The sequence below is a fragment of the Spiroplasma endosymbiont of Tiphia femorata genome, assembly GCF_964020225.1.
Classification (GTDB): domain Bacteria; phylum Bacillota_I; class Bacilli_A; order Mycoplasmatales; family VBWQ01; genus Spiroplasma_E.
Map to the genome: position 1 here is coordinate 115,343 of NZ_OZ026544.1, position 57,671 is coordinate 173,013.

Annotated in this window: 61 protein-coding genes (2 of these 61 running past the window's edge); 25 read left to right on the forward strand and 36 right to left on the reverse strand. The window is 23.9% G+C overall.

Annotated elements, in window-relative coordinates:
• The 3 genes in view from AACK83_RS00725 to AACK83_RS00735 are tightly spaced (at most 24 nt apart) and all read left to right on the forward strand, a layout consistent with a single transcriptional unit that may run on beyond the window.
• A protein-coding gene (locus AACK83_RS00725; RefSeq protein ID WP_338958687.1) for an aldo/keto reductase crosses the window boundary here: on the forward strand, window positions 1–578 show its 3' portion. It extends 298 nt beyond the left edge of the window; 578 of the gene's 876 nt are visible here — the last part of the coding sequence; the start codon falls outside the window, past its left edge; its stop codon occupies window positions 576–578.
• A gap of 24 nt (window positions 579–602) precedes the next feature.
• Window positions 603–3,266 carry a cation-translocating P-type ATPase gene (locus AACK83_RS00730; RefSeq protein WP_338958689.1) on the forward strand — a complete coding sequence of 888 codons (2,664 nt, stop codon included), beginning with the start codon at window positions 603–605 and terminating at the stop codon, window positions 3,264–3,266.
• A gap of 20 nt (window positions 3,267–3,286) precedes the next feature.
• A complete protein-coding gene (locus tag AACK83_RS00735; protein ID WP_338958691.1) occupies window positions 3,287–3,808 on the forward strand; it encodes a hypothetical protein in 522 nt (173 codons plus the stop codon).
• 662 nt (window positions 3,809–4,470) lie between these two features.
• Here AACK83_RS00735 and AACK83_RS00740 read toward each other — a convergent pair.
• On the reverse strand, window positions 4,471–5,238 hold the full coding sequence (locus AACK83_RS00740) for a hypothetical protein (RefSeq protein ID WP_338958694.1): 768 nt from the start codon (window positions 5,236–5,238) through the stop codon (window positions 4,471–4,473).
• A 213-nt stretch (window positions 5,239–5,451) separates the two neighbouring features.
• Between AACK83_RS00740 and AACK83_RS00745 the strand changes: the two genes are divergently transcribed.
• On the forward strand, window positions 5,452–5,586 hold the full coding sequence (locus tag AACK83_RS00745) for a hypothetical protein (RefSeq protein ID WP_338958697.1): 135 nt from the start codon (window positions 5,452–5,454) through the stop codon (window positions 5,584–5,586).
• 232 nt (window positions 5,587–5,818) lie between these two features.
• Here AACK83_RS00745 and AACK83_RS00750 read toward each other — a convergent pair whose 3' ends face one another.
• From AACK83_RS00750 to AACK83_RS00770, 5 genes are all read right to left on the reverse strand, one after another.
• Window positions 5,819–7,039: a cation:dicarboxylate symporter family transporter gene (locus AACK83_RS00750; RefSeq protein WP_338958699.1), complete on the reverse strand. Its 1,221-nt coding sequence runs from the start codon at window positions 7,037–7,039 to the stop codon at window positions 5,819–5,821.
• A 41-nt stretch (window positions 7,040–7,080) separates the two neighbouring features.
• Window positions 7,081–7,338 (reverse strand): hypothetical protein, encoded by a 258-nt coding sequence (locus AACK83_RS00755; protein WP_338958702.1) that lies wholly within the window; start codon window positions 7,336–7,338, stop codon window positions 7,081–7,083.
• A gap of 197 nt (window positions 7,339–7,535) precedes the next feature.
• Window positions 7,536–8,984, reverse strand: coding sequence for an FAD-dependent oxidoreductase (locus tag AACK83_RS00760; RefSeq protein ID WP_338958705.1), 1,449 nt, complete (start codon window positions 8,982–8,984; stop codon window positions 7,536–7,538).
• Window positions 8,985–9,054: 70 nt separating this feature from the next.
• Complete coding sequence (locus AACK83_RS00765) at window positions 9,055–10,068, reverse strand: alpha/beta hydrolase (protein ID WP_338958708.1); 1,014 nt, start codon at window positions 10,066–10,068, stop codon at window positions 9,055–9,057.
• A gap of 30 nt (window positions 10,069–10,098) precedes the next feature.
• Window positions 10,099–10,410, reverse strand: a complete 312-nt coding sequence (locus tag AACK83_RS00770) for an HU family DNA-binding protein (RefSeq protein WP_174480240.1) — start codon at window positions 10,408–10,410, stop codon at window positions 10,099–10,101.
• Between the two features lie 313 nt (window positions 10,411–10,723).
• On the opposite strand from AACK83_RS00770, the gene AACK83_RS00775 reads away from it, so the two are divergent.
• The 8 genes from AACK83_RS00775 (at window position 10,724) to AACK83_RS00810 (ending at window position 17,776) form a co-directional block, all read left to right on the forward strand.
• The gene (locus tag AACK83_RS00775; protein ID WP_338958711.1) at window positions 10,724–11,506 is read left to right on the forward strand and encodes a hypothetical protein; all 783 of its coding nucleotides are present in this window, start codon (window positions 10,724–10,726) and stop codon (window positions 11,504–11,506) included.
• Between the two features lie 38 nt (window positions 11,507–11,544).
• On the forward strand, window positions 11,545–11,898 hold the full coding sequence (locus AACK83_RS00780; protein WP_338958713.1) for a hypothetical protein: 354 nt from the start codon (window positions 11,545–11,547) through the stop codon (window positions 11,896–11,898).
• 20 nt (window positions 11,899–11,918) lie between these two features.
• The gene (locus tag AACK83_RS00785) at window positions 11,919–14,408 is read left to right on the forward strand and encodes a hypothetical protein (protein ID WP_338958715.1); all 2,490 of its coding nucleotides are present in this window, start codon (window positions 11,919–11,921) and stop codon (window positions 14,406–14,408) included.
• Window positions 14,409–14,412: 4 nt separating this feature from the next.
• A complete protein-coding gene (locus tag AACK83_RS00790) occupies window positions 14,413–14,535 on the forward strand; it encodes a hypothetical protein (protein WP_255495924.1) in 123 nt (40 codons plus the stop codon).
• Between the two features lie 17 nt (window positions 14,536–14,552).
• Entirely contained in the window at window positions 14,553–15,794 is a 1,242-nt protein-coding gene (locus AACK83_RS00795; RefSeq protein ID WP_338957608.1) for a hypothetical protein, read from the forward strand.
• Window positions 15,745–16,782: a hypothetical protein gene (locus AACK83_RS00800; RefSeq protein ID WP_338958716.1), complete on the forward strand. Its 1,038-nt coding sequence runs from the start codon at window positions 15,745–15,747 to the stop codon at window positions 16,780–16,782. The genes AACK83_RS00795 and AACK83_RS00800 overlap by 50 nt, the downstream gene beginning before the upstream one ends.
• On the forward strand, window positions 16,763–17,419 hold the full coding sequence (locus AACK83_RS00805; protein WP_338958718.1) for a hypothetical protein: 657 nt from the start codon (window positions 16,763–16,765) through the stop codon (window positions 17,417–17,419). The genes AACK83_RS00800 and AACK83_RS00805 overlap by 20 nt, the downstream gene beginning before the upstream one ends.
• 90 nt (window positions 17,420–17,509) lie before the next feature.
• A complete protein-coding gene (locus AACK83_RS00810) occupies window positions 17,510–17,776 on the forward strand; it encodes a hypothetical protein (RefSeq protein ID WP_338958721.1) in 267 nt (88 codons plus the stop codon).
• 95 nt (window positions 17,777–17,871) lie between these two features.
• On the opposite strand, the gene AACK83_RS00815 is transcribed toward AACK83_RS00810, so the two are convergent.
• Both AACK83_RS00815 and AACK83_RS00820 read right to left on the reverse strand, forming a co-directional pair.
• Window positions 17,872–18,057, reverse strand: coding sequence for a hypothetical protein (locus AACK83_RS00815; RefSeq protein ID WP_338958723.1), 186 nt, complete (start codon window positions 18,055–18,057; stop codon window positions 17,872–17,874).
• Window positions 18,058–18,082: 25 nt separating this feature from the next.
• Window positions 18,083–18,283, reverse strand: coding sequence for a hypothetical protein (locus AACK83_RS00820; RefSeq protein WP_338958725.1), 201 nt, complete (start codon window positions 18,281–18,283; stop codon window positions 18,083–18,085).
• Window positions 18,284–18,584: 301 nt separating this feature from the next.
• Between AACK83_RS00820 and AACK83_RS00825 the strand changes: the two genes are divergently transcribed.
• From AACK83_RS00825 to AACK83_RS00835, 3 genes are all read left to right on the forward strand, one after another.
• Window positions 18,585–18,818 (forward strand): hypothetical protein, encoded by a 234-nt coding sequence (locus tag AACK83_RS00825; protein WP_338958727.1) that lies wholly within the window; start codon window positions 18,585–18,587, stop codon window positions 18,816–18,818.
• 122 nt (window positions 18,819–18,940) lie between these two features.
• Window positions 18,941–19,405 (forward strand): UPF0236 family transposase-like protein, encoded by a 465-nt coding sequence (locus tag AACK83_RS00830; protein WP_338958729.1) that lies wholly within the window; start codon window positions 18,941–18,943, stop codon window positions 19,403–19,405.
• A gap of 76 nt (window positions 19,406–19,481) precedes the next feature.
• Window positions 19,482–19,703: a hypothetical protein gene (locus AACK83_RS00835; protein WP_281748782.1), complete on the forward strand. Its 222-nt coding sequence runs from the start codon at window positions 19,482–19,484 to the stop codon at window positions 19,701–19,703.
• Window positions 19,704–19,978: 275 nt separating this feature from the next.
• Here the strand turns inward: AACK83_RS00835 and AACK83_RS00840 are convergent, their stop codons facing one another.
• From AACK83_RS00840 to AACK83_RS00865, 6 genes are all read right to left on the reverse strand, one after another.
• Window positions 19,979–20,503: a hypothetical protein gene (locus AACK83_RS00840; protein WP_338958732.1), complete on the reverse strand. Its 525-nt coding sequence runs from the start codon at window positions 20,501–20,503 to the stop codon at window positions 19,979–19,981.
• A 95-nt stretch (window positions 20,504–20,598) separates the two neighbouring features.
• On the reverse strand, window positions 20,599–21,264 hold the full coding sequence (locus AACK83_RS00845) for a hypothetical protein (protein WP_338958734.1): 666 nt from the start codon (window positions 21,262–21,264) through the stop codon (window positions 20,599–20,601).
• 36 nt (window positions 21,265–21,300) lie between these two features.
• Window positions 21,301–21,462, reverse strand: coding sequence for a hypothetical protein (locus tag AACK83_RS00850; RefSeq protein WP_338958736.1), 162 nt, complete (start codon window positions 21,460–21,462; stop codon window positions 21,301–21,303).
• 55 nt (window positions 21,463–21,517) lie between these two features.
• Complete coding sequence (uvrA, locus tag AACK83_RS00855) at window positions 21,518–24,388, reverse strand: excinuclease ABC subunit UvrA (protein ID WP_338958738.1); 2,871 nt, start codon at window positions 24,386–24,388, stop codon at window positions 21,518–21,520.
• Between the two features lie 396 nt (window positions 24,389–24,784).
• Entirely contained in the window at window positions 24,785–25,423 is a 639-nt protein-coding gene (locus AACK83_RS00860; RefSeq protein ID WP_338958741.1) for a hypothetical protein, read from the reverse strand.
• The gene (locus AACK83_RS00865) at window positions 25,387–25,980 is read right to left on the reverse strand and encodes a hypothetical protein (RefSeq protein WP_338958743.1); all 594 of its coding nucleotides are present in this window, start codon (window positions 25,978–25,980) and stop codon (window positions 25,387–25,389) included. Before AACK83_RS00865 ends, AACK83_RS00860 begins: the two co-directional genes overlap by 37 nt.
• A gap of 371 nt (window positions 25,981–26,351) precedes the next feature.
• Between AACK83_RS00865 and AACK83_RS00870 the strand changes: the two genes are divergently transcribed.
• Genes AACK83_RS00870 through AACK83_RS00880 form a run of 3 tightly spaced genes read left to right on the forward strand, consistent with a single transcriptional unit; the run spans window position 26,352 to window position 28,877 of the window.
• Window positions 26,352–26,888 (forward strand): hypothetical protein, encoded by a 537-nt coding sequence (locus tag AACK83_RS00870; RefSeq protein ID WP_338958745.1) that lies wholly within the window; start codon window positions 26,352–26,354, stop codon window positions 26,886–26,888.
• Between the two features lie 56 nt (window positions 26,889–26,944).
• A complete protein-coding gene (locus tag AACK83_RS00875; RefSeq protein ID WP_338958748.1) occupies window positions 26,945–27,529 on the forward strand; it encodes an alpha/beta hydrolase in 585 nt (194 codons plus the stop codon).
• Window positions 27,414–28,877 (forward strand): APC family permease, encoded by a 1,464-nt coding sequence (locus AACK83_RS00880; RefSeq protein ID WP_338958750.1) that lies wholly within the window; start codon window positions 27,414–27,416, stop codon window positions 28,875–28,877. Before AACK83_RS00875 ends, AACK83_RS00880 begins: the two co-directional genes overlap by 116 nt.
• On the opposite strand, the gene AACK83_RS00885 is transcribed toward AACK83_RS00880, so the two are convergent.
• The 3 genes from AACK83_RS00885 to uvrB are packed head-to-tail and all read right to left on the reverse strand — an operon-like array spanning window position 28,843 to window position 32,020.
• The gene (locus tag AACK83_RS00885; RefSeq protein ID WP_338958753.1) at window positions 28,843–29,298 is read right to left on the reverse strand and encodes a methylated-DNA--[protein]-cysteine S-methyltransferase; all 456 of its coding nucleotides are present in this window, start codon (window positions 29,296–29,298) and stop codon (window positions 28,843–28,845) included. The two genes, AACK83_RS00880 and AACK83_RS00885, sit on opposite strands and share 35 nt — an antisense overlap.
• A gap of 8 nt (window positions 29,299–29,306) precedes the next feature.
• Window positions 29,307–30,017 carry a CatB-related O-acetyltransferase gene (locus AACK83_RS00890; protein ID WP_422397098.1) on the reverse strand — a complete coding sequence of 237 codons (711 nt, stop codon included), beginning with the start codon at window positions 30,015–30,017 and terminating at the stop codon, window positions 29,307–29,309.
• A gap of 17 nt (window positions 30,018–30,034) precedes the next feature.
• Window positions 30,035–32,020: an excinuclease ABC subunit UvrB gene (uvrB, locus tag AACK83_RS00895; protein WP_338958759.1), complete on the reverse strand. Its 1,986-nt coding sequence runs from the start codon at window positions 32,018–32,020 to the stop codon at window positions 30,035–30,037.
• A 312-nt stretch (window positions 32,021–32,332) separates the two neighbouring features.
• Between uvrB and AACK83_RS00900 the strand changes: the two genes are divergently transcribed.
• Entirely contained in the window at window positions 32,333–33,106 is a 774-nt protein-coding gene (locus AACK83_RS00900; RefSeq protein WP_338958762.1) for a hypothetical protein, read from the forward strand.
• 46 nt (window positions 33,107–33,152) lie between these two features.
• The gene (locus AACK83_RS00905; protein WP_252320481.1) at window positions 33,153–33,290 is read left to right on the forward strand and encodes a hypothetical protein; all 138 of its coding nucleotides are present in this window, start codon (window positions 33,153–33,155) and stop codon (window positions 33,288–33,290) included.
• A 37-nt stretch (window positions 33,291–33,327) separates the two neighbouring features.
• Here the strand turns inward: AACK83_RS00905 and AACK83_RS00910 are convergent, their stop codons facing one another.
• Window positions 33,328–33,675, reverse strand: coding sequence for a PTS lactose/cellobiose transporter subunit IIA (locus tag AACK83_RS00910; protein ID WP_338958764.1), 348 nt, complete (start codon window positions 33,673–33,675; stop codon window positions 33,328–33,330).
• Window positions 33,676–33,679: 4 nt separating this feature from the next.
• Complete coding sequence (locus AACK83_RS00915) at window positions 33,680–33,997, reverse strand: PTS sugar transporter subunit IIB (RefSeq protein ID WP_338958767.1); 318 nt, start codon at window positions 33,995–33,997, stop codon at window positions 33,680–33,682.
• 201 nt (window positions 33,998–34,198) lie between these two features.
• Here AACK83_RS00915 and AACK83_RS00920 point away from each other — a divergent pair, with 201 nt between their 5' ends.
• Window positions 34,199–35,773 (forward strand): sodium-dependent transporter, encoded by a 1,575-nt coding sequence (locus tag AACK83_RS00920; protein WP_338958770.1) that lies wholly within the window; start codon window positions 34,199–34,201, stop codon window positions 35,771–35,773.
• A gap of 162 nt (window positions 35,774–35,935) precedes the next feature.
• On the opposite strand, the gene AACK83_RS00925 is transcribed toward AACK83_RS00920, so the two are convergent.
• Window positions 35,936–36,379 carry a hypothetical protein gene (locus tag AACK83_RS00925; protein ID WP_338958772.1) on the reverse strand — a complete coding sequence of 148 codons (444 nt, stop codon included), beginning with the start codon at window positions 36,377–36,379 and terminating at the stop codon, window positions 35,936–35,938.
• 312 nt (window positions 36,380–36,691) lie between these two features.
• Between AACK83_RS00925 and AACK83_RS00930 the strand changes: the two genes are divergently transcribed.
• Window positions 36,692–38,977: a DNA translocase FtsK gene (locus AACK83_RS00930; RefSeq protein ID WP_338958775.1), complete on the forward strand. Its 2,286-nt coding sequence runs from the start codon at window positions 36,692–36,694 to the stop codon at window positions 38,975–38,977.
• A gap of 65 nt (window positions 38,978–39,042) precedes the next feature.
• On the opposite strand, the gene glyA is transcribed toward AACK83_RS00930, so the two are convergent.
• Together glyA and rpiB are read right to left on the reverse strand one after the other, a co-directional pair.
• Window positions 39,043–40,344: a serine hydroxymethyltransferase gene (gene glyA / locus AACK83_RS00935; protein WP_338958778.1), complete on the reverse strand. Its 1,302-nt coding sequence runs from the start codon at window positions 40,342–40,344 to the stop codon at window positions 39,043–39,045.
• A gap of 37 nt (window positions 40,345–40,381) precedes the next feature.
• Window positions 40,382–40,810 (reverse strand): ribose 5-phosphate isomerase B, encoded by a 429-nt coding sequence (gene rpiB / locus AACK83_RS00940; protein ID WP_174480264.1) that lies wholly within the window; start codon window positions 40,808–40,810, stop codon window positions 40,382–40,384.
• 204 nt (window positions 40,811–41,014) lie between these two features.
• Here rpiB and AACK83_RS00945 point away from each other — a divergent pair, with 204 nt between their 5' ends.
• A complete protein-coding gene (locus tag AACK83_RS00945; RefSeq protein ID WP_338958781.1) occupies window positions 41,015–41,254 on the forward strand; it encodes a PCC domain-containing protein in 240 nt (79 codons plus the stop codon).
• Window position 41,255: 1 nt separating this feature from the next.
• Here AACK83_RS00945 and fba read toward each other — a convergent pair whose 3' ends face one another.
• The 14 genes from fba to AACK83_RS01015 form a co-directional block, all read right to left on the reverse strand.
• Window positions 41,256–42,125, reverse strand: a complete 870-nt coding sequence (gene fba / locus AACK83_RS00950; RefSeq protein WP_338958782.1) for a class II fructose-1,6-bisphosphate aldolase — start codon at window positions 42,123–42,125, stop codon at window positions 41,256–41,258.
• A gap of 137 nt (window positions 42,126–42,262) precedes the next feature.
• Window positions 42,263–43,867 carry a CTP synthase gene (locus tag AACK83_RS00955; RefSeq protein WP_338958785.1) on the reverse strand — a complete coding sequence of 535 codons (1,605 nt, stop codon included), beginning with the start codon at window positions 43,865–43,867 and terminating at the stop codon, window positions 42,263–42,265.
• 36 nt (window positions 43,868–43,903) lie between these two features.
• Window positions 43,904–44,311: a DNA-directed RNA polymerase subunit delta gene (gene rpoE, locus AACK83_RS00960; RefSeq protein ID WP_338958788.1), complete on the reverse strand. Its 408-nt coding sequence runs from the start codon at window positions 44,309–44,311 to the stop codon at window positions 43,904–43,906.
• A gap of 51 nt (window positions 44,312–44,362) precedes the next feature.
• Window positions 44,363–46,003, reverse strand: a complete 1,641-nt coding sequence (gene argS, locus AACK83_RS00965; protein WP_338958791.1) for an arginine--tRNA ligase — start codon at window positions 46,001–46,003, stop codon at window positions 44,363–44,365.
• An 83-nt stretch (window positions 46,004–46,086) separates the two neighbouring features.
• Window positions 46,087–47,178 (reverse strand): hypothetical protein, encoded by a 1,092-nt coding sequence (locus tag AACK83_RS00970; RefSeq protein WP_338958794.1) that lies wholly within the window; start codon window positions 47,176–47,178, stop codon window positions 46,087–46,089.
• Between the two features lie 31 nt (window positions 47,179–47,209).
• Complete coding sequence (locus AACK83_RS00975) at window positions 47,210–48,403, reverse strand: HD domain-containing protein (protein WP_338958797.1); 1,194 nt, start codon at window positions 48,401–48,403, stop codon at window positions 47,210–47,212.
• A 190-nt stretch (window positions 48,404–48,593) separates the two neighbouring features.
• The gene (gene gltX / locus AACK83_RS00980; protein ID WP_338958800.1) at window positions 48,594–50,039 is read right to left on the reverse strand and encodes a glutamate--tRNA ligase; all 1,446 of its coding nucleotides are present in this window, start codon (window positions 50,037–50,039) and stop codon (window positions 48,594–48,596) included.
• Window positions 50,040–50,092: 53 nt separating this feature from the next.
• Entirely contained in the window at window positions 50,093–50,863 is a 771-nt protein-coding gene (locus AACK83_RS00985; protein ID WP_338958803.1) for a hypothetical protein, read from the reverse strand.
• Window positions 50,864–50,877: 14 nt separating this feature from the next.
• Window positions 50,878–51,537, reverse strand: coding sequence for a hypothetical protein (locus AACK83_RS00990; RefSeq protein WP_338958804.1), 660 nt, complete (start codon window positions 51,535–51,537; stop codon window positions 50,878–50,880).
• A 14-nt stretch (window positions 51,538–51,551) separates the two neighbouring features.
• Window positions 51,552–52,055 carry a hypothetical protein gene (locus AACK83_RS00995; protein WP_252319777.1) on the reverse strand — a complete coding sequence of 168 codons (504 nt, stop codon included), beginning with the start codon at window positions 52,053–52,055 and terminating at the stop codon, window positions 51,552–51,554.
• Between the two features lie 85 nt (window positions 52,056–52,140).
• The gene (ychF, locus tag AACK83_RS01000; protein ID WP_338958806.1) at window positions 52,141–53,238 is read right to left on the reverse strand and encodes a redox-regulated ATPase YchF; all 1,098 of its coding nucleotides are present in this window, start codon (window positions 53,236–53,238) and stop codon (window positions 52,141–52,143) included.
• A gap of 82 nt (window positions 53,239–53,320) precedes the next feature.
• Window positions 53,321–53,716, reverse strand: a complete 396-nt coding sequence (locus AACK83_RS01005; RefSeq protein WP_338958809.1) for a hypothetical protein — start codon at window positions 53,714–53,716, stop codon at window positions 53,321–53,323.
• Complete coding sequence (locus tag AACK83_RS01010) at window positions 53,659–54,804, reverse strand: hypothetical protein (RefSeq protein ID WP_338958811.1); 1,146 nt, start codon at window positions 54,802–54,804, stop codon at window positions 53,659–53,661. The genes AACK83_RS01005 and AACK83_RS01010 overlap by 58 nt, the downstream gene beginning before the upstream one ends.
• 251 nt (window positions 54,805–55,055) lie before the next feature.
• Window positions 55,056–56,057, reverse strand: a complete 1,002-nt coding sequence (locus AACK83_RS01015) for a hypothetical protein (protein ID WP_338958813.1) — start codon at window positions 56,055–56,057, stop codon at window positions 55,056–55,058.
• An 832-nt stretch (window positions 56,058–56,889) separates the two neighbouring features.
• Between AACK83_RS01015 and AACK83_RS01020 the strand changes: the two genes are divergently transcribed.
• Both AACK83_RS01020 and AACK83_RS01025 read left to right on the forward strand, forming a co-directional pair.
• A complete protein-coding gene (locus tag AACK83_RS01020) occupies window positions 56,890–57,408 on the forward strand; it encodes a hypothetical protein (RefSeq protein ID WP_338958814.1) in 519 nt (172 codons plus the stop codon).
• 134 nt (window positions 57,409–57,542) lie between these two features.
• On the forward strand, window positions 57,543–57,671 hold the 5' portion of the coding sequence (locus tag AACK83_RS01025) for a hypothetical protein (protein ID WP_338957566.1). It continues 36 nt past the right edge of the window; only the first 129 of its 165 coding nucleotides appear in the window; the start codon lies at window positions 57,543–57,545; its stop codon lies beyond the right edge, outside the window.

Genomic DNA, 57,671 nt, shown 5'->3' on the forward strand with positions numbered 1-57,671 from the left:
CTAAAGATGCTTTGCGTGGTATCCTGACTCGTTTAAAACTAGATTATTTAGATTTATGTTTAATTCATTGACCAACTAAACAAAGTTTTGAATGTTGAAGAGCCTTAGAAGAATTTTATGAATATGGTAAAGTTAGGGCAATTGGTGTTTCAAATTTTAATAGTTCACAATTAAAAGATTTTTTAAAAAAAATAAAAATAAAACCAGCAATTAATCAAATTGAAACACATCCTGGTTTTAATCAAAAAAACACAATAGATTTTTGTTACGAGAATAATATTGCTGTTACTTCATGAAGAACAATGCTAGGTGGTAGAGCAGATGAAATACCATTATTACAAGAATTAGCAAATAAATACAAGGTTACTACTAGTCACATTGCTTTAAGATGAGCTTGACAATTGGGTCAAGTAGTTATTCCTAAATCAACTAATCCAGAGCGAATTATTAGTAATCCCGATATTGGGGGTTTTGAACTAACAGAAGAAGAAATGTTAAAAATTCAAAAATTACCACAAACTGCTTTAGGCCCACAATCTAATGATAAAAAATTTTGAAAAGGAATTATGATGGATTAAATTTAAAAAGGGGGTTAAATAATTGTGATTTGAAATGATACAACTAAGGAATTAGCAAAAAAACTAAATACTAATTTTGTTACAGGTTTAACTGAAGAAGCCGCAGCTCAATTGTTAATAGAAACAGGACCTAATCAATTACCAGTTACGAAAAAAAAGCCAATTTGAAAAATAGTTTTAGCACATTTTATTGAACCATTTGTTTTAGTATTAATTGCATTAGCAATTATTGCTACTGTTATTGGTCAATGACAAGAAGCATTAGTTGTTTTTTTAATTGTAATTGTTGATGCTACTTTGGCTACTTATCAAGAAGTAAAAGCTGCAGCTTCTTTGGACTCTTTAAAGAAATTAGTTTCTTCACAAGCAGTAGTAATTCGTAATGGTAATAAATACGATATTGATGCTAAAGATTTAGTGGTAGGTGATTTGGTTTATTTAGATGCGGGAGTGTTTGTACCTGCTGATCTGCGTATTATTCAGTCTTATAATTTACGTACTAATGAATCACTTTTAACTGGTGAATCAACCTTAATTAGTAAAACTACTGAAGCATTAACTGAAGAAAAATTATCAATTGGTGAAAGAACTAATCTTGCTTTTATGTCTACTTCTATTGCGACAGGTAGTGGTCTTGGTTTAGTTTATGCAACAGCAAAAACTTCTGAAATTGGAAAAATAACTAAGTTATTACAAGAAGAAAAAGAACCTAAATCACCATTAACGCGACAAATGTCTTTTTTAATTAGAATAATTTCAGTTTTTGCTTTATTATTAGGTTTAGCTATGTTTTTACTACAATTTTTCTTAATTAAAATACCTGCTATTAATGCTTTAATTTTTGGAATTGCTTTAACAATAGCAGTAATACCTGAAGGTTTGCAAGTTATTGTCACCGTTTCATTATCACTGGGAAGTTCAAGAATGGCAAAAAAACATGCTATTGTTAAACATTTACCTGCTGTTGAAACATTAGGTCAAGTTGATATTATTTGTTCTGATAAAACCGGAACTTTAACACAAAATAAAATGACTGTTAAAAAATATTATTTAACAAAATCAGTTAATGATAGTAATGACTTTAAAAAGAAAACTAAACAAGAACAATTATTTTTAGATTGTTTAGTATTATGTAATAATAGTGAAGTTAGTAAAAATAAAACTATTGGTGATCCAACAGAAGCAGCACTTATTAATTGATCAGAAACATTAAAGTTTCCAACAAAGGCACTTAGTGATAAACATACTCGAGTTCATGAAATACCTTTTGATTCCAATCGTAAATTAATGTCAACAATTAATGAATATGATAAAGAAACTTATGTTTTTGTTAAAGGCGCGGTTGATAATATGATTAATATTTGTACTCATACGCTTATTAATAACGAAAGAGTAGTATTAACTGCACAAATTAAAAAAGAAATAATTGCAAGTATGGAAGAAATGTCAAATTCAGCATTACGTGTTTTAGGAGCAAGTTATAAAACTGTTAATAATACGAAAGATTATAGTAATATTAATGAAATTGAAAGTAATTTAACTTTTTTAGGATTAGTTGGAATGATTGATCCGCCAAGAAACGAAGTTAAAGATTCTTTAGTTAAAACTAAAAAAGCAGGTATTGATACAATTATGATTACTGGTGATCATTTAAATACTGCTGTTGCTATTGGTCAAGAATTAGGTTTGATTGAAAATAAAACACAAGCACTTAGTGGTAATACAATTGATGATATTCCAGAAGAATCATTTAATGCTAATATTAATCAATATCGAGTTTTTGCTCGTGTTTCTCCTGAACATAAAGTTAAGATTGTTAAAGCATTACAGAGTCATAATAAGGTTGTTTCGATGACTGGTGATGGTGTTAATGATGCTCCTAGTTTAAAAGCAGCAGATATTGGAGTAGCGATGGGTATTACGGGAACCGATGTTGCTAAAGAATCTTCACAAATAGTATTAACTGATGATAATTTTGCTACTATTGTTGATGCTATTGAAGAAGGGCGTAATATTTACAGTAAAATTAAAAGAATTGTTATTTTTATTTTAATTACTAATATGGCCCAAGTATTTTCAATTGTTATTGGTGCTATTTTTGGATGAAATGAATTATTGCAACCAATTCAAATTTTATGAATTAATTTAATTGTTGAATCTGTTATTGCAATTCCAATGTCAATGGGACCTAATAACCCTGATTTAATGCTTAGAAAACCAACAAAACGGAATGATAGAATTCTTACTGGTAGTTGAGGATTTATTGGTATTGTTAGTATAATATTAAGTACCTTGTTACTATTAGCTTTTCATTTTTTACCTCAAATTTTACATGAAAATAATAGCGAAGGTTTTGTTTTTGTTTTTGTTATAATGACTAATGCTCCTTTTTTTTATGCATTTTCTTTTGTTTCAGGTGCTAATACAAGTATTTTTAATAAGATTACTTGAAAAAATAAATATATTTGAGTTGCGGCGATTAGTGCTTTTGCTATTAATACTTTTATTATTTTTACACCTGTTGTTAGCAATGCTTTTGGTATTGGTGCTGGTTTTCGTGCAGTTGATTGATTACTTTGTATTGCTTTATCAACAATACCAATGTGATTATTAGAAGTGTATAAAGGAATTAGACTTTTAGTTAATAAATTAATTAAAAAAGAACAAAATAAAGTAAAAGTTAAATAATATAGAATGGAAAATTAATAATGAGAATTATTCCGTATGAATTATTTAGTTATACACCAGATATGAGTTTAACTGCATTGCGTAAGGAATTACTAATGTATGATCATTGTTTAAATAAAAAAATTACAAATATGGCAATGCAACCATTTTTAGATTTGGAACGCAACTACTTTAATTTACTTTTATGTAAATGAGAATTAGAAATGCAAAAACGAAATCATTATGTTAATTCATTATTTAAATGTTATACTAAATACAATGATTTTGAATTTGTTGCAACTCCTGATTTTTTAATTATTGAATGTTGCATACAATGAGATTTAAAAGGTTTTCAGCCATATAAATGTAATTTAAATTGATATGAAATTATGATGATGACAATTAAAAACAAAGATAAAATAAATAAATATTTTTATGAACAACTTTCTTTGTGATATAAAGAAATGTTTATGAAAATTAATAACAATGGTTCTTTTAAACCTAAGAAATTAAATATGAATGTTGTTTTTGAAAAAATAAATAATTTTTTACTAACAGCATAATAGTTTTTGAAAAAAATTTTGATTTTATTTTATAATTTAATTATAAATTACTTTAATAGAATGGAGATTTTATTTTTGAAAAAATAAAATTAAAGATAAAGTATATAAATATGTTGAAAAATTTCTCTTTGAAAATAGAGAAATATGAAATAGATTTGATTTTATTAGTAAAAATTGAATTAATAAAAAAATTTCTTTTTCTTTGCCTTTGGTTTTCTAAAATTTTAAATTTACTAACAACTTTTTCATTATTTTCATCTTTATTTTTTTATATTTCTCATTTAAAATAATTAAGTCTTTAATCTTCTCCTGATTTTTGCTTAATATTGCTTCTTAATTTACTGATTTCTTCTTGGTTACTTTAAGTTTTTTTGTTTTCTTTTTTTCATTTAAAATCTCATTATTTCAAAAATATTACTTATTAAATTAGTTGTTTTATCATTTGATTTTTTATTTTTTCTTTTTATTGCATTTCTTATTTTTGAAATTAAACTAAATATGTTGTTCAATTACTTCTATTTTAATTACCCTTTTTAAACAATTAACCCACTTACTTTAGCATAAAAGTAGTGGGTTAAAATTATATATTGGATAGCAACTATATGTTATCAAATTTTGTTTATTTTCAATAGACTTCTTTCATATTTGATTTAAAATTTACATTAGTTAATAATTTTAATAGCTTTTGGCAAAGTGACAGATATTAAATTAGTCGTTCCAACAAAATCAATTGAATTTCATTGAGCAGTAATTTTAACTTTGACTATTTTACTAGTAGTTGATAAATCAATAGTAGTAATTCTATTAATGCAATCTTCATCTATTATATCATATACATAATCAAGTTCTTTGATGACAATATCGTCATAACATATTTTTTGTACAGAATTATTGATGATTGAATCTAATGCATTTTCTAATTCTTCTTTTGTAACAGCATTCGGGTCAATGGCCTCAATTTGACTTGGACTATCAATATTAGTAATTTGGTTTAAATCAGTTCATGATTGTAATAAGCAGTAACTAATTGTAATATTATTTTTTTCTCCTTTAAATTTGGTTCCATTTTTAGCAACAATTTTAATATTTAAATTTAAAGTTAAAAAATCATTTTGTTTGAAAATATCAATAAAGTATAAATCTTTAAAGTAAAAATATTTTTCAAAAATTTTTATATAAACATCATAGTCATTACTTGTAATAGTTTTTAAACCTAACATTGTTATTAATTTTTCTTGTAATTTATTTAAAAATTCAGATTTTATATTTTTTTTAAATTTTAATATCCCTAAATCTATATTATTAGGAATTTTTGTTGAAATATCAATTTTTGTATCTTTTTTTGAGTCTGGTGTATCACAAGCAACTACAGTTAATGGTATTGGTGTTGATATTGCTAAAATTGATAATAATTTTAATAAATTTTTCATTTTATTTTTCTCCTTTAAATTCATTTACTTTCATATAAATTATATAAAATAGAACTTAAATACCATTATATAATATTATTCACGGCAATAAATAAGAATGACAAAAAATTTCTAAAATAAAATGTAAAAATAATTAGTAGTTTTAATGATAAAAGTTATCAAGGTTCAATAATTATTGATATAACTAAACAAACAAATATTTCAGATATTTATATGCAAAATTATTTTGCAGAGAAAACTAAACCAGTAACATCAAATAAACAGCAGGCAATTGCAAATGTTACAGATAGTTTAAAGAAAATTCAAAAAAATGAATATCTTACTAAGTCAATTAGAAGATATGTATAAAGAAAAAAATGATTTTAATCAAAGGATAATGATTATACATTAGGATTTGATAAAAGTCCTTTAATAAAAGGTATTATTGAAGGTAGAAATATATTAGCACATCAATTAATCTTTATTAGTCCATCTCAAAAAATTAGTTATTTTCCTCATTTAATTTCTATTATATATTTAGTTTTGTGATATCTTTATGAAATAGATTACTAAAAATATTTAATGTAATAATAGTTGGAAATTATACATCTTTGCCATTCTTAATTGCTTTAATATCTTTTTTTAACTGCTCTTTTAAAAATTTAATATCATTCTCACTATTTTTTACTTTTTTTAATGCTTCAATTTTAACTTTAGTATCTTTTTTTAATGCTTGAATCTTATCATTTTTTTCAGATCTAATTAACAATTTGGCTCCAACTTTCTTTGTTAAAATGTGTAAACCCTTAAAAGGGTATTTTTTTAATAAAAGTTTTTCATCTTCAATTAATTCTTGATTGCGAGAAGCAATAACAGTAGCTTGTAAACCACCAGAAATATTAACTGCAGTTCTGCCCATATCAAATAAACCATCTAAGGCACCAATAATACCATAAACAGCAGCATAATAGCTACCAAAACCAAGACCACCTAAAACACCAGCCGTTACAACAGCAGCAGTTCCTGGCACTCCCGCAATTCCTAATGAAGCAACTAGTGTTACAATTAAACCATTAATAAATAAAATAGCGATTGTTCAGTTGGGAAAATTACCAGGAAGGATAACACTAAATCATAAGAAAGATAAAATAATTCCAGCTTGTACTCCAGCACAGCCACTTAAACCTATTGTTGTTGAAAGTGGCATTACTGTATCACTACCCTCTTCTTTCACTTTTAAATCTTCTTTTAAGGTATTCATAGCAATTGGTAAAGCGGCATTAGAAGACTGAGTTGTAAAACCAGCAATAATTGGTTTCTGTGCTTTTACTAATCAACGATAAGGATTAATACCAAATAAATATAATGATAATAAATGTCATAAGAAAGTAATAAGTAGTGCTAAATAAGCAACCCCAATAATAATGCCAATATTAGCAAGTGCACCAATTGGTTGATTAATAATTGCTGTTGCTAGCATACTCATAACAGCAAATGGCATAATTTTAATAAACATCATTAATATTGAAATAATAATTTTTCACATTGTTTCTAAAGTGTTTCTTGCTTTGTCCATTCGTTCTTCATTATGCTTAGTTAGTTTTTTAATTGCAAATCCAATTAAAGCACCAAGTACAATAATTGGAATAATTAATGTTTGAGTAAAAACACCAATTAAGCTGCTAGGAACGTAACTAATGATAATTTCGGGAATTGTTTTGGCAGTAGTTTTATCGTAATTACCACCATCAGTTAAATTAAAACCTTGCCCAATTTTGAAAGCAATTCCTAGTCCAAAGGCAATAGTAAAAGCAATAGCCACATTTATTAATAAAATAGTAATACCAACTCCTGAAACTTTAGTTATTGTTTTTGAGTTACTATTTTTTTACTAGTAATTCTAGCGATAGCTAAAAATACTAATGGAATAGTTAACATAGTAATACCAATAATAAAAATAGTTTTTAATAATTCAATTCAGTGTACAATTTCTGCAACTCAGGGTATATAGTCAGGATTAGGTTTTATTGGTGTTCCAGGTAAGTTAGGATAAGTAATGTTATGACTATTAAAACCAGTAATAGCTTGGATAGTAATACCAAAAATTAGTCCTAATCCCATTCCAGTAAAAATACGAATTGGAAATTTAGGTTTAGTTTTTTAATAAAAATAGAAAGTGCTAGGATAATACTAAAAAAGACAATTATCCCGATTAGACTTTGTCAGTGTGAAATACCAACAAAGTCTCTTAATAAGTTAATATTGTCATTACTAAGAGTTGTCATAGTTGCTACCTCATTCTTTTTATTTTTTATAGGTTATGACGATGTTACTTTTCTGCTTGCTATATGAATAATATCACTAGTACGAGCAAAAGGAGGTGAATAAACTAAATCTAAATTTTGTAAATCACGGATGTCCATTTTATTTCAAATGGCAGTAGCAAGAGCATTAATTCTTAATGTGGAATGATTATAACCTGCCATTTGTGCTGCCAGTAATTGGAAATTTGTTTTATCATAAAATAGTTTTAAGTATAAAGGACGAGATTGTTTTAAGTATCTTGGTAGATCATAATCTTTAATATAAACACTACCAATTTTATTTTTATCAATCGTATCAAAACTACCAGTTTTTGTTATTTCTAAATTACCAACACGTAAAATACTTGACGCTAAAGTTCCTGGATATTTATGTTCTGGGTTTTTAATATTATCAGCAATAATACGTGCCATTTTATTAGCATTAGTTGCCAAGGGAACATATATTGATGATTTATCAAATTGACTATATATTTGTGCACAATCACCACCACTATACATATTTGAAAACTTTTTTGTAAGATTTTCTTTAGAAGGAATTTGACAGAATTCGTTAATAATAATTGCTTTATTTTTGTTTAATTCAATATTGCTATTTTGTAAAAAATTCGTATTTGGTTCAAAACCAACTGCTAGTATTACTAAATCACAAGGTATTGTTTTTCCGTTTTTTTTATCATTTACACTTCTTAAACGCAAATCATTAACATTATTATGAGTCATCATTAGTTCTTCAACTTGATAGTTTAGTAAAATAGTGGCATTGTTTTTTGATTTAGTTTTATGATTAATATTTTTTTTGGTTAGTTCATCATAAATTAATTGACTAAATTCTTTATCAACAACGTCTGCCATTAATCGATCTTTCATTTCAACGATTGTGACATCTTTTTTTTGTTTTAAGCACGCTTCTGCCATTTCCATGCCAATAAATCCACCACCAATAATAACTATTTTTTTAGCATTTTTCATTGCTTTTTTTAGATTTATGGCATCTTCTTTAGTAAAAACATTATAAACATTATGTGGTAAAATACCATGACTAAAAGGTGGCGGAATTTTTGGTTTGGCTCCTGTTGCAATAACTAAGGCATGATAAGATACAACTTTTGCTTTAGTTTTATCGTCTATTGTTTTTTTGATATGAATTTCTTGTTTTGCTGTATCGACTTTAATAACATTTTGATTTAAATGAATTTTAATTTTATTTTTATTATTAGTTTTTTCTGAAAAATCTTTTTTTGTACGGTCATTTAAAAGTTTTTTATCTTTAAATTCATTAGCAATATAATAAGGAATACCACAAGCACCAAGTGAAATATAGTTTTTTTCTTGATAAACATGGATATCAAAGTTTTTATCACTATTTTTTTCACTACGTAATAATTTACTCGCAACTCCCATCCCAGTCGCACCAGCACCAATAATAATAACTTTAATTTTCATTTTTATCATCTCTCCACTCTCATTAATTATAATATATATTTAATAAAAAAATCAATTAATAGTGTTTATCTTAAGTATTGATTCATTTTTGAACAAATTCTAAAGTAGTGTCACTAATACCCTTATCAGTTACTAAATTATATTCATTAACAACTGTGTGGTCTAAATCACCAATTAAAAAACTTTGACCGTGGTTAGCATCAAGGATAGTGTATAATGAACTTTTTTTTGGTATTTCATAGCGAATTTTTTCTTGAAATAATTCGTTAGCATTAGTGTAGTTAATAAAGTGATCATTTTGACCATGAAGAAATAACATTGGCATATCAGGTATTAGTTTTAAATATTTAATTGGTTGTATTTCTTGTAAACCATCAACACCAAATGCTTTTTGTGCTTTTTTACGACTTAATTTCAGCATTAAATTAGTAGGTAAGAAAGCATAGTTGTATAGTTTTTCACTATAGGTACGATCTAAGCGACTAAATGTACAATCAGAAATAATGAATTTTACTTTTTGATTAATTTTATGTTTTGCATATAAATTGCTTCACATTACTACTGTTGCGCCACCTAATGAAAAACCATATAATCCTAAAGCAGTAGTTTCTTGTTTATATGTTTTACAACAGTATTCAATAATGTCTTGTAAATCTTGTGATTCTTTTAAACCAAAAGTTGTTGGTGATGCATCACTTTCACCATGGTTACGAGCATCATATCAAATAACATTGTAGCCAGCACGTAAAAAAATGAAAGCTTGTTTAAATATTCAAAATCTTGTATTAGTTATTCCGTGTAATAGAATTATTGTTTTATTATTATTTTCATTTTTAAGGGGACTTTTTAAAAGATTACCGTATAATGTTAAATTGTCAATTGATGTTTTAATTGAAAAAGGAATTATATTTTCATGTTTTTCTAGGTATTCTCAATATTCAAAATACATTGGCCATTTTGCTAATTCAATTTTAACTTTCGGTTGAAATTGTGAATTATATTGCAAGCATGCTTTAAACATTTCAATTGAATTTATATTAACTTTTTGTCTTAATTTTATTCTATTAATACTACTTTGTTTCATTGGTTTTCCTCACATTTTAGGTCATACATTTTAATAGTCGACATTATTTAGTATTGTTGGTTTTGGTTTACAACGAATATATTTTTTATATTTTTTATAAGGTATAAATTTAATATATTTGTATTTGCTAACTACGTGTTGTCCATTATTTTTACTATTTCGTCGTAAACAGGGTTTTACTTTTTTGATTTTAAAAGTACCAAAATTAGGAATAGTAATTACTTTACCTAGTTGGTTAATATTTTTAATTTCTTCAATTACACAATTAAAAACTATTTCAATATCTTGAATGTTAAATTTAGTTTTATCTGATACTCTTGCAATTAATTCTTTTGCGTTCATAAAAATCAACCCTATCTGTTTGCCCATATCCTTCTAATATTATTTTATATTATTTTATTTATAAAATGTAATCTATAAATTTTTCGTACTTTGCTTGTTAATAATTTTATATATAAAAGACATTTTACATATTTAATTTGAATAATTTTAACATTAAAAATAATAAGAATCAAAGATAAAAATTTCTTTATTATATTCAATAGTATAAATAAGTATATTCCTTAACTATAATTATAATTTCTATAAAATGTAATTACAAAAATAAAAGTGTTTGGCCATTGCTTTAGTTTTAAAGCAAGTGGTTTTTTTATTTTTGAAAGAAAAGAAAGAGAGGTTTAAAATTATTCTAGAGATAGCGACAACAAATGTTTCAATAAGTGATATTGAAAATAAGATTAGAAAATTTAAAGAAAATTTAGAAATTTTTAAAAAAGAATTCACATTTTTCATAAATGAAAGTGTTGAGGAACAACGTAATTATAAACAAAGATATCAAGATATTTTATCAGAAGAAGAATTAGAAAATAGTAAATATGAAAAGGATTTAGCTTATAAAGAAGATGATTTAAAAAACTTAAAAAGTCATATTGAACATTTAACAAAAAGTAGCACTAATAATCAACTTAGAAATCAAACATTGGATGAAAAAATAGCAAAAGATCAAAAAGAATTAAAAATAATAAGAAAAGAAATTAAAGCTTTGCAAAAAGATAAAGAAGAGTTTAAAGAAAAAATCACAAAGATAGATAAAGATACTTTTCAAGAAACTCAAAAAAATATTGAAGATTTCCAAGCTACTATGAGAACAAAAATAAAATATGTTGAAGTAGTATCAACCTTAATTGAAGTTAATTCAAGTGATGCAAACATACAAAAGCATTGAGATGCATTATGAATCGATTATAATAATAAAGTTAAAAATGCAAAAGAAAGAATTAAAATTTTAGAAACAAAAATTTCAAGTTATAAAAAACAAATTTTGGAAAATGAAAGTAGTATTAAAAGCCAAAAAAAAGAAATAATATTACTAACGGAAGAACAATTAAAGTTAGAAATTGATATAAAAAAATTAAAGATAAAATTGAAAAAAATATAAAAGAAATAAGGGATAAATTAAGTGAAATTAATAATAAAATGAATAGTTGTTTTACTGAAAATAAATTGAATATAACCAAAAAGAGTAATGATATTATTAATTTATTTAATGAATTTAAAAATTTTAATGAAAAAATAAAAGAAGATTTTAAGTTTTTCATTACAATAAAAGAACAAATAGATAAATTTTTAGGTGAATATTTTTTTATTAAAAACTCTAAAATTGAAAATTCTATATCAATAGTTGCTGATTATGATGCTGCAATATACAAACATGACCTAATGTTAATGATTGATTTAAAACTTTTGCTATTCGCGCGCAAAATGATATTAATGCTTATCTTGATTTTATTTTATCTAAATTTCCTTTTGATAGTTTTAAAGATGAATTAATTAAAGAAACATTAAGAGATATGGTTTATGTTATGGTTGAACATTGAGTATTTAATCGTACACCAATTGAATTTAATGTTGATGCTACTATTCAATTTAATAATGGTACTCAATTTAGTGCAAATAGTACTCCTACAATTAATGTTTGAGATTTAGCACCTAGTAGAATGAAAATATGAGCAAGATTAACAGAATTAAAACAAATATTTTCAAGTTATAATGATGATGAAATAGATGTTGAAAAAATTGACTTAAAAGCATTTTATACTAGAAATCAAGTTGATGAATTAATAAAAGAACAAAAAGAATTTACATTATTAAAACAAATTAAATTATATGATGATTTAGTTGATGATAATGAAAATGAAATATATAGAGGTCCTGTTAGTAAATTTATTAATAAAGGTTATGTTGCAACTGATTATGATAAAGAAACTGAAACAATGATTTTAGATTGACCTGATGAAATTGGTACATTACCCCCCGAAGCATTACAAAATAATCCACAAATTGGTGATTATACGCATGCACCAACTTGTGATTTTTCTGCTAAACAACAAAAACGAATTACTACTAATGAAAATGAAATTACCAAATTAAATACTGAATTAATTAAAGCAAATGAAAATATTAATGATGTTAAAAATAATTGATTTAATATTGAAACTAGTTCTTTATGAAAAAAAGTTGAAAATAATAATATAGAAATATTTAAATGATATTTTATTAAAATCAGTTATCAATATTCAACAGAAAATAACTTTATGAAATTTTATAAAGTAATTAAAATTTATTTAAATAATGTTTTTAATGAATTTGAATTGCTAAATGTTGATTCCATGACGTATAGTGAACAAATCCAAAATAAAAGAATTTTAAATACCGGAACGATTTACTATAACAATAAAAAGAAAGAATTTAGTGGTGGCGGTAATTCTTATCCTGAACGTGGAAAAATTAATTTAATTGGTGATATAGAAGAAATATATCAATATCAAGGAATAGATACACCAACTGAATTTATAGCAGAGAAAAATACTGAACGTGATTATTATACAAAAATAGAAACTAATAATTTATTAGATAAAAAACAAGATAAGTTAATTGCTGGTGAAAATATTAAAATTGATGAAAATAATAAAATTAGTGCTACTGGTGGTAGTGGTGAATCATTATGAGAAGTAGACATTAATTCGCCTAATATTATTCAACCTAAAGAAAAAAGATTAATTACTGCTAATAATAAAAGAATTATTTATATTGGCGAACCAGAACAAGAAAAAGATGCGACTACAAAAAAATATGTTGATGAATTAATTGATAAAAAACAAAATAAATTATTATTGATAAATGAAAATATGACATATGGAGAATTAAAATATAATAAATTACCAGAGGGAAAATTTGGTGATGATTTAGGAATACCACCTAATAAAGTTATTAAAGAATGAATTAGTGAAAATGTAAATAAAAAACAAGATAAAATAGAAAATTTACAAGATAAGATTTTTAATAATAAAGATGATAAAGATAGTACTACAAGATTAGTTAATGAAGTTATTAAAACTAATACTAGCGGTAAAACTTTAATTTATAGAGATAATCCTAATATTACTGATGATAATGATATTCCAAATAAAAAATATATAGATGATAAAATACCTAATTTATCTGATTATTATAATAAAACTGAGATAGATAAAAAATTAGCAGATTTTAAAATTATTAAATGAAAAGTAATAGGTAATAGAATTGATGATAAAACATGAAAAATTACATATGCGCCATTGTATCAATATATTTATCGAGTATTTGTAACATGAGAAGTTGCAAATGAAAAACCATTAGACCAAGGTTATCAACAAGTTATATTTTTTAAATCACCAAGAGTAACGGGTACTGGAAATTGAAGAATTGTTTCGGGAAAAATTGGTAATAGTGATGCTACATTAAATATTAATTTTGATAATACAAATTGAACTTTAACTTTAAATGGTGGTAATGGTGGAGCAATTATTAGTTTTGAAGTATTAGAACAAGCAGATGATAATGTTTATCAAATTAATAGTAAAACATTAAATATTATTGCACCTGAAAAAATTGATATAGAAAAACCTATTAAAATTAATTCATATAGTTTAGAAACTAATGAAATTAGAGAAAATGAATGAGATATTGAATTAAAAAATAATCCAACACCAAATGTTCCAAAATGAAAAAAAGTAGGAACAAGAGAAAAAAATAAATGAGATAATTGACAAATTACTTATGATTTTCAAGAGAATAAACATTATAGAGTTTATTATTCTTGAAGTATATATAATCCAGTTTATACTATTCAAGAATTTATTATAACTGATAAAAAAATTGCTGGTGTACAAATACAAACCTTTAATGATAGTGCTAATATAGTAATTTTATCAGTTCAACATGCAAAATGGATTACTATTTATACTGGAAAAGGTAATTTAAAAGGTAATGTATGAAAATTAGAAGAATTACAGGAATAATATTATGTTTTTTAAAATTATAAAAATTATTTTAGGTTTAATAGGAGTAATTTTATCATCAGCAACAGCAGGTTTAATTATATTTATCATTGTAAAAATCATATTAAAAATTAATCAAATATTTTAAGAAAGGTGGTGAATATTATGTTAGGTAAATTTTTTAGAAAAGATAAAAGTAATATTAGTGATAATCAAAATGAAAAAGTAAAATTTTTAAATAATAAAAATAAAAGTACTCATGCTTCAATTTTAAATTATTTTGGTTTTAATGATTTTAATCATGAAACTTATTTCACTGATTTTGTAGCAGAAAATAATGCTAATTTATATAATGCTCCATTAGATATTAATAATGAAACTATTAAAAAATACTTAATTCAACAAGAATTTTATAGAAAAAATTGAAATTCTATTTTTAAATTAAGCAAATTAGGAATTAGTGGTTATTTAATTTATATTGCTAATGATGATTTATATTTTCAAGTAGTAGATATACAACAAAGAGTTTATGATATTGGTGGTAAATTAACTCAATGTACTATTTTTTATGATAGTTATCAACAAAATGCACAAACTGTAAGATTATTTGAAATTTATACATTAAATAATGAACAAGTAACAATTAATCGCTCAATTTATAGTATTAGTGATAATAAAAAACAATTTCCATTAGATTTTAAATCATTTATTAATAATCCTAATCTATTACAAGAACAAACATTAAATATTAATTATATACCAATATCAATTATGCGAAATAAAGCAAATGAGTTAGCAGATTGTGATAAAGTAATGGATAAAATTAAAGCATTAGATGTTATTTATGAACAAATTGTTTTAGATACCATTTTAAATTCACCTAAATTTATATTTAGTCAAACTTATGGTAATGTTCAATCAACATTAGAAGAAGCAGTAAGAACATTAGTTACTAAAAACTATATATTTAAAAGTGGTGGAGATAATAATGAACAAAACGAAAATATCAATATGACAAATAGTAATTTTAAAGGTAAAAATTTAACTGATATATACGATTGAAATGTTAATGAAATATTTAAACGTTGTGGTATTCATATACCAAGTCAAAAGAAATCTGCACAACAATCAGTTCCCGAAAGTACAGCTGTAAATATTTCAACTATTAATTATATTGAACAAAAATTATGACAATTTAATATTGATATTCTTAAATTTATTCAAATATTAGTAAGTGTTGATAAAGACTTATTAAATAGTAAAACCTTTAATATTAATGATGAACAAGAAATTAATAATTTAACTGTTAAATTAAAATTATTTAACCCCGAAAATAACCAATTAATAGGAGAGAACAATGGAAAACAACAACAAACCACAAACGAAGTTTCCACAGAAACAAACTAAACTTAATCAAGCAGAAGTAGAAAATGATTATTTAATTGATAATATTCCTTATGATTTTACTAATATGATGAGTGCTACTAGTGACCCAGATATTAATAGAGCATACGATGAATTTAAAAAAAGAACAATTTATATTTATGAAATTGAACGTTTATTTAAAAATAATGAAAATAATAGTTTAAAATTTTCAGCAAATACTATTAAAATTGGTTTTATTGATATTGATAAAGTATTAAAAACTATTGCTGTTGAAACATCAGACTTTACTATGCAATTAAATCAAAGAGCAAGTACAAACATTAATGATAATACTATTGAATATAGTATGACTGATATTAAAAATTTAATTTTTCAAGAAATAAATTTATTAAATCAATTTAAATTATATGCAGTGAGTATAAATGAACCATTAACTGAAAATAATATTGATAATTTATACATTATTAATAATTATTCACAACCTTATCAAAATCCAAAAACTAGAAGTACTAAAAGTATTACTATTATTAAAATTAAAGATTTTAAAACAAGAGATGGTTATCCAATCATTATTAAATTACAAAAACCATTAGACAAAGATACCAAAGTAATTGGTTTAAAAATTAAAGCGCCTAGAAGCATGATTTTTGGAAATATAAAGGTACTTGGTGAAGTTGACAATATGGAAGTATACCCAAAGTTATTTGTTAAAGATAAGATAGCATTTCCGCTATTATCAATGCCTATTGAAACTCAACCAAAAGTTAGAATATTACAACAATGATTTAGTGAACAAATATTACCTTGAAACTTAGCAAAACAATTTATAGGACAAGAAAAATCAGTTTTAGATTTAATTGCTATTGGTGGTGGAACTGAAACAAGAAAAGAAATTATTAATAATGCAAAAATAACATATGCAAAAATTGGTAAATATGATGGACCAGCACCAGTACCTAAAAAATTAGATGATTTTGAAATGAAAAAGAATGAACAATATATTATATAGTCATAGAGAACCAACCCCACCATATCCTAGTAAATATATTGCTATTGAATTATCACAGAACTTTAATGATATTGAAATTGAAATAAATGATAAACCACCAATTGATAGTTTACAAAAAGTATTATTAGATATGCTAACTTATACATATAATTATAATCGTAATTTTGATGGTTTTAAACCAGATAATTTAGGCAATAAAATAGCAGAATTACGTGCAAAATTTGAGGGACAAAAACCTGATGAAGTAATTACTAATTTATTTAAACAATGGAAATTAGATTATCCTAATTATATTGATTTAGAGCAAGTAAAAATATTTAAGCAAATAGTTATTATGTTATCAAATAATATTTATTCAAGTATGTCAATTAATAAAGGTTTAAATGATGATAATAAGATTTTATTACTATATTACTTTGAGTTGAAATCAAATCCAATACATCCTAATAAAGACGAAATTTGACAATTCAAAAATGCAAAAGTAATATTAAAATCTAATTATTTTGATTTTACAAATATAAATAATATTAAATTAAAGAATAACGATATTAGTCAAAATGAATTATTTAAACTGGATGATAACCAATTTAACTGATTATCTATTACCAATGAATTAGAAAGTAATAATATTCCATAATTAATTCCTGCTGATTGAACATTAGCAAATGGTGAATATGGAAAATACTTTACAAAAACAATTATTGAAAAAACAAAAATTAAAAATGCTTTGAATTTATATGGTTCAAATAAATCTCAATTATTTTCTAAATTAGAATTTTATAAAGAAATTGCACAAATTGATAATAATAGTGAATTTGAATTACAAATTGAAAATCCGATTAATAACTTAAATCGGATTGAAATTAGCGGTATATTTGGTGCTGGCAATTATGATTTAATTTTAATAACTGATAAACAAGAAATACAATTAAATAATATTAACTTATTTGATAAATATAATGAAAATATTTCATATATTAATTTGGAAATTTAGATTATTTATTAAAATATCCATCAGGATATATACCATCCCATTTGGTATCACCTTCGTTTTTTGGTTTAATGCCAAAATATAAATCTATTTTATGACTATCATCTCTTGGATGTTCTCATATAGTTGCCCCCCCAAGTCACTGTATAATCTCAATTTAAAAATGACTTATAATTATTAGTTTTATTATATGAAACTATTCCTAAGATTAAACCAGTAACACCAGTTATTATAGCAAATGATAATGCTATTTTTTGAAAATTTGTTTTGATTCATGTTTTCATATTAAATTACTCCTTACTTATATTTTTATAAAATTGTACAACGTTTTGAACAACATTTATTTTTTTTGATATTTTGTTTTTGTTTATTGTTTTTTATTTTTTTATCTTCTACTACTTCATTTAAATTTATATGTTCTCATACTTCTTCATTATAAGTGATTGATTGTCTAACTCCGTTTATATTATCTACATATCATGTTGTTGTATTATTTTTAGATGTTTTCATATTAAATTACTCCTTTTTTTCCTTGATTTTACTTTTAAATTGTACTATTTTTGATTATTTTTACAAGTATGCTTTTAAATGAAAAATAACGTCTAAATTAAAGGCATTTATTTTGTGATACCTATACTATTAATTATATTGAAATTGTTTATTATATTTTAAATATGAAAGTGGTTTTTTAAATAATTTTTATTTTATTTAAAATTACACTTATATATTTATATAATAATTAAGTAAATTAATTTTTTAAATATATTTACAATAAATTTAGATTTTTTTAAAATAGTTAGGAGAAAAAAATATGAGTTTCAATTATTTATGAAATTTAAAAGAAGCAACCAAAAAAATGTATCAATCATTTAGAGATGATATAAAAAATCAATGAGAAAAAACAGATTGAAGAATATTAAAAGAAAGAGATAGAAAATATATTCCAGTTAAAATTAAAGAAAGAACTAGAAATACTATCAATGGTCTTGTTACTTATAAATGTCGTGATTATAAATATTATGATGAACAATTAAAAAATGAGTAAGAGTTTGTTTATTAGATGAAGAATTAGAATTACCTAAATATAAAAGAACTTGTCAGGATATCAAAAATAATGTTATTGAACATTTTGCTGATGGAAAAAGATATGTTGATATTTTACATACTATGAAACAAACAAAATTTAGTACAACAAGTATTAGTAGATTATTTCAAGAATATCAAGTTAATAAATTAGATGTTCCTAAAATAAAATTAGAACCAAATCAATTTATTTATATTAGTATTGATGATGGACATCGAAAATTTTGAAAATTTAAACGCAATTCTGGTAAATATTCAATGCGTTTAGTATTATTTTGTACAGATAATGTTAATCATAAATTAGTTAATAAAAGAGCAGATGTAATAATAAGACCAACAAAAACAGCAATTGGTGTTAAAAAAACTGCTGAATTTATTAAAGAACAAGGAAATAGATTTTTTGAAAATTTTGACCAAGCAAAAATAATTATTTGTGGAGATAGTGCAGGATGAATTAAAGAAGTTGCTGATTATTTAGGTGCAAGTTTTGTTTTAGATAAATTCCATTTAGTTAAAAAAATTATATGTTGGAATAATAGCTGGAAATAAAGGAAAATATTGAGATGAATATAAGATTTGTAGAAATTTTATTGAAAATGGTCAATATGATGAGTTAATAAAATATATGAATGAAATATTAAAAAACCATAAAAAATTAAAAAAACAATATTTTAAAAATAATAAACAAGGTATTGAAAATCAAGGTGCAAAGTGAAATATAGGTTGTTTTACAGAAGGTAATATTTGACATATTTTAAAAGAAATGCTTGGTAATAGAACTTATAACATAAATATTTATATTAAAATGGTTATTTTTAAATGTAATCAAATAAATTTAAAAACATAACTTAATTTATTTTTTTATTAAAATTTTGAAAACTTATTAAATTAAAAGTTAATAAGAATTTTTGTTGTGTATAAATATTAATTTTATTTTTCATTTTTTTAATATTTGTATTTTAATTGAAATTAATTTAATTTAGTAGTAAGATGTATTTACAATTGCATATAATTACAATTATTTCTTGTCTATAATTTTAAAGAAATGTTTAAAAAGTAATTATATCCTCCGTTTTTGTTACCGTCCCAAAATAATTATGCTAAAAGTGGACATTATCATATTTAAATAATAGAATTTCCTCTTTGTTTATAATCTTTAATAATATTAATAGTAATTAATGTTGCCATTAAACAAGTAATACAACTAATAATATTTAAAACAACAGCAACAATAGTAATTTGATATGAAAAAACTTTATTATCATTAAATTGAGGTAAAAGCACAATAACACTAATAATTTCGCAACTTGTTCCAATAATACCTAAACAAAAACTAATAAAATCAAGCGAAATACTAAATTGATCTTTTCGATATAATTTCATATTTTGTTTTATCAAAGTTTTCTTTAATCTAATTAAACGGAACATTAAGAAAAAAGGTAGAAAAGCTAAAGTAAAACTAGTAATATCAAAAAAAATTGCAACAACAGTTATTCAAAGTGATGCTTTATCATTATCTCAAAAAGGTTGTAATGCTAAAATACTTAGAATTCCCAAAAAAATACCTATTAAACCAGTTCCAAAACTTATTAAATCCATTTTAAGAATTTTTTTATTAAACTTTAAAAAATATACTCTTTTTTCCAAAGTGACAAATCCTTTCATGTCTATATATAAGTAAGATTTTATCATATAAATGGAAATAATTTTCTCCAATTTTAGATTACAAATAAAAAGAATAACTATAGTTGTGTTATTAATCTATTGTTTGTTGAAATTTCAGTATTTTGTACATTAATTGAATTTATTTCCTTAACAAGAGAGACAATATTTTCTTTAAATAAATTAAGTCTTTGTCTTTTTTTTCTAATTTTTATTTCAACTTTATTCAAACTTTTTTTGATATTACAAATTTTTAATCCAATTTTATAAAGTTGCTCTTTTTGATTATTTAAAACAACTTTTTCACATTCTATTCTATTAACTAATCTTATTTCAAAATTATAATAACCAAAAGTGAAAAACTTAACTAATTTACTTTTAAATTTAAAAATCTTACTTGTTTTCTGTTTTTGAAAAACTTCTAATTTTTTAAGACTATTATTATGAAAATTTAAAATAATTTCTTGTTGATTATTAATTTTATATAATTTTTCTTTTAATTCTCATTTTTTACTACTTAATTTACAATTTAATTCTATTTTTAATGCTGTAATTTTATCAATAAGTTTACCCTTTTCCTTCTGTTTTTGTTCCTCTCACATTAAAGTAAATTCAAGTAATTCAAACTCTAGTTCTTTATCTCATGGAAAAAAATTTTCTTTTTCAAACTTAAAAGAAAGAAATTCAAGTTCTTTTCTTTCATCATTAAATACTTCATCTTTTACTTTCACTAAAAATTTTTGCATTCATTGATACTGTTTTTCCATTATTTTTAAATTTTTTTAAAAAAAATCTTTTTCAAAAAAAATAAATCAATATTCTAAGTATTGTATATTAGAAGAAGTACTAAAAGCTTCTTTTAACTTTATTATATTACTTTTAACATTTTGTATAGTTGAATTTATAAGTATTTCTTTTAAATTTGGTACTACTTCTAAAGACATTTTATTTCTCCACTTCTTTTGTTAAAATTCAAGAATACTACAGAAAATATTTTAATTATTTTCTATTCAAATCGCGATTAATAACTGCTTTTAAATATTGTCCAGTATAAGACTTAGGATTTGTTATTACTTGTTCTGGTGTTCCTGTAGCAATGATTTCACCACCAAATTTTCCACCCTCAGGTCCTAGATCAATAATGTAATCAGCAACTTTAATAACTTCTAAGTTATGTTCAATTACAACAACAGTATCACCATGATTAACAATTTTATTTAAAACTTCAATTAACCTTTTAATATCATCAACGTGTAAACCAGTAGTTGGTTCATCTAAAATATACATAGTTTTGCCAGTAGCACGTTTTTGTAATTCTTTAGCTAGTTTCACTCTTTGTGCTTCACCACCAGATAATTCAGTAGCGGGTTGTCCTAATTTTACATATCCTAATCCCACTTCTTGTATCATTGCTAACTTTTTATGGATTTTTGGATGATTAGCAAAAAAAGTTAATGCTAAATCAACAGGCAGTTCTAGTACATCATAAATATTTTTACCTTTATATTTAACTTGTAATGTTTCACTATTATAACGTTTTCCTTCACAAATTTTGCAAGTTACATAAACATCAGGTAAAAAATGCATCGCAATTTTAATAACACCATCACCAGAACAACGTTCACATCTTCCTCCCGGTACATTAAATGAAAATCTACCTTTAGCATATCCTCTAATTTTTGCTTCTGGTGTTTGTGTAAATAAATCACGAATATCATCAAAAACTGAAGTATAAGTAGCAGGATTACTCCTTGGTGTTCTGCCAATCGGTTCTTGCGAAATAGCAACAATTTTATCAATAAATTCAGTCCCTTTTATTGCTTTATGTTTTCCTGGTCGTTGTCCCTTTAAACCTAAATACTTTTGAATACTAGTATATAAAATATCATTAACAAGCGTTGATTTACCACTTCCTGAAACACCAGTAACACAAATAAATTTGCCTAAAGGTAATTTAACATTTATTTTACGTAAATTATTAGCTTGTGCTTCTTGAATTTCAATAACTTTGCCATTACCACTTCTTCTTGATTTAGGTAATGCAATAAATTTTTCACCATTTAAATATTGTCCAGTAATTGAATTAGGATTATTAGCAACTTGCTGTGGTGTACCTTCAGCAATTACTTCACCACCATAAATTCCGGCTTTTGGACCAATATCAATTAATCAATCTGCTGCTCACATTGTATCTTCATCGTGTTCTACTACTAATAATGTATTATCAAGATCTCGCATTTGTTTTAAAGTTTCAATTAACTTAACATTATCACGTTGATGTAAACCAATTGAAGGTTCATCAAGAACATACAATACTCCCGTTAATTGTGAACCAATTTGAGTTGCTAATCGAATTCGTTGTGATTCACCACCAGATAAAGTTTGTGCCATTCGTGATAAGTTTAAATAACCTAAACCAACATTAGTTAAAAAACTTAAACGATTAATGATTTCTACTAATATTAATTTAGCAATTTCTTGTTGATAAGGTAATAATTTAATATTTAACATAAATGTTAAACTTTTTTCGATGTCTAAATTAGTATATTGACTAATATTCATTTCTTTATTATTTTCATCTTTAATTTTAACTGCTAGTGCAAATTCATTTAATCTTGTTCCTTGACAAGTTAAACAAGTACGTTCACTCATAAATTTACGATAATAATCACGGGCAAAATCACTAGTTGTTTCTAAAAAACGTCTTTCAATTAAAGTGGCAATGCCTTCAATATAATCATGATTAGGATATTTACGACCATTTGCCGAAGTAATACTAAAAGTAATGGCTTCATCACTACCACGCATAATATAATTAAGTTGTGTTTTTGTTAAATTTTTTAATGGTTGATTCAAATCAATTAAATAATGATAACAAAGAACTTTTAATTTTTGTCATTCTAAATTACTAGTACCAACTAAGTTTTTATAATACTCAATGCCACCATCATTAATTGATAATTTTAAATCTGGCATTAATAATTCTTCGTCAACTTCTAATTTTACTCCCAAGCCTTTACAATCAAAACACGCTCCACTTGGTGCATTAAAAGAAAATAAACGCGGTTCTAAACTGGGAATTGAAAATCCACAAATTTTACAAGCATATTTTTGAGAAAATAATCACGTTTCATTTGTTTGCGATAAAATAACCTTTGCTAAACCATTACTATGATTTAAAGCAACTTCTAAAGCATCATGAATTCGTGAAATAGTATTATCATCATTGGTAAATTTAATACGATCAATAACAATATCAATATCATGACGTAATGATTTATTCAATTCAATTGGTTCATCTAAACTATATATTTTATTATTAATTTTAACTCGCAAAAAATTTTCTTGTTTTAATTTTGCTAATAAATCTTGATGACTACCTTTTTTAGCATTAATAACTGGTGCTAAAATTTCAATATTAGTATTATCTTCTAACGTTTTAATTTTATTAACCATTTCTTTTAAAGTTTGCGTGCTAATTGGACCATGACCCTTATTACAATAAGGATTTCCAATCCGTGCATAAAGTAAACGCAAATAATCATAAATTTCAGTAACAGTACCAACAGTACTGCGAGGATTATTACTTGTAGTTTTTTGATCAATAGAAATTGCTGGTGCTAAACCATCAATAGCATCAACATCAGGTTTTTCACTGTTTCCTAAAAATTGACGAGCATAGGCTGAAAGTGATTCAACATATCTTCGCCTTCCTTCTGCATAAATTGTATTAAAAGCTAATGATGATTTACCACTTCCTGAGACACCAGTAATAACTACTAACTTATACTTTGGAATTTTAATATTAACATTTTTTAAATTATGTTCACGTGCACCTTTAACAGTAATATATTTTTGATTATCTGTCATTTATTCCTCCACTTATATGCTCTTTCTAATTAATTATATACTATATATAGTTAACTTTAATAGCATTATTGCTAATTAATACTAAAGAATATCAATTATAATTAGTTTAAAATATTATCTAAATCAATATTTAAAATTTTAAAATTATTTAGTGCAAAAAAAGTATATAAAAACTTAAATTACAAAAAAATGAACAATATATATTCAAAAATGAAATACAGCAATTGCTCATTTTATAATAAAATTTAAAAAATAGAATTAATTATTACTAAAAAATGTTATATTCCAATATTTTTTTCTAATAAAAAATAATTGGAATAATTTTATTTACTTAAATTATATAAATTTATCCATTAACTTTATTTATCTTATTTTTTTCTTTCTTTTTTATTAACTTTAACTACTACTATTTTCTCCTTGATATTGTCAAAGTTCAGCAAATATTCCAGCAGCTAAATTATTCTCGGTATTAGAGATACCTTTTCCAGTATCAGCAGTTGTTTTACTTCCTCAAAGATGAGTATAACTACCTAAGAATGGTACATATTTAGAACCTAATGATCCTGAAGTTCTTTCATTAATAAAAGCTATTCTTGCTGAAGCAGGAGTGGTTCATACCTGAGCATTATTTAAAAATGTATGATTATGTTTTCCAACACTTCCTAATGTTTTTCCTTCTTTATCACTCTGAACTATTGTTAAACCTTTAGCAAGTTCTACTTTTACTCAACCTTCTGGCATTTTTGATCCAACAGGCATTCATTTATATTCACCAGGAATTCATTGTCCTTTACTTTTATCTGATTTTTTATTTTTTTCTTGGCAATCTTTTAACTGTGCTTCTAGTTCTTCTCTTTTTGCTTTACATTCTTTTAAATCTTCTTCTAATTTTTTATTTTTTTCTTGACAATTTTTTAATTGTTCTTCTAGTTCTTCTCTTTTTGCTTTACATTCTTTTAATTGTTCTTCCAATTCTTCTCTTTTTGCTTTACATTCTTTTAAATCTTCATCTGATTTTTTATTTTTTCTTGGCAATCTTTTAACTGTGCTTCTAGTTCTTCTCTTTTTGCTTTACATTCTTTTAATTGATTTTCCAAGTCTTCTCTTTTTGCTCTACACTCTTTTAAATCTTCTTCTAATTTTTTAACTTTATCTTCAAGACCTTCTAATTTTTTATTTTTTTCTTGACAATTTTTTAATTGTTCTTCTAGTTCTTCTCTTTTTGCTTTACATTCTTTTAATTGATTTTCCAAGTCTTCTCTTTTTGCTCTACACTCTTTTAAATCTTCTTCTAATTTTTTAACTTTATCTTCAAGACCTTCTAATTTTTTATTTTTTTCTCTACATGCTTTTAATTGTTCTTCCAATTCATCAATTTTATCTTCTAGTTCTTTAATTTTTTTTGATTTATCTAATGATTCTTTTACTGATTTTGCATAAAGACTACTTATTTCTTCTAATTCATTAGCTGTTTCTTGCAATTTTTTATTTAATTTTTCCATTTTTGCTTGACAGTCGCTATCATCAACATTAACAGTAGTAACACTTTCTCAACTATCTTCTTCTACTGTCTTATTTTTTTCATTTATCATTTTTAAGTATCCTCCTTTTTATTAAAATTCTCGTATACTATTTTTATTAATAATGAAAATTATTGAAAATATTATTTTGTTTCAATTTTAAATAAGATTTATTTAAAGATAATTTTAAATAAATCTCACTTAAAGTTTACAACTTAAAACATTACTATACAATAAACTTTCCTAGAAAGCAATTATTAATAAAATTAAATATTAAAAATTATTATTAAAATTGAAAAACAATTAAGTTATAAAAATTATTAATTTAATTATTTTAAAATAATTAAATTAACATACATTAATATTTTAAACATTTGATAAGATAGTGTAAAATAATTAGTAGTTTAGAAAAGGCTTAAAAAATGACAGTAATCAACACGTCTGTGAATCAAAAAATTTTATTAACTGGTTATAAAAAATTTTGTTATTCTTTTAGCAAAATTTTATTAGTTATTCTATTATTTCCTTTTGTTTATTTTTATTCAAAAAAATATCAAAAACAATTTTTAGAATTTTGCTTTTCTTATCAAAAAGAAGGTAAATTTAAAATAAATAACGAACAAACAGTTGATATTAATAGTTTTAATTATCATCAATATGATTGTCAAATTAAAGATCTTAATAAATATGGCTATCCAATTGATTGAAAAAAAGAAAATTATCAAGAATTTACCATTAAAAATGATAATAATCAAAACATTAGTTGTCTAACTGTCATTCAAAAAAAGAAAAGTGATAAATGAGTTATTGGCTTTCATGGTTGAACAGAAAATAAATATTTAGCATTAAGATTAGTGTCATGATTTTATGAAGAAGGATACAATATTTTAACTTTTGATAGTGTTGCTCACGGTAAAACTTATGGCCAATATAGTGTAGTGACATTGGTCTTACTTGTGCTGAAAATATTAATTGTTTAATTAATTGAATAAAAGATAATTATCAAGTTAGCAGTATTGGTTTAATTGGTAATAGTATGGGTGCATCAACAATTAATTATTATTTATTTAATTATAAAGTAACCAATTTAATTAACTGGGCAATTACTGATTGTGGATTCTCTAATCTACTTGTTCAATTTCGTTACGTCATGCAATATCGTTATAAAAAACCTTGATGATTAATTAGTAATGGTTTAGCCAAAAGATATCAAAAATTTACAAATACAAATATTTTAGAATATGATTTATTAAAAAAAAGCAAAACAGGTTTTCAAGTTCCTACTTTATTAATTCACGGTAAAAAAGATAATTTTGTCCCATTTTTCATGGCTAATGTCATTCATAATTATCAAGTTAAACTCCATTATAAAAATTATGATTATTTATTTTTGGAAAATATTGATCATATTGAAACCTTACCAAATGCTTATCAAACTTACATTAATAAAATAAAAAGTTTTATCAATACATACGAAATAAAAAAAATAGAGATAGGAAAAAGACATGAAATTAAAAAAGAAGTATTCGTTTTGAGTAATATTAATGATGGCAATTTCTGCCACAGTTGGATCATCAGTACTAATTTCATTTGGACAAGTAGCGTTTCAAAGTGGATTTAATCCGATTTTAATGATATGTGCCTGAATTTTAGGCGGTATTTTAATTTTGCCAGAAATGTTATTACTAGCAGAAACTGCTATTTCTTTTCCAGGAAATGGAAGTGCTTATTATTGATTAAAAAAAGCAAATTGAATGGCTTGTTCGTTTTGATTGGGATGGATTTTAGTTTTAATAGTTAGTGCTACTGCCGTTGCTTCTGCTACTTTAGCATTAGGTAATATTATTGGTACTTTAGCTCATATTACTAACCAATGGTTGATAAAATTATTTGGAATTTTAATTTTATTTGCATTAGCTATAGTCCAAATATTTATTAAAAATAATTCTGGAAAAACACAAATTATTTTTACAATTTTAAAAGGATTACCAATTACTTTTGTTTTATTTATTGCTATGATTTATGGCAATACAGATAGCTTTAATAGTGAAATAGTTCAAAAAGATTTATCAAAAATTTTTCTTGCAACTTATGTTTTATTACCAGCAACAACAATGACACTATTTGCCTATTCAGGAATTGAAGCAATAACTTATGTTACTGAAGAAGTAGAAAATCCAAGAAAAAATGTACTTTGAGCTTTAATTGTTGCAACAGGACTAATTATCTTTTTATATTTAATACTATTAATTGCTTTGTTAACTATTAATGAACCACTTTCATGATTAGATAAAAATGATGGATTTAGTAACGTTTGATATTATGCTATTATCAATAATCCTAATATTCCTCATGTTTTAGCTTATATTTTTTCAGGACTAGCAATTTTATTATTTGTTGGTTCACTAAATGCATTTCTACTTTATCAATCACGTTTAATTTTTAAAATGAGTGAAGAAAAAGATTTGTTTAAATTTTTTCAAAAAACAACTAAAAGAACTAATATGCCATGAGCTGCTATGTTACTATTAATATTTGCTGCTTTAATTTATATTTTATGAAATCAATTGTATGAAGTAACTAATTACTTTATTATTGCTATTAGTTTTTTAAAATTAATTGTTAATTCAGTCATTATCTTTTTAAGGCGCAAACATCCAGACTACCAAAAGATTTTTAATAATTTTTGATTTTACTTTTTCATTATTATTGGTTATTTAGGAGCAATAAGTGCTATTGTTGGATCATTTTTGGCAATGTATTATTATGGTACACAAAATAATAATATGTGAGCATTATGAAATTCACTAATTTTAATTGCTGTTATGTTAGCAGGATATCCTGTTTACTATATTAAAAATTATGTAGTTAAAATTGTTAACAATTTTAAAAATCAAAAAAAGATAATCAATCATAAAAAAATAATCTTATACCTTATTTACTTTCTTGTGCTAATAAAAAATTTTTAATATGAGCACCATAAAGATAATTAACAATATTCTTATTTTTATTAACAACACGATGACAAGGAACAATAATTGCTAATGGATTTTTACTTAAAGCTGAACCCACTGCCCTACTTGCTTTTGGATAACCTATCTTTTGCGCTAATTCTTGATAAGTTAAAGTTGTCCCAAATTGAATAGTACAAGTTTTACTCCATACTAATTCTTGAAAAGGAGTTCCTTTTAAAGCTATTGGTAAGTTAAAATCACTTAATTTTTTATCAAAATACATTGCTAGTTGTTTTAAGCAATTAACTACCACTATATTACTACTATCCTTAGCAACTTGACGAGTATTAACGAAGCTAACTTTTATTACTTGTTCTGCAACTACTATGATTTCAATTAAACCTATTTTAGTAGTTAAATAACCATATTTTTTCATATTTTTTATTACCCCTTTATTTTATTTAAACTATTACTTTCTTTTACAAGTTCTTGTAATATTTTATTATAAAAATTTTGTTTTAACAAATCCGAATTTTCAACAATCTTTTCAATAGATCAATCTCATCATTTTATATTTTGTAATTTTTGAACTATTTTTTTAGAAAAACGATATTTTATAATTTTAGCAGGATTACCACCAACAATAGCATAAGGAGGTACATTTTTTGTAACTACACTTTTAGCTGCAATTACTGCCCCATTACCAATAGTTACCCCTCTTAAGATTGTCACATCATGACCAATTCAAACATCATTTTCTATCACTGTTGGTGATTTAATCGGAAATTTATCTAATTTATCTTTTTCTGTAACTTCTGATAAATTTAATGATTTATAAAATAATGGTAAAGGAAATGTTGAAACTGCAGAATAATTATGATTGCCACCATTCATTATAAATAAAACACCTTGTGCAATTGAACAAAATTTACCAATAATTAATTCATCATCTATCATATTTGGAAAATGATAAATTATATTTTTATTTTCAAAATCAATAGCTGCTTGTTCGCCATTAAAATCATGATAATAAGTATAATCACCAATAAAAATTTTAGGTTTAGTAATATAATTTTTTATTAAAAATATTGTTGGTATATGAGGATTAATTTTAGTATTTGGACTTATCAAAATACCTTTTTGTGCTTTATCGATCAACTTATTTTACTCCTTTATTTTTCACTTTCAATACTCAAAATTAAATCACGAAGTGAAGCTGCCTTTTCAAAATTTAAATCTTTAGCTGCTTGTAACATTTCAACTCTTAAATCAGCAATTATCTTTGTTTTAGCAGCTATTTTTGTTTTACCTTTACTTGAATTTAAAATTTTTAAATCAACATCTAATTCTCTAGTACTCACGATTTCACTCAATGGTTTTTTAACAGTAACTGGTACTATATTATGTTTTTTATTATAAGCAAGTTGAATTTCTCTTCTTCTTTGCGTTTCTTCAATTGCTTGTGTCATTGCCTCTGTCTTAATATCTCCATATAGTATAACATGACCATTAACATTTCGTGCTGCGCGACCAATAGTTTGGATTAATGATTTAGTATTACGTAAAAAACCAGATTTATCAGCATCCAAAATACAGATTAATGACACTTCTGGTACGTCTAATCCTTCACGTAATAAATTAATACCAACAATAACATCAAAAACACCTTTTCTTAAATCTAACAAAACTTTAGTACGTTCTAATGTTTTTAATTCATTATGAATATAAGCAACTTTAATTTTTTGTTCTTGTAAAAAATTTGATAATTCTTCTGCCATTCTAATTGTTAAAGTAGTAATAAATACTCTTTCATTATTTTTTGTTCGTAATTTTATTTGATTAATAATATCTTCCATTTGATTTTTAGTTGGTTTAATTTCAATTGTTGGATCTAATAAACCCGTGGGACGAATAATTTGTTGAACTGGTACATTAAAGGGTTCAACTTCATTTTTAATTAAAGATAATTCATAATCAGCAGGAGTTGCTGAAGTATAAATAACTTGCTTTAACTTATTAGAAAATTCATTAAAATTTAAAGGACGATTATCCAAAGCACTAGGTAAACGAAAGCCATATTTTACTAATGTTTCTTTTCTGCTACGATCAGTATTATACATTCCTCTAATTTGCGGTAATGTCATATGAGATTCATCAATAATTGTTAAAAAATCATCTGGAAAAAAATCAATTAAAGTATATGGTGCTGAACCCACTTCTCTATTTTCTAAATGACGAGAATAGTTTTCAATACCACTACAAATACCAAATTCTTTTAAGGATTCTAGATCGTGTTCTGTTCTTTGTTCTAATCTTTGCGCTTCTACTAACATATTATTTTTTCTTAGTTGTGCTAATGTTATTTTTAACTCTTCAGTAATTTTAATAACTGCCTGATCAACACGACTTTTACTAGTAATATAATTTTGCGCAGGAAAAATTGTAATAAAGGGAAAACGTTCTAAAACATTAGCGCCTAATGTATCAATACGTGCTATTTCTTCAATTTCATCACCAAATAAACTAATTCTTAAATAAAATTGATCATTTCAAGATGGAGCTAACTTTATTAAATCACCTTTTGCACTAAAACTACCCGGTTCTAATGTAATATCATTACGTACATATCCATTTTTAATTAGTCTTAATAATAAATCTTTTCTATTAATTTTTTGTTCTTTTCTCAATTCAAAAAAGTTATCTTTATATGCTGTTGGTTCTTGTTCACCATAAATTGCTGCTACTGATGCTACAACAATAACATCTTTACTAATAGATAAACCATTTAAAGCACTTAATCTTAACATTTCAATTTCTTGATTTTGTTTAGAATTTTTATCAATATAAGTATCGGTTTTTGGTAAATATGCCTCGGGTTGATAAAAATCAAAATATGAAACAAAATATTCAACGCGATTTTCAGGAAAAAAAGTTTTCAATTCTCCATATAATTGCATAGCTAATGTTTTATTATGTACTAAAATTAAAGTTGGTTTTTGCACTTGCACAATAACATTGGCCATTGTAAAAGTTTTACCCGTACCAGTGGCTCCTAATAATACTTGGTATTTAATATTATTTTTAATAGCTACTACTAATTTTCTAATTGCTTCAGGTTGATCACCTGTTGGTTTATAAGGCGCTTTTAATTTAAACATAACTTTATATTCCTTTAAAACATTCTATATACAATACCATATTATTTTAAATAAAATAATAATAAAACTTTTATATAATTAAAATTATTATAAAACAATATAAATACTATACTTATTTTTTGATTTTTATAAGTATAAAAAATTATAATAAATTTCTTAAAAAATTTAAAGTTTAGTTATCAAATAAATCCAATGTTTAAAATTGACTTATTATCGTTTATATTTTATTTTACTTAGAATATAGTAAAATTTTAAACAGATAATTAAAATAATTTTTATATAAAGTAAAAAAACTAAAAAGGGGGAATGATTATGAAAACACTATTAACAGCAGTAAGTTTTTTAACGGTTTCATCATCAATTGGAAACTTAAATTCTATTTTAAACACCGAAATTAAAACTACAAATATTTTAAAAAATGAACCAATAAAATATGATGGAAAAGATAAAATTTGTACTGTCTGAAAAGAAAATTCAAAAAGTCCTGCAACATTAATTTATATAAAAAGTAGTACTTTAGATAGTTGATTTAAACTTTTTTCTTTAAATGACCTTGAAAAATTAAGAGAAAAAATATACTACGATACCATAAAATTTCCTTATCAAGGAAATAATTGAGCAAAACCTAACATATATAAATTATCAGAGGTATTAATGAATATTCTTAAATCTTTAACTAGTATACGTGGATACAATACATACGGAGTTGAACTATGTTACTATTTTGGAACTTTGTTTAGTAAAAAGCCACAATTTTCACCAAATACTCACGATAAAAATATAATAGAAAAATATTATAAATTTTTATGACATGATACTTTAAAAATTGCATTAAGTCGATATGAATGACAAAAAATTTTAAATACTAATAAAAATAAAACTGAAATTTTTAATATTATTTCTAGATTTCCCGAATGAGATGCAAGTGGTTGAAAAGGTTATATCTCAAACAAAGATTTATATACTTTATCTGAAAAAATTATTGAGAATTTTAATCAATTAAAAACTAAATTCGAAAATAGTAATACAGGATGAAAAGTAGTAACTAACACTACTGGCTCATGAACAGAACTTGAACAAGAATAAAATATACTTACAAAAAAATAATGAAAAGAAAGAGAGAAAAAATATAATGTTTAAAAAATTTAAAGAAATTTTCAAAAAGAAAAAATGACATTGTGATTATTGTAAAGAAAATTATCCTCTACTTTGTCCAATCAAAGGATTAGAAAAAGATGGAGAAGATTTTGAAAAAAAACCAAAAGATTAATTTTATACTTTAAATAAAAATAGGCAAATGCCTATTTTTATTTTTTTCTGTTTATAAATTGATATAAATTAATAAATTCTTTACTAATTTCAATCATCATTTGTGTTGTTAACAAATGATCTTCAGAATGCATAAACAATACTGAAAAAGGTAATTGATAACCTTTACCTTCTTCAACAATGACGCTCATATGTGATTGCAAAGCTTTAGTAATATTATCGTTTGCTTCATCAATCATTTTTAATGCTGTTTCAAATTGTCCTTCCTTAGCGAGAGTAATTGCTTCTATTGCTAAAGATTTTGCTTTTCCAGCAAAAGAAATTATTTCAAGTGAAATTTTTTCAAAATCAATATTATTACTTTTCTCTTTTTCTTTAATGCTCATAGTATTATTTTTTAATTTCTAACAAACTCATTGCTAATTCTAACGTTTCTTTACCTTGAACCATCGCATAAACTGCTGCTGGAATAATATTAAGAGCAGCATTTCCAATAATATTAGTAAAATCATTTTTCATATAACTTACTTGTGGTCCTAATAAAACAACATCCCATTTTTCACCTTTAGCAAAAGATGCTTTTGCTTCAGTAGCACCTAATGCTTTCACTTCATAATCTAAATTTAACTCTTTAATATACTCTTTCATATTTGCTTCTAGTCTTAAAGTGCTCATACCAGCTGAACACGTAAGTAATATCTTTATCATCTATCTTCCTCCTAATAAACAAAAATCAAATATACATAACTAAGAATATTATACATTGATATTTTTAAATTTGAATTTTAATGGTTTTAAAAAATATAACTTTTAACTAAAGATTAAAAATATATTACTAATATATATTGTAACTTTGATCACTATTGTGTAAAATTCATAATACTATCTAAAAATAAAGGGACTGATTATATGAAAGGCAAAAAGAAAAAAAACATAACTACATGAGGATTTATTATGTCAGTACTGGGTGCTGCTGTAGGATTAGGAAGTATTTGGGGATTTCCAAATCAAATGAATAAACATGGTGGTATCTTTTTAATTCCATTCTTTATTGCACTAATTGTCTGTGCTTTACCAATTTTATTAATTGAAATCAATTTAGGTAATAAATATCGTAAAAATCATGTTGAAATTTTTAAAGATTTAGCAAAAACTCCTGGGACTTTCTTTGGATTTTTACAAACTGCAGTTGTTTGAATAATGGGTGTATTTTATAGTGTTCTTGTCGCTTGATCATTATTGGCAATAGTTATGTCTTTTCTTCCTGGTTTAAATCAACAAGGATTTTTCTTAAATAAATTAATTGGTCAAACTTCCAACGATGTACCACAAAATTTTAGTCAATTGGGTAATATTAGTATTTGAGTTTTAATTAGTTTAATTATGGTTTGAATTATTACTGGTGTTATTTTGTTGGGTGGCGTTGTTAAAGGGATTGATTTAGCAAATAAAATTTTTATTCCTAGCCTATTTATCATGATTTTAATGATGATGATTTATGTTTTAACTTTACCTGGTGCTCTAGATGGTTTAAAAACAATGTTTAGTTTTAATAGTAAAAAAATATTAACTAGTAGCATTTGAACTGATGCTTTTGGACAAGCCTTCTTTATGCTTTCAACTTGTACAGGTGTCATTATTATTTTTTCAAGTCATGCGCCAATTGGTACTAGTAATACTAATAAAGGTTTAATTATTATGGTTGGTACTGTTATTGTTGCTTTATTAACAACATGTACTGTTTTTGGAGGAATCGGTGCAATTGCATATAATCAGCATAAAACTATTGATGAAGTATTTATTTCGGGTCCAACTTTAATTTTTCAAGTTTTTCCACAAGTTTTTGCAATCATTACTGAGCAAACACATCTTCCATTTTTAAGTCACACCCTAGCTTTCCTTTTCTTTTTATCAGTATTTTTTGCTGGTATATCTTCATTAATAGCAATAGCTGAAGCCGTTGTTAATCCTCTAATTAGTTGTTATGGCATTAAACGTTATCAAGCATTATTAATAATGATTATTAGTAGTTTTATGCTTGGTTTAATATTCTGCTTTAATAATAGTAGTCCTTTAATTGATGGACTTGCAATATGAGTTACTGGTATTTGACAAATGATTATTGGTATTTGTGAATTAATTGGTGTTATCCTTATTTGAAAATGTTATGATAGTTTAAAAGAATTTAATAATCAATATTCATGAGTTAAATGAAATAAAGGTTTCAAATATTTATGTTTAATCCTTATTCCAACAATTATTTTAATTAACTTGGTCTTTGCTTTATATCAATTAATTAATAATATAATTAGTAATCCTTTTATATTTCTAACTATTGGCTTGACGCTAGGAGCTATTACTGTTTTATTATTTACTTTAATTTTTACTTTTTGAAATAATATTAAAATCTATTTTATAAAAATTAATAATAAACTATTTAAACAAAAAACAAAAACTGAAATTATTAAAGTCGACACTGAATAAAATTAATATAACTGCTAATTTAAATAGATAATTATTCATTAAACAGTCATATTAAAATATCTTATATAATAAAATATGCTATATAAAATCCAAACATAATAATAAATAAAAATGAATTCAATCCAATAATATTATTAATAAAGTTATTTAGGTAACTTTATTTTATTCATTATCAATTTCTTTGTTTTCTATTAAAATAATATTATTAGTAACTTCTTCATTATCAATTTCAATAATATTTTTTTTATCTAATTTATAATATTTATTAATAATACGTTGTATTTGTTTAATCTTATTTTCAGATCTATTAATATATGATTTATTAAACGTATATTTATTATATCTCAAATCTATTATTGCAGTCTTTACCTCATTTTTCATTTGTTGATATAAATTACCATTTTTAAAAACATAATTTATATCATTTTTATTCAATAAAAAATCTTTTATTTCTTTTTCAATTGCATTATTAATTGTATCTAGTCTAGAACTACTATTAATTGAAGCAACTACACAAACTATAATAACTCCTATAACAATAACTATTATAGGCAAACCTATAATCATAAACATTAAATCATTATTATTCATTTCAGTATTATACATTTTTTAATTCACTTTCAATCTTTAATTTTTACTTTTCTCTTTTAATTTATTTTTTATTCTTTTTCAAAATTTAAACTATGGATATTGTTTATTATATATAACCATATAATCAATTAAAGTACTAATAATATTTTAATTTATATATATTGTATATTTTTTAAAAAAATAAATAAAAATTACTAATAGTTCACATCATAATAATATTTATTAAAATGGTTAGTAAGTAGTAACAAACACCCCTATATATGATATTATTTTTATACAATCACTCAACCAATAAATTTAAAATAGAAAAGTTAGGAGTTTAAAATTATGAAAGATTTTAAAAATATTAAAATTAAACAAATTAAAAATAGCAATAATAATAAAATTGGTATCTTATTAGGTACTCTAATTTTATTGTTATTAATAACTTTTAGTTTATTAAGACTACTACCAATTGGTAAATTTTTAGACGACTTTATATTTTCTTTTTTATTTGGATGAAGCAAATATTTAATTTATATATTATTATATATATCTTTAATTCCACTTTGTTTTAATTATTATTTTAAATTTAAAGCTTCCTTTGTTTGAGCAATAATTACTACTATTATATGCTGCGCTTGAACAATTGAAACTATTACTATTATTAGTCATTATGATAATATTTGATTTAATAATAAATTTCATATTAATTTAATTAATGATTATTATCAATCTTGATGAAATTCAACTATTTTTAATAATTATCATGGATTTTTCAAATCACCTATTTCCTTTAATAATTGAACTATTGATAGTTTCTTTCCCTCTTATCTTGTTGGCGGATTAATTGGTAATACTATATTAGAATTTTTAGGTTACACAACTTTTTTTGTTAATTTTATATTAAATATATTAATGATTATTATTTGTTTTAGTTGATTATTTTTTAACCGTCCCTTAATTTTATTTATCACTATTTCAAATCATATCAAAGAAACAATTTTAGATTTTAAAGTTAAGCAAAAAGATCAAAAAATTAATAAATTAGAAAAAGCAAAAGAAAAACAAAAAAAACTTACTTTGGCACAAAATAATACTATCAAAATCAATAATCTAAAAAAAGAACTAAAAATAAACAAACAACAAGCAAAAAACAATAATAAGCAATCTAAATTAGAAACTAAACAATTTACAAAAGAAAATTTATCAAACAATAAAGTAAAAAACGAAAAAATAAACTTTGATATAGAAACCAATAAAGAATTATTACAAGAAAATAACAATATTAACAAAATTAATAATCAAAAATTAGAAAATAATGAAACAAAAGTTAAAGAACAAAACAAAATTATTAATCAAATTGAAAAACAAAATAACAATCAAGAAAAAACAAAAGCTTTTCTTCCTGAACAAACTATAATTAATCAAAAATATATTTTACCAACATTAAAATTAACTAAAAAATCAGATAATCTAATAAAAAAGCAAGAAGAAAATGAAAAATATGCTTTAGAAAATAAAGAAAAAATTAATCAGTTATTTAAAGAATTTTCTGTTCAAGGAAAAGTAAATGATTTTACTATTGGTACAACAGTAACAAAATACGAGGTTTCAATCACTTCAGGAATGAAAATTAACAAAATTACTAACTTAGAAGAAGAACTAAAACTAGTTTTAGCAAATAATAATATTAGAATCGAAGCACCAATAGCTGGTAAATCAATGATTGGAATTGAAGTTAGTAATAAAAATATTGTTCCAACTAATATGCAAGAACAATTTGAAAATATAAGCGAAAAATATAAAAATAAAAAATTATTAATTAGTATTGGTAGAAATACTACTGGTGATTACATCTTTCATTCATTAAAAGAAATGCCCCACTTATTAATTGCTGGTAGTACTGGTTCAGGAAAATCAGTTTTTATTAATGATTTACTAATTTCTTTGCTCTTACAATACAAACCTCATGAAATAAAACTAATATTAATCGATCCTAAATGAGTAGAATTAGCAATTTATAATGATATCCCACATTTAATTATTCCAGTAATTAATGAAGCAAACAAAACACCAGCAGCATTACAAGTAGTAATTTTAGAAATGATGCGTCGATACCAACTATTTGCAAAAAATGGAAATCGTGATATTGAAAGTTATAATAAAAAAATAAGTCAAGAAATTGATAAATTACCTTATTATATTATTGTTATTGATGAATTAGCAGATTTAATGGTACAAGCAAGCAAACAAATTGAAGAAGGGATCATGCGAATTACACAAATGGGTCGAGCAGCAGGAATTCATTTAGTAATAGCAACACAAAGACCATCAGTAGATGTAATTACTGGCGTAATTAAAAATAATATTCCAGCAAGAATTGCTTTTAAAGTTGCATCTTGAATTGATTCAAAAACAATCCTTGATACTGCTGGAGCAGAAAAATTATTAGGTAAAGGCGATATGTTATTTTTAGCTCCAGGACAAAATAATATCAATCGTTTACAAGCACCATGAATTAGTGATGAAGATGTTTCAAAATTAATAAAGTTTATTAAAGAACAATCTTCGGTTAAATATGATAATAATTTTATTGAAAAAATGAAAGAAATTAAAGATTCAAAAAAATAAAATAAGTTTTCTGTTAATTAACAGAAAACTTATTTTCATATTCCAAACATAAAATAATTATTTTATTATTGAGGTAATTTTATATTTTCATAAATGGGAAATTTATTTAAAAGCATATCAACTTTTTTTCTTAATTCATTTAAACCATCATCATTAATACCCTTAGGTAATTTTCAAGCACTAATAATAATCTTTCCTAATTCAATAAACTGCTCTTCTTTAAAACCTCTCGTTGTCATTGCTGGACTACCAAAACGAACACCACTAGTAATAACAGCTGGTAAAGGATCAAAGGGAACACCATTCTTATTAGCAACAATATTAATCTTTTCTAAAATATCAACAGCTTCTTTACCATTTAAACCGTTAATATTAGTAACATTAACAGTTAATAAATGATTATCAGTTCCACCCGCCACTACATGAAATTTTGCATCAAGAAAAGTTTTCGCTAATGCTTGAGCATTTTTAATTACTTGCATTTGATAAGTTTTAAATTCTGACGTTAATGCTTCATAAAAAGCTTGTGCTTTTGCTGCAATAATATGTTCCAATGGCCCACCTTGATTACCGGGAAATACCGCACTATCAATTTTCTTTTTTAATTCTTCGGTGCAAAGAATAGCACCACCACGTGGTCCTCTTAATGTTTTATGAGTTGTTGTTGTTGTAATATCAGCATAACAAATAGGATTTTGATGTAATCCAGCAGCAATTAATCCAGCAATATGCGCCATATCAACCATTAAATATGCTCCAACAGTATCGGCAATTTTACGAAACTTTGATCAATCAATAAGTCTTGAATAAGCACTAGCTCCTGCTACAATAATTTTTGGTTTACATTCTTTAGCAATTTTTAAAATTTCATCATAATCTAAATATTCATCCTTTTTACTTACACCATAATTAACACCGTGATAAATTTTACCAGAAAAATTAATTTTATAACCATGAGTTAAATGACCACCGGCATCAAGTTCCATACCAAGAATAGTATCACCTGGACGTAATATAGCAGCATATGCTTCAGCATTAGCTTGACTACCAGAATGAGGTTGTACATTAGCATGAAAATTACCTTTTTTACATTGACCTGGTTTATGATTACAATTAAATAATTGTTTAAAACGCTCTATTGCCAAATTTTCAATTTTATCAACATTTTCGCAACCATTATAATATCTTCTGCCCGGATAACCTTCTGCATACTTATTAGTTAATATTGTTCCAGCAAGTGTAAGTACAGCTGGTGATACATAGTTTTCTGAAGCTATTAATTCAATATGATTTTGTTGACGTTGTCATTCATCTTTCACAATTTTTTTTAATTCTGGGTCAAGACCCTTATTAAAAGATTTATCCATTTTTAAACATCCTCTCTTTAATAATTTAATAGTAAAATTATTTTAGTTTTGCAACTCTTAATTGATGTCTTTTTTCATCACTTGTTTTAGTATTTAAAAATAATTTCACAAGTTCTACTGCTTTATAATCAGAAATAATTCTAGCACCTAGTGCTAAAACATTAGCGTCATTATGAAGTCTTGCCAATCTTACTGTTTCTTCTTCATAGCAAAGGGCACAACGAACACCATTAATACGATTGGTAGCAATGCTAATACCAATACCAGTACCACAAATTACAATACCAAAATCTGCTTTTTTACTAACAATAGCATTAGCAACATTAAAACCAAAATTAGGATAATCAACAGGCTCACTGCTATTTGTTCCTAAATCTAAAATTTGATAGCCTTCTGTATGTAAAAATTTAATAATTGGTTGTTTAAATTCATAAGCGGTATGATCATTACCAATAGCAATTACTAAACCATTAGTTTTCAACTTTATCACTTCCTTAGTTTAAATATTAGTTTTATTATACCTATTAATTTTAAAATTAATATATTTTCTTTTTAAAATAATTTTTATTACAAAAAGAAAAATATTTTTTCCTATAATAATCAAATTTAATCATTATTGCTATTAATAAATATGTTAAAATACTGCTAAAAGAAAGGTGAGATTCTTATTATGAAAATTAAAAAAATGATCGGAAATAAGTATGCATTAATTATTGAAAAAGATAGAAATAAACCAATTATTCATTGCCATACTACTTTTGGTGATGATAATTTTAACGTAATTGGTGGTCATATGTTAGACGCGAAAGTTGCTATTAAGGCTGAAGTAATAATTGATATTTTAAGTAATGAAAAAATATCACAAGTTATTGATAATAAAAGTAATTTTCATATTTGAAATTTATCTTAATTTAAGATTTTCCTAATGAACCAAATTCTGTTAATAATTCTTTAGCTTTAAGTTTAATTGCTTCCATTCCTGGCTTAAAAATTTTTCTAGGATCAAACCCTTTATCTTCATTAAGTTTTCCTTCCGTAACATATTTTTCAATAACTGCGGCGAACACTTCTTGTAATTCAGTATTAACATTAATTTTACTAATTCCTAAATTAATAGCTTTTTTAACCTGATCTTTTGGAATTCCAGAACCACCATGTAATACCATTGGCTTATTTGAAGCTACTGATAAATTTTTTAACACATCAAAATTTAAACCATCTCAATTTTTAGGATACTTTCCATGAATATTATTTATTCCGGCTGCTAAAAAGTCAATTCCTAAAGCTGCTAATGATTTACAATCTTCCTCACTAGCAATCTCACCACTACCAATAACTCCATCTTCTTCACCACCAATAGTACCTGCTTCTGCTTCAACAGATGCATTTTTTTTCTTAGCATAAGCAACTACTTCTTTGGTACCTTTTATATTTTCATTAAAATCTAAATGAGAACCATCAAACATAACAGAACTAAAACCAGCATCTAATGCTTTCTTACAAGAATCTACTGATTGACCATGATCTAAATGTAATGCCACTGGAATAGTAATATTTAAATCATTCAATAGCGCTAAAGTCATACTAGCAACTGTGTTAAATCCACCCATGTATTTAATAGCACCTTCTGAAACACCTAAAATAACAGATGATTTAGTTTCTTGTGCAACTTCAAGAATAGATCTTGTTCATTCTAAATTATTAATATTAAAGTGAGCAACGGCATATTTACCTGCTTTTGCTTTATCAATCATATTTTTTGCACTAACAAATTTATTCATTTCTTTTCCTTCTTTCTTAAAATATTATAACCTTATATTATATATTTTCATAAAAAATCTAGTTGCATATATATTTTGAGAATATACAATTCATAAAAATTATAACAATTTTAAAATTAAATTTTCTTACTTTATCATTATTTTTTAATAATACTTTTAATTAATCCTAAAAATAAAGGATTTGGTTTATTAATTCTTGATGTGAGCTCAGGATGAAACTGACTTGCAATAAAGAATGGATGTACTTCTTTTGGCAACTCAATCACTTCTACCAAATCTTCTTTATTATATATACCACTAAAAATTAATCCATTTTTTGCAAGTAATGTTTTATAACTATTATTAAATTCATAACGATGACGATGACGTTCAATAATAATAGTTTGTTTATAAAGAGATTTTGCTAATGAATCATTAATTAAAGTGGTTGGATAATTACCCAATCTTAAAGTTCCCCCGATTTGATCATTTTTATTTTTGCCACGTAATAAATCAAAAATAGGATTTTTAGTTTTTTCATTAAATTCAGTAGAATTAGCATCTTGTAAATTACATACATTACGAGCATATTCAATACAAGCTAACTGCATACCTAAACATAATCCCAAGAAAGGAACTTTATTAACTCGAGTATAATTAATTGCATTGATTTTGCCTTCAACACCACGATTACCAAAGCCACCAGGAACAATTATTGCTTGGAAAGGAGAAAGCATAGAATTAATGTTTTTACTATCTAAACTTTCAGCGTTAATAATTTTATAATTAACTTTAGTATTAAGACTATAACCTGCAATTTTCAATGATTCAATTACTGATAAGTAAGCATCACTTAAATTCGAATATTTTGCCACAATACCAACAGTAACTTCTTGATTAATATTATCTAACTTTTTAACAATTGTATGTCATTCTGACATATCTGGTTTAGTTTTATTTAATTTTAATAATTCTGAAACTACTTCATCAATTTTTTGTTGTTCTAAAGATAATGGCACTTTATAAATATTATCACAATCAGGAATTGCTAAAACATGCCTGCGTTTAATATTACAAAATAAAGATAATTTATCAAAAATATGATCGGGTGGCATAGTTTCACTACGACAAACCAAAATATCAGGTTGAATACCTAATGATAATATTTCTTTTACTGAATGTTGACTGGGTTTCGTTTTAAATTCACCAACCGAATGTAAATAAGGAATTAATGTAGTATGAATAACAATAACATTTTCATGACCTTTTTCGTTTTTAACTTGTCTAATGGCTTCAATAAAAGCTAATGATTCAATATCACCAACTGTTCCACCAATTTCGGTAATAATAACATCAGCCTTACTATTAATTGCGGAATTAAAAATATGTTTTTTAATTTCATCAGTAACATGTGGTACAACTTGTACAGTTTTCCCTTCATAAAAACCATCGCGTTCCTTTTTTAAAACAGTTTGGTATACTTTTCCGGCAGTAATATTGGAGTCTCTAGTCAGATTTTCATCAATAAAACGTTCATAATGACCTAAATCTAAATCAGTTTCAGCACCATCACTAGTTACATATACTTCACCATGTTGATAAGGACTCATAGTACCTGGGTCAACATTAATATAAGGGTCAAATTTTTGCATAAAAATCTTAATATTTTTTTGCTTTAATATACGCCCAAGCGATGCTGCTGTAATTCCTTTACCTAAAGATGATACAACACCACCAGTAATAAATATATACTTTGAATTCATTAGTTTTCTCCTAAATATTAATTAATAATATCATTATTATTCATCATCATAACTATCTTCTAATGGTTGAATACTAATGGTATTTAAATCATCATCTTCATCTTCTACGTTTTCACTTAAATCTATAGTTTCATCATTATCTGTAACTGTTTCAGTACTATCAATTTCTTCTTTTGTATTACTTGGAATTTCTACTCTTGTCATATGTTCTTTAATTTCCTCTAATGAGACTTCATTACGTGGATATCAAAGTTTATCATTTTTTAAGAAAAAATTGGTATTTAAAATAATTCCAGTATAAAGTTCACCAGCAATTTTTTCTTCATCTTCTTTAGAAATATTACATTGTTTTTTAACATGTGTTCAAATTTCATTAAAACTGCTTTTTTTCTTTTTGCATAAAAAACTATATGCTACTTCTACTAATGTTTGTTTGTTTTGCATTTCTTAATCACCTTCTAAATTGTATATTATAAATAATAAAAAATATATTTTTTACATCTTTTTAGGCGCATCCACACCAATTAAATTTAAAGCATTTGCCATTATTTGTTTTATTGCTAAAACTAATGTTAATCGTTGAATTGTTAATTGTTGATCTTCACTAATAACTTTATGTTTATTATAATAAGAATGAAATAACTTAGCTAATTTTTGAATATAATTTGTAAGCAAATGTGGTTGATGCTGTTTTTCAATTTTTTGCAAAATAATTATATATTCATCTAATGTAATCAATAATTCTTTTTCCTTTTGTTCTGTTAATAAATTAATACTATTTGCAATTTCAAATTTTGGATAATTCTCTATAATTTGATTTATACGCGCATGAACATATTGAGCATAATAAACAGGATTTTCGTTAGATTGTTGTTTAGCAAGTGCTAAATCAATATCAAGATGTGATTCAACTGATCTTGATACTAAAAAATAACGTAAAGCATCCTTTCCAATTAAATCTATCATATGTCTTAAAGTTATTGATGTTCCTGCTCTTTTTGACATTTTTTGTTCTTTACCATTATCAATAACCTTTACCATTTGCATACATAAAATATCAAGTTTAGTGGCATCATTATTAAGCATATATAATCCCGCTTTAATTCGTGGAATATAGCCATAATGATCTGCTCCTCAAATATTAATTAACATATCACTACGTTGAAATTTAATATGATGATAAGCTAAGTCAGGAAGCATATATGTATAAGTTTTGTCTTTCTTAACAATTACACGATTTTTATCATCTTCAAATAAAGTAGTTTTTAAAAAAATAGCACCATCAAGTTGATAAGTATTGCCTTGCATTTCAAATTGTTTGATTAAATTAGAAATAATATTTTCTTTATATAAAAATGATTCAGAAAATCAAATATTAATTTTAACTTTAAATTTTTTTAAATCTTTTTTAATTTCTGAAAGCATATAATTAATACCAAATTCTTTAAAAATTAAAGAAGAAGTTTCATCAAAAGGTTTATTTGCAAATTTATTACCATTTAATTTCAAAAATGATTGTGCAGCAGCTAAAATTTCAGAACCACGATAACTTTCTTTTGGTAATTCAACAGCATTGCCACAAAGATTTTGATAATTTATGAAAATTGAATTGGCCAAAACATTAATTTGATTACCAGCATCATTAATATAGTATTCTCTAACTATATTATATCCTCTATGTTCTAATATATTAGCTAAACTATCACCAATAGCCGCATTTCTTGCATGTCCTAAATGTAAAAGTCCGGTTGGATTAGCACTAATAAATTCAATATTATAAGTAATATTTTTTTTATTAGATTGACCATATAATGATTTCACATTAATAATTTTCATTAATAACAAACTAAATACTTCAACATTAATATTAATATTAATAAAACCAGGAGTAATATAATCAATTTTTTTAATTAATGGGTGTTTCTGATGAATATTTTTAACTATAATTTCAGCAATGTCTAATGGTTTTTGTTTATATTTTTTTGCTAATATCATTGCTATTGATGTAGAATAATCACCTAAGTCATTATTTTTATTAATTTCAATAACAACCTGATTCAATTCTATTTCATAATTTGCAAATGCTACTGCATCAAGAATAATAGTAGTGAGTTCATTAATAACATAACTGTCCACAGTTCAGACCCCTTTCAATATCTAAAATATTATACTCATAAATTTAATTTATATCATATAAAAAAGTAAAAATAAATACTTTTTTATAAAAGTTGTTCAATTGTATCATTAACATACTGTATAAATCCAATTCTGATTAAAAATTCCAAAATAGCAACATCATTGTAATTTAAATCAATTAATTCTTGATAGTTACCAAAAATTTGATTATCAAGCACATTTCTTAATTTATCATTAATTTTTTTTGGATCATCTTCGATTTTAATTCCTGAAACTTTAACTAATTCTAAATCAATTTTTTTTTGCATTTTAACTTTAGTATTATCATCTTTATATAATTCTATTAATTTTAAATATAATTCTTGTAATAAACTTAAAGCCTTGACAAAATTACTTAGTAATTCTTGTTCATTAATTATATACGAATTTAAATTATGAAAATAATTATGATTTATCTCAGCTTCATATCTTGCTGCTTGACCGCCAGGATTAATTTGTTCAAAATAACGCAAACGTTCTCTTAAGTTTAATAATATTTTACTCATTTCCTCACTTTCAACTCTTGTAGTACTAATTAATTTAATCAATCGTATTAAATTATGAAAATTAAATTTTTTCTTACTAGCTGAAGGTTCAACTTGAATATATTTTCTTAAACAATGCTTTAATTTTAATTCTAACGATTGATATACTGAAAAAAGAGTAATATGAAAATTATCATATCCAATCCCTTTTTTAATATTTAAAATAGCGTTAACTGCATACATATTAGCGCGATCATTATCATTACCCAAAACATTAGTTAAATGCAAAGTTCTTGGAAACTTATTAATCATTGTAAGTAATGTTTCTTTAAATTTAATTTTTAACGTATTATCTTTAAATTTAATTTGATTTATTTTAACTGATTTTAAATCATTATATTCATTACCTATTATAAGGTAGGCAAAAATAGAAAAATAAACAATTACTTTTTCTTTAAAATTTATTCAAGTAAAATTTAAAGTTTTAATAGCATTTTCAATTTTTTCTTTATTAATTAATACACCCAATATCACTATTACTTCTTGCGTTGCTAAATGATACTCATGTGAATTTAAGTAAAAATCTCCTGGCGTTAAATCTAAAATATTTGGATACTCAAAAATTTTATTAATTGATTTTAAAATTTTCATAATTACCTCATTTTATAATACTTTTAAATTTCTATTTCTTTTTTAAAAAATAAATTGTATTTGGTGCTTTAATTGGATCTTGCAAAATTTGTGAGATTTTTTCTAAAGTAATATATTCTTCGTTTTTTGTTTTAATAATAATTGGATCTTTTTTAAAATAATAAAGTACATTTTTTAAATCTTGTTTAACGCCAATAACATTAGTGTTATTTTGACTTGTTAATAACAACAATTCATTTTCTCAGTTAAAACAAAATAAAATTACTTTTGATATTTTTACTAACTCATTATCTTTTTCAAAATTAATAATATCTTGCATTAACTTAATTAAAGTAGCATCTGTTCAATTTAAATATGTTTGTATTTCAACACTTTTTCCCTCAAAAATAGCAATAAAATCATGAATATTGACTTTAAATGAATAAGTTTTATCAAAATATAATTCAGTTATTCTTGAAAATAATTTTTGTAAATTAAGATCAAAAAGAATTCCGCTTTTATGATAATAAACTTGAGAATACATATGGAACCTTGTGATTAAATAATTTTCAATAGCAGAAATTGCCTTGTATGAAAAAACTAAACCCTCTTTAATATCAATTATCATATTCGTAATAATTCAATCAATATCAATACTTCCATAACCAACTCCTGTAAAATATCCATCACGCATTAAATAATCAATACGATCAAAATCTAATTGCGATGATACCAATTGAATTTGATATTTAGGATAATTTTTATAATCCTTCTTAAGGATACCAATAATAGCATTAATATTAATATTAAATTGTTTTAAAATCATGTTAATTTCAGTACTATTATCATTAATAATAGCACAAGTATAATCTTCATGAGTAAAATTTTCTTTTTTATTAACATTAAGGTTTATGATTTTTTCAAAAGTGTGTGAAAAAGGACCGTGTCCTAAATCATGTAATAAACCAGCAATTTTAATGTTTGTTTTTTCCTCTTTAGTTAATAAAGAAGAACCTTCAACTTCACTAAGAACACGATTTAATATATGGTAAACACCGATACTATGAACATATCTAGTATGAGTTGCATTAGGAAAAGCAATTTGCACACCACCAAGTTGATTAATTCATCTTAATCTTTGAAATTCTTTACAAGATATTAACGCCTGAATAACGGGTTCGCTGATATTAATATTTTTGTGTATAGCGTCACGAATAAAAGTTACTTTATAATTATTGCTTGACATAAATTTTAACCTCTCATTAATATCTTATAAATTTTAGGTATTATTAATTTTTTATTTTAATAGTAACATAATATAAAATTTTTCTTCTATTTTAGTAATTATTTTGAGTAAAAAGAACAATTTTATAATTTTTATTTATAACAAAAGCAAATATTATATTTTCTATATAAGTAATAATATTTATTTTTCTTTAATATTTAAAATTTAATTTAACATTATTAATAATGGTATCATAACCTAATAGTTTAATGGTGCTAACTAAATCAGGTCCATGCATTTGTCCTGTTGTAATAATTCTAATTGGCATAAATAATAATTTACCGTTAACATTAGTTTCTTTTTTAACTTCATTAATAATGTTTTTAATATTATCACTAGTTCAATTTTTACAATCAATAATCTTTTTAATAAATGCTGTACAAACTAAGTTACATTCATTATCATTCAAAAAAGTCTTTGCTTCTATATCTACCTTAAAATTATTTTTAAAAAATAAACTTACCAATTCATTAATTTGACTACCATATTCTAACTGTGATTGATAAATTAATAATACTTCTTTTCATCATTCAATAGTTTTGCTATTTCAATTATATTTTTCTTTAATAAAAGGTGTAACTAAAGCTAAGTATTGTTCAACATTTAATCTTTTAATATAATAATTATTCATTCACACTAATTTTTCTGGATCAAACATACTTGGTGCTTTACTTAAATATTTTGGGGTAAATAATTTAATTAATTGTTCTTTAGTATAAATTTCTTTTTCTTCATGCGAACTTCATCCTAATAAAGCAATAAAATTAAAAATTGCTTCTGGCAAATATCCTTCTTTACGATATTGATGAATAAATTGGATAATGCTACCATCACGTTTTGATAATTTTTTACGTTTATTATTAACAATTAATGTTAAGTGGGCAAAAATTGGCATTTTCCAATTAAAATATTCATAAATAACTAATTGTTTTGGTGTATTTGACAAATGTTCTTCACCACGAAAAACATGACTTATTTCCATTAAATGATCATCAATAACAACAGCAAAATTATAAGTAGCCACTCCATTTGATTTAATAATAATATAATCTCCTAAGTCTACTGAATTAAATTCAACATTACCACGAACTAAATCTTTAATTTTATAACTTTTATTAGTGGGAATTTTAACTCTAATAGCATATGAAATTTTATTTTGTAAATTTTCTTCAATTACAGACTGCTCTAATTTTAAACATGTTCCATCATACTGGAAAGCTAAAATATTTTTATCTGCTTGTTTCTTACGCATTTCTTCTAGATATTGAGGTGTACAAAAACAATAATATGCTTTTTTTTCTTTTATTAGTATTAATGCATGTTGAATATATATATTTAAACGTTCAGTTTGTTTATAAGGACCATATTTACCTGGTAAATCAATAGTTTCATCAGGAATTATTCCCATTCAACGTAAATTATCTAATTGTGAACTAATTCCATCTTCAATATTACGTTCTAAATCAGTATCTTCAATTCTAACTATAAAATCTCCTTTGTTATTTTTTGCAAATAAATAATTAAATAATGCTGTTCTAGCACCACCAATATGTAAATACCCAGTAGGACTAGGTGCATATCGTACACGAATTTTCATATTTTCACCATCTTTATTTAATTTAAGATTTTTTAATCTTATTAACTTTTTTTCTACTTTATTAGTCTTTTTTTAGAATTTAATTTTTTATTATTATTTTTAGAGGATTTCATTATTTTTTTACGATTAGTTTTAGATTGTAATTTTTCATTTACTTCTTCATCAAGAAAAATTGTAATAGTCTGTGTATCATTTGGATCAAATTCATTAGAACTTGGTAATGGTTGTTTTAATTCTGGTTCAAAATCAATTGCTGCTTCAATACGTTGACGATAAAAGTGATATGTTTGAACATTAATTAAATTTAATTTAAGTAATAAAATAACTGCTGCAACAAGTAATGCAAAATAAAAACCAAAAATTGATCAAACAATAGTTGAAGAAACTCAATTTCTATAATAAAAGCTTGGTACTTCAATCGTTCCTCCTCTATTAGGTATTATTTGTGCACTATCATTACTTCATTCACAATAAAGCAATTGACCAGAAAAACTTATCAAAAATCCAACAACAAAAATTATAAAGTTTACAACTAAAAATACAAATTTAAAACGAGGAGATTTTTCAAGAAAAACTCTTGCCGTAAAAATACAACTAATCAAACCGAAACTGCTTACAACTAAACCTATTACTGGTAAATAATAAATTGCAGTATAACTTGAAGGATTAAAACTTGGTGAAGGTTCTGCAATTTCAAAACCATAATAATATAAATCTTTTAAAGCTGTATTTTTTGACAAAGCAATTAAAAAAAATAATTCATAAATAATAAATGTGCTTAATAATAAATAAAAACTAATAAACCACCAATTACGAATTCTCATAAATCTGCCCCCCCTTATTTAATATTCAAAGTTTTTTTACTAAATTCCTTTTCTTGTTTTTTAATTTTTTTTAATTCTTGTTTTCTAATTCGTCTTTGTTTTTTTTCCATACTTCTAGTAGTATAAATTTTATAATCTGAGTTCATAAATGTAAACTTTCTACGCATAATTCAAAAAAATAGTTGTGTAATCAAAATTAAAAAAAGACTAAAAATAATAAATATTCTTGCAATAATTGGATTAATTCAATGATAATTTTCATTATATAATATTCCAGATTGTGAAATATAAGTTAATTGTACTTCTGAACTTAACATTACACTAAGAATTAATAATCAAAAAGCAGTATAAAACATTCTACTGCTATACTTTGAAGAGACAATACTTACTCTAGGAGCAAATATTAATAAAATCATACTTACAGTAATTGCAATTAAACAAACAATTGGAGCATAAAATAAATTCAAAATAGGATAATTAAAATCAGTAAGTTTTACATTATATAATTTATATTTTGATACATTAATAGCAGCAAATAAAGAAAAAATAAAAACTGATAAAAAAAGAACTATTGATATTGCCAAATAAACAAAATATGCATTTTTAGTCTTTTGTTCATATGGAATAAAATATGTTTCTTTGTTTTTAATATTATCTAAATCTTTAATTTTCATTATTTTCACCTACTTTATTTTTCATTAGGCAATTCTTCAACTACTAAAATTAAAATAATCGCTGCTATTACTTCACATATTCATACAATTAATGATATTAATGAAAAAAATAGTAATACTGGTATTGATCAAAAAACTAGACTACCGCTTAACATTAATGTTGATAATATTAATGTTGAAATAGCAGTAATTCTAAATGAAGATTTCTTTTTAAGTTTCTTTGCTGGTATCATAAAACAAATAATACTAACTAAAATTGCAATTCCAACATATGATAATGATAAAGCTAATTGCAGTTTACTAAATTCAAACCCCATTTTTTGCCCAACAAATGCATTAACTATTAATAGTATTAAAAAAGCAATACTACCAATAATTTGCACAATTGGTGATCAAAAAAGTAAAGCCCTTGAAACTTTTATTTTATTAAGAACATCAAACTTTTTAGTTTTTTTATTTGGAACATAATTGTTTTCTTGAATGTCAGAATCAGGATTTTGTAAATTACTTTTTAACATAATAATTTTTTCCTTTCTTGCTAGTATATTTTCAAATTAATTATAACAAAACTATAACCTTTTTATAATTAATATTATCTTAAAACTAAACATTAAAAAGGAAATGACAAATATCACCATCTTCAACTATATAATTTTTACCTTCAACTCTCATTTTTCCCTTTTCCTGAACATTTTTTTCACTACCCAATAATTCTATATCTTGATAATTATAAACTTTAAGTCTAATAAAACCTTTCATGAAATCTGTATGAATGATACCAGCACACTCTGGTGCTTTCATTCCTTTAATAAAAGTTCAAGCATGAACTTCTTTGGGTCCAACAGTAAAATAAGTACCTAAATTTAATAGTTTATAAGTTGCTAATACAATTTGATCAATTCCTGATTCAAAAATATTTAACTCTTTAAACATTTCTTTTTTTTCTTCTGCTTCTAATTCAGAAAGTTCACATTCTGTCTTAGCACAAACAACAATTACAGTAATATTTTTTTTGCTCATATATTGTTGTAATTGTTCAACATATTTATTGGTTTTAGTTATTAAATCTTTTTCATTAATATTAGCAATAACAATTATTGGTTTAGCAGTTAAAAAATTATAAGGTTTAATCATTAGTAATTCTTCTGAACTTAACTTTTGATTACGAATAGCAACACCATTGTTTAATTCATTATTAATTTTTTCTAATAAAGCTACCTCAGCAATACCTTGTTTATCTCTAGTTATTTGCGATTTTTTACGAACTTTTTCTTTTCGTTTACTTATTACTTCTTGATCAGCTAACATTAATTCCAATTCAATAATTTCAAAATCATTAATTGGATCAATTTTATTTTCAACATGACTAACATTAATATCATCAAAACAACGAATAACTTCGCATATTGCATCAACTGTTCTAATATTAGCAAGAAATTGATTACCTAATCCTTCACCTTTACTAGCACCTTTGACAAGTCCGGCAATATCATGTAATTCTAAAATTGTTGGTACAACTTTTTGTGGATTAAAGATTTTTATTAAATTTAAAATTCTTGAATCATTGACTGGAACGCTACCAATATTTGGTTTTATAGTAGCGAAAGGATAATTTTCAATTAATACTTGTGAATTGGTAATGGCTTTAAATAATGTTGATTTACCTACATTAGGTAAACCAACGATACCAGCAGTTAACATATAATATACACCTGTTTCTTTTACTTATATGATTACATCGTATCATATAAATTATAAAGAAAAATATAAAATTAATTATCAATTAAGAAAAATTTAATTTTGAAGTTGATTTGGATGGTAATGGTACAGTATTTACTAAATTATTAGATTCATTAATAGTATTACCAGCAAGTTCTTCATCATCGCTTTCATCATCAAAAGGATTTGTACTAACTGGTTTAGGAGTAATCTGACCAGAACAAATGCCACTATCACTAGATGCTGTTCTAGTAAGACAATGATTAAATTCTTGACGAGATGATTCAGTACTGCTTTCTAAATCACTATACTGTGGAAAACTATAACTATTAAGTTCTCTTAATATTTTATCGATATCAATAATAGAATAATCATTTTCTTCAAATTCAGAAGAAAGTGAACTTATCGCACTATCAGTACTATTTGAACGTGATAATTTAGGTTTTTTTCAATTATTCATTCATCTCAAGGCTCAGATGTTGGTAATAGTTCTGGTATACTTTGTCTTTGATAAGGTACGCTTATTTCATCTATTGATGTTTTATTATCATTTAAATTTACAATTAAAGTTCCAAAATTTTTTGTATTATTTTCTTTAACTGTCTTAATAGCTATTTTTGTTTTTTTTCATGTTCAAGATATTTTATTTATTATTTTCTGTCGTCAACTAAGTTTTTTAAATTTTGTTTTTGATAATTCTACTAAAGATTTTTTACAATTTTCAATGTCAATATCTTTAATATTATTAATTTTATTTAAAGACACTGTTTTATAATCATCAAAATTATTATAACCACTATATATTTTTAACTTATTTTTAATAATTTGATAGTTTTTATCTCAATACAAATATTTTTTCATATCTGAAGGTGTATCTTCGGTAACTCGATCATAATATCTAATAAAAGTTATATAATCATTATAAAACAATGAATTTTCTACTTTTTGGGCACTTAATTTAAAAATTTTATCTTTAATATTAACTAATTGTTCATTAAGTTGTTCAATATCTAATTTTAATTTTGCTATTACTCGTTGATTTTGAAATTGAACATTTAAATTTGTATGATTACTTAATGTTTCCCATTCTTGTTTTTTAGTTTGTAAAAGATTAAGAATACTATTGTGTAAGTCACGTAAATCATTAGCTACGGTTCTGATCTTACTATTAACTACTACTACTGAATTTCTTATCTTGCTAACCTCTTCTTTTATGGCTGCTAATCTTTTTTTTGCAATTGAACTATCTCTATTAATTTTAAAATTAATTGCAGATGTTTGTTTCTTATAATTACCTAAAAAATTTGAATGATAACTAATATCAAATATAACACTTGTTTTATTTACATTTTCTTTTAAACTTTTAATTTTTTCTTTACTATTTTCAGTAAAATCAAACGTTAAAATATTATTACTAATAACATATCTTAAATCTTCATTATTTCTTAAACGTTCTAAATGTATCAATTGACCTTCTTCTATTAACTGCTTATCATTCATTATTTCTTTATCAATAATCTCTAATAATTTTTCTTTAATTTTTTGCAAATTAATTTCTCATTCTCAATAATTAAAAGAATTTTGGTTATTAACTTTTACAAAACCTAAAATTGGATCATTAATTTTTTTAAGTTTTTCCAGTAATAATAATACATATTCTGGTATTGTTTTATCTTTTCAAGTTATATAATCATTTATTAATGTTTGTGAATCAATGATTTCTTCTTGACTTAGGAAGTTTAGATTTTCTTTAGAAAAAGTAAAATTAAATGATTTACAATTATTAATTGTAATATCTCTTATTTTATAGTCTCATGTTTTTTTGAATTTAAATATTGAATAATAACAGTAAAATTATCTCTATTTTTTTGTAAAACCTTAAAATAGACTAATTCATTTTCTTTAATAGCATCAATATTAACCAAACTATTAACTGCAATAATATCATTAACTTCTCATTTACCTAAATTTATTTTTGCTCTTTCTTCTGAAATTTGAAATGCATCAGATAATTCTTTTTGAAAACCTTCTGATAGTTTCTGATTTGTTTTTAATATATTATTAGCTTTCATAAGTTTTAATTTTGCTATATTATGACTATCATTGTCTTTAAGAATATTAGTTTGTAATATTTGTTCTTCTAATAAAAAGTGTTCTTCTAAACTAAATTTAGGTAAAATTTCTTGTTTTTCACTAGGAAAATAAACATTTACTAATTCATTAATTAATGTAGTAAAATCATACGATTTTCAAAATTTAACCCTTAAATCTTCTAATTCTTGTTTATATACTTTAAATTCTTTACTATTTTTTACAGACTTTGATAATTTTATTTCTAAATCATTGCTTAATCATACAAATTGTGAAAAAGATCCTTCATAATCTGAAAAGTTTAATAGAGAAAGATAAACTTTTGCCATATGTTCTTCATCAATAATAATTTCTTGTCCTAAAAGTTTATTCATTTCTATTTTTTTAAAGTTATCTAAAAGATTTAATAATTTAGAAACAATATAGACTGGTCTACTCTGAAATTCAATTGGTAATAACTTATATATTCCAACAAACTCAGAAAAATTATCATTTAGTAAATTATCAATTTCAGCAATTGAACCAATAGGAGGAGAAATGTTATCTGGATTTTTACTTTTTACATATCTCTCAATATTTTGCATTGAAAGAAGTGAAAATGAATTATGTACCTGATAAAAAACATCACTTGCTATTAAATATTCTTTACTTTTTAAAAATAAACTCTTTTGTAAATAACTTAACATTTGTAAATTATTAACTAATTTCATATCTATAAGTAAACTATTAAGTGTTTTTTGTTTATGTTCTTCATTTTTAACTAAAATTTCTTCGATTTTTTTAGTTACATTTTCTAATTCTTTTTTATCTTTTTTAATACCTGCTAAACGTTCTGTATCAGATAATTCTTTTTTATTTTTTCAATCAGCAATATTTTTTTCTCATTGTTGCTGTGTTTGTAATAAAGCATGAACTGTTTTTTTATCTTCATTACTTAATTTAATAAATTCTTCTATTACATTATCTATTTTTTTAATTTCAAAATCTAAGGGAGCGTACCGATGTTGTCGGTAACTAAAAAGTTTTAAAAATAGCTCCTTTCTTTTTTAAACCCTTAAATTAAAAATAAATGATAAAAGATGAGAATAAAATTCTTGTCTTTTTTTGTAATTGTAAAATTTTAAAATTTTTAATAACCGTCTTTAGCACTATTATCAACACGTGTTAGGGAACTAAAAAAGTGAACTACAACACAGTTGTTAAAAATAGTAGCTAGCATGTGGACTTGCATGAATAAATAAAAAGTGGAGTGATACCTAATAAAATATACTAACCATAAATGGTAATCCTTGGGGTGGGAGCGGATTGGAAACTAGTATATATAGACCCCCGGAGTGGGGACCAACTATTATTATTTATTTAACCAACCTTGCCACTACCAAGTGAGCAAGTGTTGGTTTTATTTTTTATTTTTTTTAAAAAATTTTTGAGCCCAGAATTGCTGGAATGAATAAAACGAATAGTGGGATTATTAATAATCTAAAAATCAAAATATATGTTCTTTATGCTAGAAGCAACAGAACATATTAGGAAAGGATTATTATGCAAATAGAATTTAAAAAAGAACAAATTGTAAAAGATAAACCACAATCTATTCTTATTGATTATGGTGAATATAAATTACAATGTCCAAAATGAATGGTTAAAAATAATACTTTTATTGCTGATGATAAATATACATATTGAGTTTTTAATTTAGAAAATATTAAAAGAGAATTAAGTGGTAATGAATTAATAAAATTATTAGAACCATATATTAAAGACCAAAAAATAACTGTTAATAAAGCAACTGCTCCAAAAGAATATTATCTTAATGATGTAAAACTTGAACAACTAACATTTTATGAACAGCATAATAGTTGATTTATTGGTGAAATAACAGATAACAAAACTAAAATTACTAATCCTTGTTTTAAATATAACATTACGTGAGAAGAGAACAGAAAAGGTTTTAAAATAAATAATCCATATAAACATGATGATTTACCAACTAATTATATAATTACTTCCTATAAAGAAATTTCAACTCATAATGAAAAAGTATTTTTGTTGAACATGTAAACAAAATAAATTAGATTATTTATTCTTTAATACTAATGATATAAAAACAAAAAAATATTTTTTAAGAAATAAAAATGGTAAAGCAATTTGTTATGACTGTATTTTAAATATTAGGTTAAGTAGGAGGTATAAATATGAATAAAGAAAAAATACTTGAATATCTTAAAGATGAATGAGAATGAAATAAAGAAATGAGAGACGATGAAAAAGTAACTAAACTTTGAAAAAGTTGTTTTAATGGAAGATTAAATCTTATATCTCAA